Annotated in this window: 53 protein-coding genes and 2 pseudogenes (1 of these 55 running past the window's edge); 26 read left to right on the top strand and 29 right to left on the bottom strand. The window is 71.8% G+C overall.

The annotated features are described in order from the left end of the window. Both ACFV2X_RS45465 and ACFV2X_RS45460 read left to right on the top strand, forming a co-directional pair. Nucleotides 1-1,675, top strand: partial view of a hypothetical protein gene (locus ACFV2X_RS45465; protein ID WP_385627833.1) — the 3' portion only. The gene continues 698 nt to the left of window position 1, outside the view; the window shows 1,675 of its 2,373 coding nt (coding positions 699-2,373); its start codon lies beyond the left edge, outside the window; it ends in the stop codon at nt 1,673-1,675. 106 nt (nt 1,676-1,781) lie between these two features. Continuing rightward, nucleotides 1,782-2,765 carry an esterase/lipase family protein gene (locus ACFV2X_RS45460; RefSeq protein WP_385627832.1) on the top strand — a complete coding sequence of 328 codons (984 nt, stop codon included), beginning with the start codon at nt 1,782-1,784 and terminating at the stop codon, nt 2,763-2,765. A 105-nt stretch (nt 2,766-2,870) separates the two neighbouring features. On the opposite strand, the gene ACFV2X_RS45455 is transcribed toward ACFV2X_RS45460, so the two are convergent. After that, entirely contained in the window at nt 2,871-4,247 is a 1,377-nt protein-coding gene (locus tag ACFV2X_RS45455; RefSeq protein ID WP_385627829.1) for a M64 family metallopeptidase, read from the bottom strand. A gap of 426 nt (nt 4,248-4,673) precedes the next feature. On the opposite strand from ACFV2X_RS45455, the gene ACFV2X_RS45450 reads away from it, so the two are divergent. The 3 genes from ACFV2X_RS45450 to ACFV2X_RS45440 all read left to right on the top strand — a co-directional run bounded on the left by ACFV2X_RS45450 (nt 4,674) and on the right by ACFV2X_RS45440 (nt 8,315). Further along, complete coding sequence (locus tag ACFV2X_RS45450; protein WP_385627828.1) at nt 4,674-6,110, top strand: helix-turn-helix domain-containing protein; 1,437 nt, start codon at nt 4,674-4,676, stop codon at nt 6,108-6,110. A 259-nt stretch (nt 6,111-6,369) separates the two neighbouring features. Further along, nucleotides 6,370-7,128 carry a response regulator gene (locus ACFV2X_RS45445; protein WP_385627825.1) on the top strand — a complete coding sequence of 253 codons (759 nt, stop codon included), beginning with the start codon at nt 6,370-6,372 and terminating at the stop codon, nt 7,126-7,128. Beyond that, nucleotides 7,125-8,315: a sensor histidine kinase gene (locus ACFV2X_RS45440; protein ID WP_385627823.1), complete on the top strand. Its 1,191-nt coding sequence runs from the start codon at nt 7,125-7,127 to the stop codon at nt 8,313-8,315. Before ACFV2X_RS45445 ends, ACFV2X_RS45440 begins: the two co-directional genes overlap by 4 nt. 31 nt (nt 8,316-8,346) lie before the next feature. On the opposite strand, the gene ACFV2X_RS45435 is transcribed toward ACFV2X_RS45440, so the two are convergent. After that, nucleotides 8,347-8,706, bottom strand: coding sequence for an STAS domain-containing protein (locus ACFV2X_RS45435; protein ID WP_385627849.1), 360 nt, complete (start codon nt 8,704-8,706; stop codon nt 8,347-8,349). A 326-nt stretch (nt 8,707-9,032) separates the two neighbouring features. Between ACFV2X_RS45435 and ACFV2X_RS45430 the strand changes: the two genes are divergently transcribed. Together ACFV2X_RS45430 and ACFV2X_RS45425 are read left to right on the top strand one after the other, a co-directional pair. Next, the gene (locus tag ACFV2X_RS45430; RefSeq protein WP_385627821.1) at nt 9,033-9,701 is read left to right on the top strand and encodes a sigma-70 family RNA polymerase sigma factor; all 669 of its coding nucleotides are present in this window, start codon (nt 9,033-9,035) and stop codon (nt 9,699-9,701) included. After that, complete coding sequence (locus ACFV2X_RS45425; protein WP_385627818.1) at nt 9,698-11,065, top strand: zf-HC2 domain-containing protein; 1,368 nt, start codon at nt 9,698-9,700, stop codon at nt 11,063-11,065. The genes ACFV2X_RS45430 and ACFV2X_RS45425 overlap by 4 nt, the downstream gene beginning before the upstream one ends. A gap of 16 nt (nt 11,066-11,081) precedes the next feature. Here the strand turns inward: ACFV2X_RS45425 and purU are convergent, their stop codons facing one another. Then, nucleotides 11,082-11,954, bottom strand: a complete 873-nt coding sequence (gene purU, locus ACFV2X_RS45420; protein WP_385627816.1) for a formyltetrahydrofolate deformylase — start codon at nt 11,952-11,954, stop codon at nt 11,082-11,084. Between the two features lie 45 nt (nt 11,955-11,999). Beyond that, nucleotides 12,000-12,446 (bottom strand): hypothetical protein, encoded by a 447-nt coding sequence (locus ACFV2X_RS45415; protein ID WP_385627814.1) that lies wholly within the window; start codon nt 12,444-12,446, stop codon nt 12,000-12,002. A 171-nt stretch (nt 12,447-12,617) separates the two neighbouring features. Here ACFV2X_RS45415 and ACFV2X_RS45410 point away from each other — a divergent pair, with 171 nt between their 5' ends. Beyond that, nucleotides 12,618-13,919: an ABC transporter substrate-binding protein gene (locus ACFV2X_RS45410; protein ID WP_385627811.1), complete on the top strand. Its 1,302-nt coding sequence runs from the start codon at nt 12,618-12,620 to the stop codon at nt 13,917-13,919. 173 nt (nt 13,920-14,092) lie between these two features. Next, nucleotides 14,093-14,392, top strand: coding sequence for a hypothetical protein (locus tag ACFV2X_RS45405; RefSeq protein ID WP_358629811.1), 300 nt, complete (start codon nt 14,093-14,095; stop codon nt 14,390-14,392). Between the two features lie 79 nt (nt 14,393-14,471). Here the strand turns inward: ACFV2X_RS45405 and ACFV2X_RS45400 are convergent, their stop codons facing one another. Together ACFV2X_RS45400 and ACFV2X_RS45395 are read right to left on the bottom strand one after the other, a co-directional pair. Further along, nucleotides 14,472-16,439 (bottom strand): hypothetical protein, encoded by a 1,968-nt coding sequence (locus tag ACFV2X_RS45400; RefSeq protein WP_385627809.1) that lies wholly within the window; start codon nt 16,437-16,439, stop codon nt 14,472-14,474. Between the two features lie 109 nt (nt 16,440-16,548). Further along, on the bottom strand, nt 16,549-17,940 hold the full coding sequence (locus tag ACFV2X_RS45395; RefSeq protein ID WP_385627808.1) for a transcriptional regulator: 1,392 nt from the start codon (nt 17,938-17,940) through the stop codon (nt 16,549-16,551). Nucleotides 17,941-18,331: 391 nt separating this feature from the next. On the opposite strand from ACFV2X_RS45395, the gene ACFV2X_RS45390 reads away from it, so the two are divergent. The 3 genes from ACFV2X_RS45390 to ACFV2X_RS45380 all read left to right on the top strand — a co-directional run bounded on the left by ACFV2X_RS45390 (nt 18,332) and on the right by ACFV2X_RS45380 (nt 21,549). Further along, the gene (locus ACFV2X_RS45390) at nt 18,332-19,015 is read left to right on the top strand and encodes a bifunctional DNA primase/polymerase (protein WP_385627847.1); all 684 of its coding nucleotides are present in this window, start codon (nt 18,332-18,334) and stop codon (nt 19,013-19,015) included. A 129-nt stretch (nt 19,016-19,144) separates the two neighbouring features. After that, a complete protein-coding gene (locus ACFV2X_RS45385) occupies nt 19,145-19,948 on the top strand; it encodes an ABC transporter ATP-binding protein (protein WP_385627805.1) in 804 nt (267 codons plus the stop codon). Then, on the top strand, nt 19,945-21,549 hold the full coding sequence (locus tag ACFV2X_RS45380) for a transporter (RefSeq protein WP_385627802.1): 1,605 nt from the start codon (nt 19,945-19,947) through the stop codon (nt 21,547-21,549). Before ACFV2X_RS45385 ends, ACFV2X_RS45380 begins: the two co-directional genes overlap by 4 nt. Before the next feature lie 12 nt (nt 21,550-21,561). Here ACFV2X_RS45380 and ACFV2X_RS45375 read toward each other — a convergent pair whose 3' ends face one another. Beyond that, nucleotides 21,562-21,987: an ATP-binding protein gene (locus ACFV2X_RS45375; protein WP_385627799.1), complete on the bottom strand. Its 426-nt coding sequence runs from the start codon at nt 21,985-21,987 to the stop codon at nt 21,562-21,564. Between the two features lie 158 nt (nt 21,988-22,145). On the opposite strand from ACFV2X_RS45375, the gene ACFV2X_RS45370 reads away from it, so the two are divergent. Genes ACFV2X_RS45370 through ACFV2X_RS45360 form a run of 3 tightly spaced genes read left to right on the top strand, consistent with a single transcriptional unit; the run spans nt 22,146 to nt 23,431 of the window. Then, nucleotides 22,146-23,000 carry a helix-turn-helix domain-containing protein gene (locus ACFV2X_RS45370; RefSeq protein WP_385627797.1) on the top strand — a complete coding sequence of 285 codons (855 nt, stop codon included), beginning with the start codon at nt 22,146-22,148 and terminating at the stop codon, nt 22,998-23,000. A gap of 11 nt (nt 23,001-23,011) precedes the next feature. Further along, nucleotides 23,012-23,209: a DUF397 domain-containing protein gene (locus ACFV2X_RS45365; protein ID WP_385627795.1), complete on the top strand. Its 198-nt coding sequence runs from the start codon at nt 23,012-23,014 to the stop codon at nt 23,207-23,209. 24 nt (nt 23,210-23,233) lie between these two features. Next, entirely contained in the window at nt 23,234-23,431 is a 198-nt protein-coding gene (locus ACFV2X_RS45360) for a DUF397 domain-containing protein (RefSeq protein WP_385627792.1), read from the top strand. A 7-nt stretch (nt 23,432-23,438) separates the two neighbouring features. On the opposite strand, the gene ACFV2X_RS45355 is transcribed toward ACFV2X_RS45360, so the two are convergent. The 3 genes from ACFV2X_RS45355 to ACFV2X_RS45345 form a co-directional block, all read right to left on the bottom strand. Continuing rightward, a complete protein-coding gene (locus ACFV2X_RS45355; RefSeq protein WP_385627789.1) occupies nt 23,439-23,792 on the bottom strand; it encodes an SH3 domain-containing protein in 354 nt (117 codons plus the stop codon). 1,586 nt (nt 23,793-25,378) lie between these two features. Next, nucleotides 25,379-26,026 (bottom strand): response regulator transcription factor, encoded by a 648-nt coding sequence (locus ACFV2X_RS45350; protein WP_089508332.1) that lies wholly within the window; start codon nt 26,024-26,026, stop codon nt 25,379-25,381. Then, nucleotides 26,011-27,261 carry a sensor histidine kinase gene (locus tag ACFV2X_RS45345; RefSeq protein WP_385627786.1) on the bottom strand — a complete coding sequence of 417 codons (1,251 nt, stop codon included), beginning with the start codon at nt 27,259-27,261 and terminating at the stop codon, nt 26,011-26,013. The genes ACFV2X_RS45350 and ACFV2X_RS45345 overlap by 16 nt, the downstream gene beginning before the upstream one ends. 181 nt (nt 27,262-27,442) lie before the next feature. Between ACFV2X_RS45345 and ACFV2X_RS45340 the strand changes: the two genes are divergently transcribed. After that, on the top strand, nt 27,443-27,883 hold the full coding sequence (locus tag ACFV2X_RS45340; protein ID WP_385627783.1) for a hypothetical protein: 441 nt from the start codon (nt 27,443-27,445) through the stop codon (nt 27,881-27,883). Between the two features lie 3 nt (nt 27,884-27,886). Here ACFV2X_RS45340 and ACFV2X_RS45335 read toward each other — a convergent pair whose 3' ends face one another. Next, complete coding sequence (locus tag ACFV2X_RS45335) at nt 27,887-28,540, bottom strand: TetR/AcrR family transcriptional regulator (RefSeq protein ID WP_385627780.1); 654 nt, start codon at nt 28,538-28,540, stop codon at nt 27,887-27,889. A gap of 154 nt (nt 28,541-28,694) precedes the next feature. Here ACFV2X_RS45335 and ACFV2X_RS45330 point away from each other — a divergent pair, with 154 nt between their 5' ends. Together ACFV2X_RS45330 and ACFV2X_RS45325 are read left to right on the top strand one after the other, a co-directional pair. Beyond that, on the top strand, nt 28,695-29,729 hold the full coding sequence (locus ACFV2X_RS45330) for a medium chain dehydrogenase/reductase family protein (RefSeq protein WP_385627777.1): 1,035 nt from the start codon (nt 28,695-28,697) through the stop codon (nt 29,727-29,729). Between the two features lie 64 nt (nt 29,730-29,793). Then, the gene (locus ACFV2X_RS45325; RefSeq protein WP_385627775.1) at nt 29,794-30,483 is read left to right on the top strand and encodes an SRPBCC family protein; all 690 of its coding nucleotides are present in this window, start codon (nt 29,794-29,796) and stop codon (nt 30,481-30,483) included. 16 nt (nt 30,484-30,499) lie between these two features. On the opposite strand, the gene ACFV2X_RS45320 is transcribed toward ACFV2X_RS45325, so the two are convergent. Together ACFV2X_RS45320 and ACFV2X_RS45315 are read right to left on the bottom strand one after the other, a co-directional pair. Continuing rightward, the gene (locus ACFV2X_RS45320) at nt 30,500-31,369 is read right to left on the bottom strand and encodes an alpha/beta fold hydrolase (protein ID WP_385627844.1); all 870 of its coding nucleotides are present in this window, start codon (nt 31,367-31,369) and stop codon (nt 30,500-30,502) included. 675 nt (nt 31,370-32,044) lie between these two features. After that, nucleotides 32,045-32,737 (bottom strand): metal-dependent transcriptional regulator, encoded by a 693-nt coding sequence (locus ACFV2X_RS45315; protein WP_353588515.1) that lies wholly within the window; start codon nt 32,735-32,737, stop codon nt 32,045-32,047. Nucleotides 32,738-32,985: 248 nt separating this feature from the next. Between ACFV2X_RS45315 and ACFV2X_RS45310 the strand changes: the two genes are divergently transcribed. Further along, nucleotides 32,986-33,741 (top strand): SIS domain-containing protein, encoded by a 756-nt coding sequence (locus tag ACFV2X_RS45310; RefSeq protein WP_385627773.1) that lies wholly within the window; start codon nt 32,986-32,988, stop codon nt 33,739-33,741. Between the two features lie 63 nt (nt 33,742-33,804). On the opposite strand, the gene ACFV2X_RS45305 is transcribed toward ACFV2X_RS45310, so the two are convergent. Next, entirely contained in the window at nt 33,805-35,391 is a 1,587-nt protein-coding gene (locus tag ACFV2X_RS45305) for a PAS domain-containing protein (protein WP_385627772.1), read from the bottom strand. A gap of 414 nt (nt 35,392-35,805) precedes the next feature. Beyond that, entirely contained in the window at nt 35,806-36,504 is a 699-nt protein-coding gene (gene pdxH, locus ACFV2X_RS45300; RefSeq protein WP_385627770.1) for a pyridoxamine 5'-phosphate oxidase, read from the bottom strand. A gap of 275 nt (nt 36,505-36,779) precedes the next feature. On the opposite strand from pdxH, the gene ACFV2X_RS45295 reads away from it, so the two are divergent. Continuing rightward, nucleotides 36,780-37,880 carry a citrate synthase 2 gene (locus ACFV2X_RS45295; RefSeq protein WP_385627768.1) on the top strand — a complete coding sequence of 367 codons (1,101 nt, stop codon included), beginning with the start codon at nt 36,780-36,782 and terminating at the stop codon, nt 37,878-37,880. Nucleotides 37,881-37,902: 22 nt separating this feature from the next. Here the strand turns inward: ACFV2X_RS45295 and ACFV2X_RS45290 are convergent, their stop codons facing one another. From ACFV2X_RS45290 to ACFV2X_RS45230, 13 genes and pseudogenes are all read right to left on the bottom strand, one after another. Next, nucleotides 37,903-38,538 carry a TetR/AcrR family transcriptional regulator gene (locus ACFV2X_RS45290; protein WP_385627765.1) on the bottom strand — a complete coding sequence of 212 codons (636 nt, stop codon included), beginning with the start codon at nt 38,536-38,538 and terminating at the stop codon, nt 37,903-37,905. After that, nucleotides 38,535-39,413, bottom strand: a complete 879-nt coding sequence (locus tag ACFV2X_RS45285; protein WP_385627762.1) for an enoyl-CoA hydratase family protein — start codon at nt 39,411-39,413, stop codon at nt 38,535-38,537. Before ACFV2X_RS45285 ends, ACFV2X_RS45290 begins: the two co-directional genes overlap by 4 nt. Continuing rightward, entirely contained in the window at nt 39,410-40,996 is a 1,587-nt protein-coding gene (locus ACFV2X_RS45280) for a 4-coumarate--CoA ligase family protein (protein ID WP_385627760.1), read from the bottom strand. The genes ACFV2X_RS45285 and ACFV2X_RS45280 overlap by 4 nt, the downstream gene beginning before the upstream one ends. Before the next feature lie 42 nt (nt 40,997-41,038). Continuing rightward, a complete protein-coding gene (locus ACFV2X_RS45275) occupies nt 41,039-42,193 on the bottom strand; it encodes an acyl-CoA dehydrogenase family protein (protein WP_385627759.1) in 1,155 nt (384 codons plus the stop codon). Nucleotides 42,194-42,216: 23 nt separating this feature from the next. Further along, nucleotides 42,217-44,178 carry an acetyl/propionyl/methylcrotonyl-CoA carboxylase subunit alpha gene (locus tag ACFV2X_RS45270; RefSeq protein WP_385627757.1) on the bottom strand — a complete coding sequence of 654 codons (1,962 nt, stop codon included), beginning with the start codon at nt 44,176-44,178 and terminating at the stop codon, nt 42,217-42,219. Nucleotides 44,179-44,202: 24 nt separating this feature from the next. Further along, the gene (locus ACFV2X_RS45265; protein ID WP_385627754.1) at nt 44,203-45,801 is read right to left on the bottom strand and encodes an acyl-CoA carboxylase subunit beta; all 1,599 of its coding nucleotides are present in this window, start codon (nt 45,799-45,801) and stop codon (nt 44,203-44,205) included. Further along, a complete protein-coding gene (locus tag ACFV2X_RS45260; RefSeq protein WP_385627751.1) occupies nt 45,798-47,489 on the bottom strand; it encodes an acyclic terpene utilization AtuA family protein in 1,692 nt (563 codons plus the stop codon). The genes ACFV2X_RS45265 and ACFV2X_RS45260 overlap by 4 nt, the downstream gene beginning before the upstream one ends. A 386-nt stretch (nt 47,490-47,875) precedes the next feature. Next, nucleotides 47,876-48,661: pseudogene (locus tag ACFV2X_RS45255) on the bottom strand (TIGR03084 family metal-binding protein); the annotation flags it as partial. Nucleotides 48,662-48,823: 162 nt separating this feature from the next. After that, on the bottom strand, nt 48,824-49,114 hold the full coding sequence (locus ACFV2X_RS45250) for a hypothetical protein (protein WP_353588539.1): 291 nt from the start codon (nt 49,112-49,114) through the stop codon (nt 48,824-48,826). Between the two features lie 134 nt (nt 49,115-49,248). Next, nucleotides 49,249-49,500: a hypothetical protein gene (locus ACFV2X_RS45245; RefSeq protein WP_385627749.1), complete on the bottom strand. Its 252-nt coding sequence runs from the start codon at nt 49,498-49,500 to the stop codon at nt 49,249-49,251. Beyond that, on the bottom strand, nt 49,497-49,679 hold the full coding sequence (locus ACFV2X_RS45240) for a hypothetical protein (protein WP_385627748.1): 183 nt from the start codon (nt 49,677-49,679) through the stop codon (nt 49,497-49,499). The genes ACFV2X_RS45245 and ACFV2X_RS45240 overlap by 4 nt, the downstream gene beginning before the upstream one ends. A 71-nt stretch (nt 49,680-49,750) precedes the next feature. Next, on the bottom strand, nt 49,751-49,909 hold the full coding sequence (locus ACFV2X_RS45235; RefSeq protein WP_353588541.1) for a hypothetical protein: 159 nt from the start codon (nt 49,907-49,909) through the stop codon (nt 49,751-49,753). Between the two features lie 12 nt (nt 49,910-49,921). Further along, entirely contained in the window at nt 49,922-50,179 is a 258-nt protein-coding gene (locus tag ACFV2X_RS45230; protein ID WP_385627746.1) for a hypothetical protein, read from the bottom strand. Between the two features lie 385 nt (nt 50,180-50,564). Between ACFV2X_RS45230 and ACFV2X_RS45225 the strand changes: the two genes are divergently transcribed. Both ACFV2X_RS45225 and ACFV2X_RS45220 read left to right on the top strand, forming a co-directional pair. Then, on the top strand, nt 50,565-51,902 hold the full coding sequence (locus ACFV2X_RS45225; protein WP_385627744.1) for a hypothetical protein: 1,338 nt from the start codon (nt 50,565-50,567) through the stop codon (nt 51,900-51,902). A 3-nt stretch (nt 51,903-51,905) separates the two neighbouring features. Beyond that, complete coding sequence (locus ACFV2X_RS45220; protein ID WP_385627742.1) at nt 51,906-52,607, top strand: SDR family oxidoreductase; 702 nt, start codon at nt 51,906-51,908, stop codon at nt 52,605-52,607. A gap of 49 nt (nt 52,608-52,656) precedes the next feature. Here ACFV2X_RS45220 and ACFV2X_RS45215 read toward each other — a convergent pair whose 3' ends face one another. Continuing rightward, the gene (locus tag ACFV2X_RS45215; RefSeq protein ID WP_385627740.1) at nt 52,657-54,090 is read right to left on the bottom strand and encodes an MFS transporter; all 1,434 of its coding nucleotides are present in this window, start codon (nt 54,088-54,090) and stop codon (nt 52,657-52,659) included. Between the two features lie 101 nt (nt 54,091-54,191). Between ACFV2X_RS45215 and ACFV2X_RS45210 the strand changes: the two genes are divergently transcribed. The 4 genes and pseudogenes from ACFV2X_RS45210 to ACFV2X_RS45195 all read left to right on the top strand — a co-directional run. Beyond that, nucleotides 54,192-54,626: a MarR family winged helix-turn-helix transcriptional regulator gene (locus ACFV2X_RS45210; protein WP_385627737.1), complete on the top strand. Its 435-nt coding sequence runs from the start codon at nt 54,192-54,194 to the stop codon at nt 54,624-54,626. Continuing rightward, nucleotides 54,623-54,964, top strand: coding sequence for a nuclear transport factor 2 family protein (locus tag ACFV2X_RS45205; protein ID WP_385627734.1), 342 nt, complete (start codon nt 54,623-54,625; stop codon nt 54,962-54,964). The genes ACFV2X_RS45210 and ACFV2X_RS45205 overlap by 4 nt, the downstream gene beginning before the upstream one ends. 42 nt (nt 54,965-55,006) lie before the next feature. Continuing rightward, nucleotides 55,007-55,306 (top strand): glutaredoxin domain-containing protein, encoded by a 300-nt coding sequence (locus tag ACFV2X_RS45200; RefSeq protein WP_385627731.1) that lies wholly within the window; start codon nt 55,007-55,009, stop codon nt 55,304-55,306. Nucleotides 55,307-55,345: 39 nt separating this feature from the next. After that, a pseudogene (locus ACFV2X_RS45195) lies at nt 55,346-55,529 on the top strand (hypothetical protein); the annotation flags it as partial.

Genomic DNA, 55,529 nt, shown 5'->3' with positions numbered 1-55,529 from the left:
GGGCCAGGACATCCAGTGGGTGCCCGGCACCCACCAGATCACCAAGCGCGTCCGATGGGGCGGCGGCGACATGGACGACGACGCCGCGACCCGTGCCTACGACGTCGACAGCGGCGCCGAGGTGGACGTACCCCCGCAGCCCCGCGAGGCCCGCTCGCGCACCGGCCGCTATCGGGCGGACGTCGGCTTCGGCCGCCACCGCGCCGATGGCGGCTACGGCGGCTTCACCGGTTTCGGCGGCTGGGTCGACGTACTGTGCTCATCCGGCCCATCGCCCCGCCGGCTGCACCTTCCGCGCGGGAAGGAGTCGGTCGGAAGCGTCTCCTTCACCGGCGACGAGCCCGGCGACGAGACCCGGATGTTCGTCGGCCAGGGGAGCGATGTGCACATCCTGGACCCGGAGACCGGACACGTCCTGACCACGCTCACCGGAATCAAGTCCGACGCGATCGTCCGGCCGGACGGGGCCTATCTGGTGGCCGGCGGCGGAAAGGGCCCGGGCGGCGACGGGATCGAGGGGGGCGAGCGGATCGACCTGTGGCGGGTCCGTGACGGCGCGCTGCTCATGCGCTGCCGGACCGGCGGCGACATCCTCCCCGCCATGGCCTGGTCGCCCGACGGCAGCGTGCTCGCGGTCTCGGTGATCACCGGATACCAGGGGTACGGAGGCGAGTTCCGGATCTACCGCGCGGGGGCGCCCGTCGAGCCCCCGGAGGAGCCGCGCCCGACCCTCGAAGAGCTGCGCAAGCTCGCCGAGGACGCCCGGGACAAGGACGCCCTCTTCCTGTACGACCAGCTGATCGAGCGCGAGGAGGACCCGGCGGCCCTCGGCAGGGCGTACCGGAAGAAGGCCGATCTGCTGCGGGAGCGGGGACGCGATCTGCGCGGCGCCGCCGAGGCGTACCGGCGGGCGATCGAAGTCGGCGGGGCGACGAACGCCCTGCGCGCCGCCTACGACCTCGCCTCGGTGCTGTACACCCTGCGGGACTTCGACGGCGCCGTGGAGGCCGCCCGGACGGCTCACCGCATCGCCGCCGGGCGCGATCTCGGCCAGAAGAAGAACCGGACGTCGCTGGCCGAGATGGTGATGCGCCTCGCCGACATGCTGCGCACCCGCGGCGGCGACGGCGACGACGAGGAAGCCCGCGCCGCCTATCAGCAGGCCCTCGACCTCGGGGTCAAAAAGCCCGCCTGGGCGACCCTCGGCCTCGGCTGGACGGCCGTCAACCTGGGGGACGAGGGGAGCGCCGAGCCGTATCTGCTGCGCGCGGTGGAGCTGGCCGGAAGCGAGCTCACCACGCGGGGCTACGCCGCCATGCTGCTCGGCCATATCGCCAAGGACCGCCGCGATCTGCCCGGCGCGCTGAAGTGGTACCAGATGGCGTTCAAGGCCGACGACATCCACCGGCCGCTGGCCACCGGCCACCTCGGCGAGCTGCACTACTGGCTGGGCGACCGCGACGGCACCCGCACCTGGTACGAGCGGCTGCTGAGGGCCACGGACGAGCCCGAGCTGATCGCCGAGGGCGCCTCCAGGCTCGGTGAGATGGCCGCCGAGGACGGCGACCGCGGGCGCGCGGGCGAGCTGCTGGAACGGGCCGCCGGGACCGGAAGCGGGGAGTTCGCCGACCGGGCCCGGGAGCTGCTGCGCGGGCTGTCGGGGGACAAGTCCTGACTGGCGGGCTACGGATGTGGGGGTATAGGGAGGGATATTGACGCCCTTGTGGCGTCTGCGCACGATAGGAGGCTCCCTATCACTCATTCGGCTGAGGAGCTTCCTCATGCGATTACGTACTTGGGCCGCCGGCCTCACGGCGGCCCTGCTGACGCTGGTTCTGCTCCCCCTGTCCGCGCGGGCCGACAGCGACCCCGGCCCGCCGCTGGAGACCCCGGTGGCCGAGCTCGCCAAGGGACTGCACTGCGATACGGACCAGACGGACCAGGTGGATGACACCAAGCCGACCGTGCTGTTCATACCCGGCACCGTGGTCAAAGGAGAGGAGAGCTTCGCCTGGAACTACATGGCCGAGCTGAAGAAGAGCGGCTATCCGGCCTGTTGGGTGGACTATCCCGGCCGCGGTCTGCGGGATATGCAGGAGTCCGTCGAGTACGTGGTGTACGCGGCGCGCACGATCCACGAGCGCACCGGCCGCAAGGTCGATCTGATCGGCCACAGCCAAGGCGGCCTCCTGGCGGCCTGGGCGCTGCGCTTCTGGCCGGACCTGGCGACCAAGGTCGATGACATGGTGACCCTGGGCGCCCCGTTCCAGGGCACGACCATCGCCGGCTCCTGCCTCCCGCTCACCGAGATCACCGGCTGCCCGGCGGCGATCCTCCAGCTCGCCCGCGACTCCAACTGGTCGAAGGCGCTCGCCGCGCACGGCACCCCGATGCCCGCGGGCCCCTCGTACACCGTGGTCTACTCACTGGCCGACGAGGCCGTACTGGCCGACGGGCCTCCGGTCCTGCCGGGCACCCGGAACATCGGCGTCCAGGACATCTGCCCCGGACGGCTGTGGCCCAGCCACTTCGCCCTGGTCGTCGATCTGGTGTCGTACGAACTCGCCGCCGACGCCATCGAACACCCCGGCGCCGCCGACCCCGGCAGAATCAACCGCGCTGACTGCGCCACCCTGCTGATGCCCCTCAACCTCGAGGAAGCGGTCAAGGCCCTGCCGGGCCTGCTGAGCCTGCCGTTCGACGTCGCGATCCACAGCCGGCCGTGGGCCGCCGCGGAGCCCCCGCTGCGCCCCTACGCGCAATAGGCAGCGCGAAGCAGCGCGGAAGAGGAGCGGAAGAGGAGCGCAAAGGAAGCCGCCCCGCGGCGGGGGTCCACGGGGCGGCAGCTGGGGGGTGGCGGCGGTGAGCGGCTAGGAGGCTGCGACCTTCCAGGTGCGGGAGGCGGTCAGCTTCTTCTGCAGGGCGGGGTCCTTGACCGCCTTGGTGTTGTCCGTGGCCTTGGCGGTGATGGTGTGCGCACGGCCGTCGGCCGTGATGCCGAGGGAGGCCGGGGTGACCGAGCTCTTGCCGCGCGCGGCGGTGACCTCGGTGCCGTCCACGGACCAGGTGATCGACGCGGAGGCCGGGAAGGTGACCTTGATGGTCGCGTCCCGCTTGAGGGCGGTGCCCGTACCGGTGTTGCTGCCGAGCACACTGGCGTGCTGGTAGAAGCCCGCGATCATCGCCTCCCGGCCGGGGAGACTGAACTCCCGGCCGAGGGTGCGCATGATCGAGTTATCGGTGGGGCGGTTGATGCCCTTGGGGTAGTAGCGCCCGCCCTCGTACGCGCCGACCGTGCCCCCGTCGGGCGAGGTCTGGCCGATCCAGCGGTACCACTTCTTCTGCTGCGAGGTCATCTGCGCCGCGGTCAGCTTGGTGGCGTTGGACTCGCCGGGCTCGGCGCCGGTGTAGGTGCCGTAGTCGTCGTAGAAGTACTCGTCGGCCAGCTTGCCGAGGGAGTGGCCGGTCTCATGGACGGCCACCTGGTCGGAGTCGGCGTGGTCGGAGGAGGCGGTGGCTATGCCGTCGTAGCCGACCTGCGAGGTGAGGGTGTAGCCCGCGCCGCCGTACTTGGTGGAGTTGGAGAGCACGACGACCAGGTCGGCGTCCGGTGCCTTGGCGGCGTACGACTCGACCTTGGCGGTGTCGACGCACAGCAGCCGCTCGATGTCGTCGCACCAGAAGTACGACTTCAGCGCGGTGTCCTTGACGACGTCCTTGCCCGGGTCGCCGGAGACGCCCGACTGGTTGGAGACCGCGTCCACCGACCAGACGTTGAACAGCTCCTTGTAGGAGGCGTACGGCTCGACGGCGGACATCTGGTCCCACTTGGACCGCAGATCGGCGTGGAAGTCGCCCTGCTGGGCGGAGGTGTAGCCGTCGCCGATGAAGACGACGTCGAGCTTGTCGCCCACCGGTCCGGTCTGGATGACCGCGCTGACGTCGCCGTCGGCGGCCGCCTCGGAGGCGGACAGGGCGCGGTCCGCGCGGGCGATGCGGTCGGGGGTGGCGGCCGGGACCTCGGTGTGACGGGGGTGGCTGCCGGGGCGGGTGAAGTACTCGACCTCATGGGTGCGCTCGGCGGCCGGGGGGGCTGCGGCGCCGGCCGGGGCCGCCGCGGCGCTGCTGGGGGGCGGCGGCGGATCCGTGGTGGCCGAGGCCGTCGCGGCCAGTGCGGCCGTCAGAACAAATCCGCCGGCAACTGCTGCGGTGCGTATGGAGAAACGTCTGGGCAGACGTCTGCGCACGGTCGATACCCCCCGAACTCAACTTCGTAAGCAGCCAGTTAAGCACGATTAAGTCGCCGCTCAACCTAGGGGCTCGGGCCGCGATTCGGCAATGGGGATTAGGGAAGTCGCTAGTAATCGTCAGCAGTTGTCAGTAGTCACCGGCGTCCCTCCGGCCCCGGCCGACAGTGTCTCAGATGGCCTCTCACCACGCGTTTTCGGGGTGCGATCGCGATCCGTTCGACGCCGGGAGCCGTATCGTCGAGCAATACGTCGAAGGGGGGAGGAGGGGGGCGGTGATGGCCGGCGGACCCCAGGATCCTGGCCGGCGGACGGTCACCGCCTCCTGCTCGACCGGGCCTTGATCCACCACCTGGACATGTTTCAATCCTCGCGTAAATGGACTTAGCTCGGTGATTAAGTTGCCGCCGAGGAGAAGAGGGCAGGGTGGGCGAGAGAAGCGCCGGGGACGTACGAACGGCGGACGGAGCCGCGGAGATCGGACGCCGGGTGCTCCGGCTGCGTACGGAACGGGGGCTCACCCAGCGGCAGCTGGCCGAGCCCGCCTACACCGCCGCGTATGTCTCCACGCTGGAGTCCGGGAAAGTACGCCCCTCCGAAGCCGCGCTGCGCCATCTCGCCGCACGTCTCGGCATCAGCTACGAGGAGCTGACCACGGGCCGCGACCCGCGCGACGCGGTCCGGCTGCGCGCCGGGCTCACCGACGCCCGTAAGACGCTGGCCACCGGCGACGCCAAGGACGCGGCCGCGCTGTTCGAGGAGCTGATGGCCGAGGCGGAGCGGCTCGGCTTCCGCGACGAGCGGGCCACCGCCCTGGTGGGGCTCGGCGACTGCGCACAGGAGACCGGCGAACTCGCCGCGGCCCGCGCGCACTACGAGGCGGCTGAACAGCTGCTGGCCGACGAGCCGCTGCCCCGGCGGGTCCCGGCCATCCGCGGACGTGCCGTGGCCCACTTCCTCTCGGGCGAGCTGCGCTACTCCTGCTACCTCCTGGAGAGCGCCATCGACGAGCTCAACGCCTCGGGCCTGCACGACCCCAACGCCCTGCTGCTGCTCTACACCGCCTCGATCGCCCCGTACATGGACATGGGCGCGCACGCCCGTGCCGCGCGCTCGGCCGAGTTGGCGCTCGCGCTGGCCCCCAGCGTGGACGACCCGGGGCTGATCGCCCGGCTGCACCGCGGCGTCGCCCGCACCCTCATCGCCGAGGGCCGCACCGCCGAGGCGGACGCCTCGCTGGCCAAGGCGCAGGAGCTGTACGAGCAGCTGCGCATCCACACGGACCTGGCCCACTGCCACTGGATGCGCGGCTACGTCCACGCCCAGGACGGCAACCTGGAGCGGGCGGAGCGCGAACTGTGCATCGCGCGGGACATGCTGGCGTCCAAGCGGGCCACGCTGTACGTGGTGCAGGTGGAGGTCGAGCTGGCGGACGTACTGCGGCGACGCGGACGGACGGCGGAGGCGGAGGCGCTGCTGCTGCCGCTGCTGAAGCGGTCCACGGGGGATGGTGAACCTGAAGCCGAGGAGGACGGGGCGACCGGAGACGGCGGCGCGGCTTCCGGGCTCACCGCCGAGGCCGGCGCGGTGCACGCGGGCGGGGCACACCGGCTGCTCGGCCTGATCGCGGAGGAGCGCGGCGACGCGGCGACGGCGGAGGAGCACTACCGCGCGGCCCTGTCCCTGCTGGAACGGACGGGCGCGGCGGGCGATCTGGCCGACCTGTGCCGGCTGCTGGGCGATCTGCTGCGGCGCGCCGGCCGCGCGGAGGCGGCGATGGACGCGTACCGCATGGGCCTGGGCCACCGCGCGGCCCCAGGCACCACCACCCTGGGCCCGGCCCCGGCGGAACCGCCGGTGTGAGGTAGAGAAACCGGTGTGAGGTAGAGAAAAAGGCCGCCGCGTGTGGGGGCCGCGGCGGCCTGGGCCGCGGGGTGGCGCGGCGTGGGACCACTGTGCCCCGCAACGGACCAGCGGGGAATCCACCCCTGGTCTCCCGTCACCCCCGCCGACCGGCGGGGGTGCTCCCCCCGATGGACGGAGGTAGCCACTCCACTTCGTACCGCGCATGCGGCAGGCTGTCCGGGCAATGAGCATGACAGCCAAGGGGAGGGAGCGGCCGGTGATCCGTGTGGCTGTGGTGGACGACGAAGCGCTCGTACGGTCCGGACTGCGGCTGATCCTGGGCACGGCCCCGGACATCGAGGTGGTCGCGGAGTGCTCCGGCGCCGACGCGGTGGCTGCCGTGCGCAGCAGCGCGGCCGATGTGGTCCTCCTGGACATCCGGATGCCCGATGTGGACGGGCTGACCGTGCTGAGACGGCTGTTGGAGGAGGACCGCGCCCCGGCCGTCGCCATGCTGACCACCTTCGACGCGCAGGAGTACGTCACGGCCGCGCTGCGCGCGGGGGCCGCGGGGTTTCTGCTCAAGGACACCGATCCGGAACAGCTGGTCGGGGCCGTACGGACGCTCGCGCAGGGCGGCAGCGTGCTGGACCCGGGCGTCACCCGGGCCGTGATCGGCGGCTATCTGGCGGCCGAGGCGGAGGCCACGGCCTCGGCGGCGGTCGAGGCGCTGACGCCGCGCGAGCGGGAGGTGCTGGCGCTGCTCGGGGAGGGGCTGGCCAATCCGCAGATCGCGGAGCGGATGGGGCTGGCGCCCAGCACGGTCAAGGACCATGTGCGGGCGCTGCTGGCGAAGTTGGGCGGGGTCAACCGGGTGCAGGCGGCGATCGTGGCCGACCGGGCGGGGCTGCTGGCGGGCGCTCCGTGGGCCGGAGGGCCAGGCAGAACTGGGGGACCAGGCAGAACAGGGGCGGCAGGTGCACCCGGGGCGGCAGGTGCGCCAGGGGCCGCAGGGGCGACCGGGGGGCCGCGATGACCGCGATGACCGCCCCCGTGCCGCGCTGGGCGTCGCTGCTCGTCCCCATGGCCCTCGCAGTGGCCGACGCGCTGCTGGTCAACGGCGTGACGCTGGGCCTGGAGCTGAATGTGTCGCTGGTCGCGGCCGCCGCGCTGCTGCTGCGCCGACGGCTGCCGATGACGGTGTTCCTGGCCACGCTGCCGGGGATCCTCATCGGCTACGTCTGGTTCGCGCCCATGATCGCGATGTACACCGTGGCCGCGCGCCGCCCCGACCGCCGGCTGCTCGCGTTCTCGGCGCTGCTGCTGGCCATCGCGCACTTCGTACCGTGGCCGGTCTCGGACTTCGAGCCGACCGCGTACCGGGAGAACACCCTGACCCTGATCGACGCATGCGTGACCTCCGTCGGCCCCATCGCGCTGGGCCTGCTGGTGCGCACCCGCGGCGAACTGGCGGCCCGTATCGCGGACCTGACGCGCAGCCGCCGCCACGCCGACGAGCTGCTGGCCCAGCAGGTGCTGAGCACCGAACGGGCCCGCCTCGCCCGGGAGATGCACGACGTCGTCGCGCACCAGGTCAGCCTCATCAGCCTGCAGGCCGGGGCGGTGCAGATCAGCGCGGCGGACACCCAGGCGCGGGAGAGCGCCCGGACGATCCGCGAGCTGTCGGTGCGCACCCTGGACGAGCTGCGCCACATGGTGGGCGTGCTGCGCGCGGCGGGCGGCGACCTGGAAGAGCTCACCCCGCAGCCGTGCCTGGCCGATCTGCCGCGGCTGATCGAGCTGAGCGCGCTGGACGTGGACTACGAGGCGGACTACGGGGAGGGGGTGTTGGAGGACCTGGGTCAGTCGGAGGCGGTCGAGCGGGCGGTGTTCCGCATCGTGCAGGAGGCGTTGACCAATGTGCGCAAGCACGCGCCGGGCGCGCGGGTACGGGTCCGGGTCAGCGAGGTGGGTGAGGTCGGTGGCGCGGAAGGCGACGGTAAGGCCGTGCGGGAGCTGCGGGTCGAGGTCCGCAACGGGGCGCCCGACGCGACGGCTGCCGCGCCCGGCCTGCCGGGCGGCGGCCACGGCCTGATCGGCCTGCGCGAACGCGCCCAACTGCTCGGCGGCACACTGGAGGCGCACCCCCTGCCCGACGGCGGCTTCGTCGTACGCGCCCGGCTGCCCGGAGCCCGGCCCGCGCCCCGGCCGCCCCGGAGCTGAGCACCGGAGCTGAGCGCCCGGACGGCGGACGCTAAGCGCTCAGCGGGTCGACGGCCGCCTCGGTCGCGGCGGTCAGGTCGGGGTAGACGTCGAACAGCCGCCGTACGCCCAGGGCCGCGAGGACCCGGTGGACATGGGAGCCGTGGGCCTCGCCCTGCGGGGGCAGGATCAGCCGCAGCCGGCCGGAACAGGACCGCATCAGCCGCCGCGTCGCGATGAGGACGCCGACCCCGCTGGAGTCGCAGAAGCGCACCTCCTGGAGGTCGAGAACCAACCAGTGGCGGCCCTCGGCCACCGCGTCGTGGACGTGCTGCCGGACCGCGGGGGAGGTCACCAGGTCCATCTCTCCTGAGACCTGGAGGACGACCCACTCCCCCCGCCGGTCCTCCATCACCTTCAACGTCACGCGCCCGAAGCCCTTCGCTCGCCCGCTAACCGGAATTGCCTGTTCCCCAGCGGCTGCCCGCCCGATGCCCCACCAAACACCCCCCGGCAGAAGCCAGAGATGACGACCTTATGCCGTGCGGAAGCGTTTCGTCGCGGGATTCGTGCGCAAAGTGACGGCCCCAATACCATCCGCAGCCCCACCGTGCCGCACTTTGCCGCATGGGGGCGTGTTGTGTCACCCCCCGCACTACATTCGATATGACGGTGGCATCGGCCCCGAAGACCTGGAGCCGACGCCCGGACGACTCGGACACGAGGAATGGGGGCCGTATGGCGAACGACGCACCGCCCCGCTGGGATCGCAGGATGCAGCAGCGGCTGGCACGCGGCGAGGCCGCCGCGCTGGGCGAGTTGTACGACCGTTTCGCCTCCCTCGTCCACAATCTGGCCCACCGCGTGCTCGAGGACGAGGAGGCCGCCGACCGCGTCACCCGCGAAGTGTTCGGCTACGCCTGGGAGAACCCGGACGCGTACGACCCCAAGCAGGGCACGCTGCGCTCCTGGATCGCCACACTCGCCCACCGCCAGGCGGTGCACCGGCTCCGCGAGGCCGAGGCGCGCGCCGCCGCCCAACCGACCGGCGCCCAACCGACCGGCAACGACCGGGCCCGAGCCGACCGGGCCGGCGACGACAGGGCCGGAGCGGACCCCGCGAGAGGCGGGGCGGGGCGCACCCAGGAGGACATCGAGGACAGGATCCGCGAAGCCTCCGTGGCCGCCCGCGCCGACTACATCGTCACGTCCATGCCCGCCCCGCTGCGCGCCGCCCTCGAACTGGCCTACTTCGACCGCCGCGACTACCGCCAGGCCGCGGCCGAGCTCGGTGTGACGGAGGACGAGGCGAGACGCCGCCTCCGGTTGGGCCTGCAACTGCTGTCGACGGCCAACGTCCCACCCCCGGACGCCGTTCCGCCTCCCGGTTACGGACGGGCCCTGTGAACAGGCCCGGTGACGGCGCCGGCGGCACCGACGGCCCGGGGCGCGGCGACGAGCCGCCCCTCGCGCCCGAGCCCGCCGACGCACCGCGCATACCCCCGCCACGCCCGGCCGCCGAGGACAGCGGCCACTGGCCCGCCCACTGGCGCCCGGCGCCCGAACCCGCACCCGGCCCCATCCCCGGCACCGCGCCCGAACCCGTGTCCGACGCCCACGAGCCGGGCACCGGGCCGGATCCGGAGCCCTTCGATCCGCCGCTCCTCTCCCACGCCGTGCTGAAGTCGCTGCTGGGCGCCTGGGCCCTGACCGCATGCCCACCCGAGGAGACCGCAGCCGTGGAGGCGCACCTCAACCACTGCACCCCGTGCGCCGAAGAGGCCCTGCGGCTGCGCGAGGCGGTCGGGCTGCTGCACACCGAGCAGAGCCTGGACCTCGACCCGCTGCTGCGCTCCCGCGTGCTGGCGGGCTGTCTGGGCCGCCGCCCGGCCCGTATACCGGTGCCCGACTGGGCCGGGGTGTACGACGCGGAGGCCGCCCGGCTGGACGCGCTGCTGCGCGACATGGGCGAGGCGGAGTGGAGAGCGCCGGTGCGGCTCAGATGGTTCGACGGGGAGCGGCTGGTGGGGCGGGACACCACCGTCGCCGGGGTGATAGGCCACCTGATGGTGGTCGACGGCATCCTCGCCGCGTCCCTCGGGCTGCCCGATCCGCTCGGCGCCCACGCGCCGGGCTCCCCGGCGGACCGTACGGAGGCGTACTGGCGCGGCGTGCCCGCGCGGGGGCCGAGAGCCGCCGGGGAGCCGGGGGCGGTGCGCGAACCGTGGCGGGAGCAGGGCCATGCGCTGGTACGGACCGTGTCCTTCGCCGGGCGCGGCGTACGCGATCTCTCCGTGCCGTACGGGGACTTCTCGCTGCCCATACGCGACTCGTTCCTCGACCGCGCCTTCGAGTGCTGGGTGCACGCCGGGGACATCGCCGAGGCGATCGACTACCCGTACGAGCCGCCCGCCTCGGCCCATCTCAAGCCCATGGTCGACCTGTGCGCCCGGCTGCTGCCCGACGCCCTCGCGGAGCGCCGCCGGGCCGGGCTCGCGGGGCCGCCCCGGCGGCTGGTCGAGGCCGGCGCGCCGGGCCGTACGCTCCATCTGGAGGTCGAGGGCAGCGGCGACTGGTACATCCCGCTGGACTCCCCCGCCGCACAGCCCTCCCCGGAGGATGCGGTGGCCCATATCGCGCTCGACCGAGAGGCCTTCTACCAGCTGGCGGCCGGGCACGTACCGCCCCAGGAGGCGGCCGCCGGGCAGCTCGGCGACCCGGAGGCGATCCGCGACGTCCTCTTCGCGACGGCGTCCCTGTCGCGTCTGTGAGGCCCCAGGTACAGGCTCAGGCGAACACCACGGTCCGGTGGCCGTTGAGCAGCACCCGCCGCTCGCTGTGCCACTTCACCGCCCGCGCCAGCGCCTGGCACTCCACGTCGCGCCCCACCGCCACCAGCTGGTCCGGGGTGAGCTCATGGCCCACCCGCTCGACCTCCTGCTCGATGATCGGGCCCTCGTCCAGGTCGGCCGTCACATAGTGGGCCGTCGCGCCGATCAGCTTCACGCCGCGGGCGTGCGCCTGGTGGTACGGCTTGGCGCCCTTGAAGCTCGGCAGGAAGGAGTGGTGGATGTTGATGATGCGCCCCGCCAGCCGCTTGCACAGGTCGTCCGAGAGCACCTGCATATAGCGGGCCAGGACCACCAGCTCCACCTGCTCGGCCTCCACCAGCTCCAGCAGCTCCGCCTCCGCCCGGGCCTTGTTCTCCTTCGTCACCGGGATGTGCCGGAAGGGGATCCCGTACGAGCCCACCAGCTCCGCGAAGTCGGTGTGGTTGGAGACCACCGCCGCGATCTCCACGGGCAGTGCCCCGATCCGCGAGCGGAAGAGCAGGTCGTTCAGGCAGTGGCCGAACTTGCTGACCAGCAGCACGACGCGCATCTTCTCGGCGGCCGGGTGGATCTGCCAGTCCATCCGGAAGGACTCGCCGACCGCCGCGAAGCTCGCCCGCAGGTCCTCCACCCGCACCGGCGAGACCGCCCGGAAGTGCACCCGCATGAAGAAGAGCCCGGTGTCGCGGTCGCCGAACTGCTGACTGTCCTCGATGTTGCAGCCGGTCATGAAGAGGTAACTCGACACGGCGTGCACGATGCCCTGCTTGTCCGGGCAGGACAGGGTGAGGATGTACTGGTCGGCGGCGGCGGAATGCGACTGGCTCATGACTCCATAGCGTCGCACACCCCGCCCGGATCCCTGGACCGCTCCCTAGACCGCGTTGGTCATGATCGCCAGCACTTCGAGGGTGTGCGGGGGCAGGTCGGGGTCCTCACCGTCGTTGGCCGCGAGCCGCACATGCGCCTCGCGCGCCGCACGGACCGCCTCCGGCCACCCGTGGTGCTCCAGGTAGGCCGCGACCTGGGCGTCCGCGCCCACCTGGTGCATGATCCGCAGCACTCTGAGGACGGCGACATCGACGAGCGCCGCCTCCTGCGAGTCGCGGAAGATCGTGCCGACGTACTTCTCGGCCGACCAGTTGTCCAGCCAGGTGTCCTCCACCAGCCGGTACACGGCGTCGGTGACGTCCCCGTATCCGTCCCGGCCCGCCAGCCAGCACTCCTGCTGGAAGACGGGATCAGAGAGCATATGCAGCGCTGAGCGCACATTGCTGCGCCAGCGCCACCACGGCATGTCATTGACAGGCATGCCGCCCATGGTGGTCGAGCGACGGCCGCGACGGGAAGACTTCTCCGAACCTTGCACGGGAATCGATCGTACGTTCTTCACGGGCACACATGCACCGACCCCCGTAATTCACCCTCTCGTCACTTTCTCGTCATTTGCGATAGCCGCCCCGTTACGAGCGGAACGCCACGCTCACATGCCATGACCGGATGGCGACTTTTCTCCCCACGCCCGTGGCTGGCGGCCGCGCTCTGTGCCGCGGTCGGGGCGGGGACGCTGACCGGCTGCGGCGCGCTGCCCGGGGCAGGATCCGAGGACCCCGTCACCGTCATGACCTGGGCGCCCGAGAACACCAAAGCGACCAATATGCCCGAGATGCCCGCTATGGCGAAGGCGTACGCCCGTTGGGTCAACGACAACGGCGGCATCCACGGCCGCAAGCTGAAGGTGCTCACCTGCAACGAGCGCAACGACCCCTCGGAGGCGGCCCGCTGCGCCCGGCGCGCCGCGGATGAGAACGTCGTCGCGGTCGTCGGCTCGTACAGCCAGTTCGGCCGCTACTTCATCTCCGCCCTGGAGGGCTCGGGCATCCCCTATATCGGCGGATACGGGCTGACGCAGGAGGAGTTCGACAGCCCGTACTCCTACCCGGTCAACGGCGGCCAGGCCGCCCTGCTGGCCGGGAACGGACGGCAGCTGGCCTCCGTATGCCGCCGCGTCTCCCTCGTCCGCCCCGACACCATCGCGGGCGACGAGCTGCCCGAACTCCTCGACGCGGGCCTGACGGCCGGCAAGCGCCGCGCCGCCACCGACGTACGGGCCCCCGAGGACGCCGGCGACTATATGCGGCAGGCCCGCACCGCCCTGAACGGCGTGGGCGCCGAGACCGCCCTGGGCGGCGCCGCGCAGGGCGCCGAGCTGCCCGACTCCTGTGTGACCGCGGCGCTGGGAGAGCGCACCGGCACCTTCTTCGACTCCTTCCGGCGGCTCCAGGAGGACCACCCGAAGGTACGGATAGCCTCCGTGCTCGGCAGCGTCCGCCAGTCCCTCGTGGACAGCACCGGCGGCCGCGAGAGCCCGCTGGAGGGCGCGTACGCCACCGGCTGGTACCCGGCCGCGGACGATCCGCGCTGGGCGCCCATGAAGAAGGTCATCAAGGACTACGCCTTCGAAGACGCCCGTATCGACGCGGAGGACCCCGGCACCCAGACCACCTGGATCGCCTACACCGTGCTGCGGTCCGTCCTGAACTCCCTGAAGGCCGACGACATCAGCGCCCGCTCCATCCGGCGCGAGCTGGACAACGGCCACGCGGTCGACACCGGGGGCCTCACCCCGGAACTCCGCTGGGGCTACAAGGACGCGCTGTCCATCCACGGCTATCCGCGCATGGTGAACGCGGACGTGACCTACCAGGTGGTGCGGGACGGGCAGCTGGTCGCGGTCCGCAAGGGGTTCATGGACGTCTCGACGACGCTCCGGCGGTACGCCAAGGCGGACTGAGACCGTCTCCTGAAACTGAGCTGTTGCGACACCTTCAGCCGTCCGAATGCGCCCTTGCAAACGAAAATCGCCGTTGACACAGTGTCACCTGATCGCCACCTTTCGAGGAGACACTCATGCGCTTTCGGAAAGTTCGATCAACGGGGTCGGCGTCCGCGTTATTGGGGTCCTTGATGGCTCTCGCGCTCCCGGGTACGGCAGAGGCCGGAACCCAGGACTACGCGGCCGTCTTCACCTACAACGGCCACGCCGTCAACGTGCGGGACGAAGCCACCACCAGCTCAGCCAAGATCGGGAGCATTCCCGCCGCCGACTCGTGGCCGTGTTTCACGAGCAGCGGCTGCTACACCAAAGCCGGCGGCTCTTACACCTGCTGGAGCGGCGGCCCCTCGGGCAACCGGTGGGTGAAAGTGGCTTGGGGGGACTTCTACGGCTGGGTCCCGCAATCCTGCGTGAGGATCGGCCGCGCCTAGCGCCCGGCACACTCAACAGAGCGCGGGCAATCGGTCGCCGCCAAGAATTGGCAGCCGATTGCCCGCAGCCCGGCGTTCGTCAGAGTTGAGCGGCCTGCCGCTTCTGCAATCCGTACTGTGTGGCTATCTCGTTCCACAGAACCACGGCCTCCCCCTTCGCCTTCGAGGCGTTGGTGCTGGCGAGATCACCCGCCCGTTTCTTGGGGGTGGCACGGGCCTGGCCCTTGTGACAGCCCTTCTTGCCGCCGACCTGGTCGGCCCAGGCCGCGTACTGGTTGTCGGCCGTGGCGGAGGACTGCCATGCCTTGGTCAGCGACGAGGTCAGCTGGGCGTTCTTCGGCAGCTTGTCGACGGAGATCTTGCCGAGCCGGGTCACCAGGTCGGTGCGCTGCCCGGCGGCGGTACGCAGGTTCGTGGCCGCGGTGGACAGGTTCTTGCAGGTCTTGATGTCCTCCACGGCCTTGATCACCGCCGCCCGGCTGTTGTTGCTGTCCGCGAGCAGCGCGTCGAGCGCCTTGGCCTGCGCCTCGGCGGGGTCGGCCGCCTTGGTCTTGTCGTCGACCTTGGGATCCGGCGTCTGGCTCCCTTCGGCCTTCGTGTCCTTCTTGTCGTCGTCGCCCCCGCCGCTGAGCGCCGCTCCGGCGGCGAGGCCGGCGATGGCGCAGACCCCGACGACGATGCCGATGAGGGCGGCGGGCGACATACGGCGACGGCCGCCGCCGCCTCGACTGCCCGGCCCATCGCCCTCGGCCGCGGGGGCGGGCGGGCCGGGCATCGGGCCCTGGTCGCTGAACTGGGGCAGCTGCTGGGTCGAGTCCGCCCCCTCGGCGGGCCCGCCGTCGGCCCGGAACAGGCCGTCGAACTCCGACGGCGGCTGCCGGTCGCCCGGCATGCCGGGCCGGATCGCGTACGGCGCGGGGCCGCCCGGCTGGGGGGCGCCGTGGCCCTGCTGCCGGGGCGGCGGCCCGGCCGCCGGGATCGGCCCGGGGAGCACCTGCGTCTCCTCGGCGGCGCCGGAGGCCGGCTGGCCGGGGCCCGGCTGGCCCGGGGCGGCCTGCGGGGCGCCGTGGCGGGCGCGTCCGGGGCGGACCGCCCGCAGAACGGTGGTGGACTCTTTGTCCGATTCGGGCTGCGTTCGGGGGTGACCGGACCGGTTCTCCGGCGGCAGCGGCGTGCTCGCGGGGGCCTGGCCGGCGGGGCCCTGGGCGGGGTCCGGGCCCGGGGCGGCATGCGCGGGGGCGGCATGCGCGGGAGGAGCGGTGGGGGCCGCGCCCTCGGGCGGCAGCGGCATCGCGCCGGGCGCCTGTCCGGCGACGGGCGGTATGTACTGAGTCGCCTCGGAGTCGACCGCGGGCGGCCCGGGGACGCCGGGCTGCGGCGGCAGCATCTGGGTCTCGGCGGCGGGTCCGGCGCCTCCGGCGAAGGGCTGCGCCTGTCTGTCCGGCGCCGGCGGCCCCCCTTGCGGCTGAGGCGGCATCGGCGGCTGGCCCTGCGGCATCGGCGGCTGCCCCTGCGGCTGCTGCCCGTGCGCGGGCGGCCAGCCCTGCTGGGCGTACGGCTGTCCCTGGGCGGGCATCGGCGCACCCTGCGGCCCGCCGTACGGAGCGCCGTGCGGCGCGGCGGGACCGGCGGGCAGGCCGTTCTGCGGCACGCCGGGGGGCGGGCTCAGCGGAGCGCCGCCCTGGAAGCCGTGCTGTGGCGCGTTCTGCGGGGCGTGCTGGGAAACGTTCTGTGCTCCGTGCCGCGCGTCGTTCTGCGGCCAGCCCTGCTGGGCCTGGGCCGCGGCGTCTCCCTGAGGCTGCGGCAGCGGCTGAGGCTGCGCCGGCGCGCCCGGCTGCCCGGGGGCCTGCGGTGCGGTCTGAGGCGCGCCCTGCGGACCCCATGGCTGTCCCCAAGCCTGGCCACCGGCCGGGGCCGCCTGGTGCTGGTCGTGGGCCCGCTGATCGCCCTGAGCGGGCAGCACGACACCCTCGCGCACGGGCTGCGTGGGCTGCGCGGGCGGGACCGCAGGCAGCTGCGGCTCGTTCCCCTGTCCGCTCTGCGTCACCGGGACTCCTTGGCTATACGACTTACGGAATCAACGGCTCACGCTACCGGGTCCCCGGACAGTGCGGTGCCCGGCGGCCTTGGGGAGAACGAGACACTTGTCACCCGTCTCAGGCGGCCTGGACCTCCAACCTCGCCCCGAATTCCCGCACCACCGGCTCGTCCCGATACGGCTCGAGCCGCTGCTGGAAGTCGTCCAGATACTCCACCCCCCGGTTGGAGCGCAGGGATCCGAGCAGTTCGACCGCCTGGGTCCCGGTGTGGCAGGCCTGTTCCACATCGCGCTGCTGCACATGCGCCGTGGCCAGCAGCAACAGCCCGATCGCCCGCCGCCGCACCCGGCTGTCCGGATGGCCTTCCAGGGCCTCCTCCGCGCGGCGCCTGGCGGGCTCGGCCTGGCCGAGGTCGCGGTGGCAGTGGGCCAACTCGTCCGCCAGATAGGCGTGGTCGAAATGGCGGATCCAGGCGGGGTCGTCGCCGGTCTCGCCCCCGCTGCCCGCCGCCCGCTCCATGGCGTCGAGCGCACGGCCCGCCGCGACCTGGCAGGCGCGCCCGTCGCCGAGCAGCGCGTGGCCGCGGGCCTCGGCGGCCAGGAACAGCGATTCGGCGCGCGGCGGCACCTGTCCGCGCGCGCCTTCCTGCGCGGCCTTCGCCAACTGGGCGATCTCCCGCGGGTTCCCGAGCTGGGCCGCGAGATGGCTCATGCTCGCGGCGAGCACATAGCCGCCGTAACCCCGGTCCCCGGCGGCCTGGGCCAGCCGCAGCGCCTGGATGTAGTAGCGCTGGGCGAGCCCCGACTGGCCGGTGTCGACCGCCATATAACCGGCCAGCTCGGTCAGCCTGGCGACGGCGGCGAACAGTTCGCGCCCGACCGATTCGCGGTAGGAGCCGGCCAGCAGTCCGGAGACCACGCTGTTGAGGTAGTGGACGACGACGGGGCGCACATGGCCGCTCCCGTACCGGTGGTCGAGCTCGATGAGCGCGTCGGTGGTCGCCCGCACCGCCGCCACGTCGGACCTGCCGACCTTCGCCCCGGCCGTCCGCGCGACCTGGGAGTCCGCCCCGGTGATCAGCCAGTCCCGGCTGGGCTCCACCAGCGCCGAGGCCGCGACCGTCGAACCGCTCAGAAAGTCACGGCGCCCGACGTCGCTCCGCCACAACTCGCAGACCTGCTCTATCGCGCCGAGGACGGTGGGCGAGAACTGCAGCCCCACGCCCGAGGCGAGGTTCTTGCCGTTGGCCATGCCGATCTCGTCGATCGTGACCGTACGGCCGAGCTTGCGGCCGAGCGCCTCGGCGATGATGCCCGGGGCCCGGCCCCTCGGCTGCTGGCCGCGCAGCCAGCGGGCGACCGAGGTCTTGTCGTAGCGCAGATCGAGGCCGTGCTCGGCGCCGCACATGTTGACCCTGCGCGCCAAGCCGGCGTTGGAACACGCGGCTTCCTGGATGAGCGCCTGCAGCCTCTCGTTCGGCTGCCGCGCCACAAGCGGCCTAGCGGCCATGGTCATACCCCCAGTGACTGCTGTGCGTTTACGGCGGATACCGTCCCTGTTGATCACTGCCCCGCAGATATCGCGGATACGCCAGGCATGTGCGGAGAACACAGGACTTGCCCGAATTGACCGCGATCGTGCGCGTACGGCGCCGACAGGAGTCCGGGACCGCACCACTGGAACACGGCACGGCCTACCGGACACTCGTACGCCCGTCACGCATGGTGGCTACCCGCTCACGCAGCCGCGTCCCCATGCGCGCCCCCGACCGTGCACCCATGCGCCCCACATGCCCGGAGCATGCTTCCTTTCTTCTCTTCAGTACTCGGCTCCGCCGGCACGGCGGGGTGGGGCGTAACCCCCGCAGACCCATGGAGTTGTGCTGGTCGTGGACGAGACCATGGACGTGACAAACGACGTGACTGACGATGTGACAGGAGCACCACAGATCCCCGAACAGCGCGGGGAGCGGCTGCGGGACGCCGCGGTGCGCTATGCGGAGGAGCGGCACTGGGACGTGCTCCCCGGCGCCTGGCTTGAGCCCGTGGCCGGCGCGGGCCAGTGGTGGGACCGATGCTGCTGCGGCGCGGCCGACTGTCCCTCCCCCGGCGCCCATCCGACCCGCGCCGACTGGGCGGACCAGGCGACCGGCAGCGCCGTCGTGGCGCGCCGGATGTGGGCCAGGGCGCCGCGCGCCTCGATCCTGCTGCCGACCGGGCGCACCTTCGACGCGCTGGACGTGCCGGAGACGGCGGGCTGTCTGGCGCTGGCGCGGATGGAGCGCATGGACGTCGAACTCGGCCCGGTCACCTCCACCCCGGGGCGCCGGATGCTGTTCTTCGTCCTGCCGGGCGCCGCCGCCAAGATCCCGCACCTGGTACGGAACCAGGGCTGGCCGCCCTCGTCGATCGACCTGGTGGCGCGCGGCGAAGGCGACTACGTGGTCGCGCCGCCCACCCGCGTGGGCCGGCACGGCTCCTCGGTCCAGTGGGCACGCCGCCCGACCGCCGCGAACCGCTGGCTCCCCGACGCCGAGGAGTTGGTCAGCGCCCTCGCCTACGCCTGCGGCCGCGAAGGGCGCTGAGGCCCGCCGGACGCGGCGCCGGGGCGCGCCGACGCCCGCCGGGCACCGGCGTCCGCGCCCCGTGTGCCCCTATCGTGGGCGGCGGACGGGGGCGTTGACCGGGCCTCCGCACGTTCGAAAGGGGACCCGGTGGCAGAGGAGCCGGAGGAGAAGGGGAAGTCGGCCATACCGGCGGTGCTCGTACGGGGGCTGTGGAAGCGGTACGGGGAGCAGGTCGCCGTCGCCGGGATCGATCTGGAGCTGCCCGCCGGGCGGTTCATCGGACTGGTCGGGCCCAACGGCGCGGGCAAGACGACCACCTTGTCGATGGTGACCGGGCTGCTGCGGCCCGACTCCGGCACGGTCGAGGTCGGCGGGCACGACGTATGGCGGGACCCGGTCGCGGTGAAGGCCCGGATCGGGGTGCTGCCCGAGGGGCTGCGGCTGTTCGAGCGGCTGTCGGGCCGCGAACTCCTCGACTACACCGGACGGCTGCGCGGACTGCCCGCCGACGAGGTCCACAAGCGCGCCACCCAGCTACTGGACGTGCTCGACCTCGCGGGGGCTCAGCACAAGCTGGTCGTCGACTACTCGACCGGTATGCGGAAGAAGATCGGCCTGGCCGCAGCCCTCCTCCACAATCCGGAAGTCCTCTTTCTGGACGAGCCCTTCGAGGGCGTGGACCCGGTGTCCGCGCAGACGATCCGCGGGGTGCTGGAGCGCTACACCCGCTCCGGCGCCACCGTCGTCTTCTCCAGCCATGTCATGGAGCTGGTGGAGTCGCTGTGCGACTGGGTCGCGGTGCTGGCTTCCGGCCGGATCCGGGCCCACGGGCCGCTGGCGGAGGTACGGGGCGCGGCGCCGTCGCTGCAGGACGCCTTCCTCGAACTGGTCGGCGCGAACGACCGGGCGGCCGGCCATGACCTCGACTGGCTGGGCGGCGGCGCCCGATGACCGCCACCGGCCCGCTCACCGCGCTCTTCGTCCGGCTCAAGCTGTCCCTGCTGCGCAACGGGCTGCGACAGTCAGCCGGGCGCCGCGCCGCGTACGTGACCTCCGTCGTCGTCACGCTCCTCATCGCCGCGCTCCAGTTGCTCGGCCTGATCGCGCTGCGCGGCAACGACCACGCCGCCGCGCTGGTCACCCTCCTCGCCGCGGTCTTCGCCCTCGGCTGGGCCGTAATGCCGCTGTTCTTCCCCGGCGGCGACGAAACCCTCGACCCCACGCGGCTGGTGATGCTGCCGCTGCGGCCCCGCCCGCTGGTCGCCGCCCTGCTGGTGTCCTCACTGATCGGCATCGGCCCGCTGTTCACCCTCACCCTCATCACCGGCTCGGTGATCGCCGTGGCGCATGGCGCGGCGGCAGCGGCGGCGGGTGTGGTGGCCGTGGTGGTGGCGATGCTGCTGTGCGTGGCGCTGTCGCGGGCCGTCGCGACCGCCAACACCCGGCTGCTGACCAGCCGCCGGGGCCGCGATCTGGCCCTGCTCAGCGGCCTGTTCGTGGCGGTGGGCGCACAGCTGGTCAACGTAGGGGTGGGGCAGCTGTCCGGCGAGGACGGGCTGTCCTCCCTGGAGCCGGTGGCGGACGTACTGCGCTGGGTGCCGCCCGCCGCGGCGATCGACGCGGTCCAGGGCGTAGGCGACGGCTCGTACGGGACCGCGGCCGCCCAGCTCGCCCTGTCGGCGGGGCTGCTGGCGCTGCTGCTGTGGTGGTGGCAGCGCGGTCTGACCCACCTGATGACCTCGCCGGACTCCTCGACCATCCAGGCCGCCGAGCCCAGCCGCAAGCGTTCTATGGATGCCCGGCCCGCTCTGCACCGGCTGCTGCCCGAGAACCGCACCGGCACGGTCGTGCTGCGCACGCTGCGCTATGCCTGGCGGGACCCGAAGACCAAGTCCGCGTGGGTGACCTCGCTGGCCGTCGGCCTGCTGGTGCCGGTCGTCACCACGGTCCAGGGCGCCGGCAGCGTCTACGCCTCCTGCTGGGCCGCGGGGCTGCTCGGCATGCAGATGTACAACCAGTTCGGACAGGACTCCTCCGCCTTCTGGATGGTGGCGCAGACGATCTCCGCACCACGCGACGCCTATCTGGAGCTGCGCGGGCGCGCGCTGGCCCTCGCACTGGTCGGCGTGCCCTACGTCACGCTGGCGGTGCTGGGCGCGGCCGCGCTCATGGACGAGTGGGCGGCGGTCCCCGACGCGCTCGGCCTCGCCCTGGCGCTGTTCGGCGCGCTGGTGGCGACCGGCGCCATGACCTCGGCCCTGTACCCGTACTCCATTCCGCAGGACAGCGGCTACAAGAACGTGGTGCCGGGGCAGGCGGGCCTGGCGTGGATCGGCATCCTCGGCGGGATGGTCACCGGCGCGGTGCTGTGCGCCCCGGTGCTGGCGGCGACGATCTGGATGCATACCTCCGGGGCGGGCGACTGGCTGTGGCTGATGCTGCCACTGGGCGCGGTGTACGGCGCCGGGGTCGCCCTGAGCGGCCTGAGGCTGGCCGCGCCCCGGACGGCGGCGCGGCTGCCGGAGATCCTGGCGGCGGTCACCAAGGGCTGAGCCCCGCCGCCCTTACGAGCCTCCTGTGGTCAGGGAGAACCACACGCCTTTGCCCGGCGCCCCGCCGACCCCCAGCGGGGCGCCGGGACTTGTACCCCACTTATCCGCCAGCGCGTCCACGATGTGCAGGCCCCGGCCGCCCTCGGCGTCGAGGTTTGGTGGGCGGAGGCGGGGTTCGGTGAGATCGCCGTCGAAGACGGTGACGCAGACCTCGGCGGGCTCGACGGCGAGCCAGAGGACGGAGCCGTTGCCCGCGGCGTGGGCGTAGGCGTTGGCGGCGAGTTCGGCGGTGCACAGTGCCGCGGTGTCGACTGCGTCGTTGAGCTCTAAGCGACGTAGGACGGACGTGACGAAGTCGCGGGCGATGCCGGGGGATGTTTCGAGGGGCGGGCAGTAGAGGGTGTAGGAGTGGGGCCGGTTCGGCCTGAAATCGCCCATGCGGTGGCCTTCTCTCGTAAGCGGTGCGTGAGAGGTACGCCACAGACGGTAGGGTTCAAGATGACTCCGGGGCAACCTTGAAGCCGAAATCGCCCCCGAACGAAGTAGACCGTGATACGGCGGCGCGCCACACTCATCAGGAGCCAGGGAAGGAAGCCATGCCACCGAGGAGCACCCCAACTGCTCGCCAGGAGCGCCTTGGTATCGAGTTGCGCAAGATGCGCGAGGCTGCGGCCATGACCGCCCGTGATGCCGCGAGGCTGCTGGGGGTCGATCCGGCAAAGGTCAGCCACATCGAGTGCGGTCGAGTTGGCGTGAGCGAGGAGCGCGTGCGCCGCCTCGCCGCGTTCTACTCGTGCGGCGACACCGCGCTTATCGACGCGCTGTCCGCGATGACGTACGAGCAGCGCGGCGAGGGGTGGTGGGAGGCGTATCGAGGGACGCTGCCCGCGCAATTCCTGGACATCGCCGAGATGGAGTACCACGCCACCTACCTGCACTCGATCGACATCACTCACATCCCCGGGATCCTTCAGACCGAGGATTACGCGCGCACAGTATTCGGGTACACGATTCCGCAGCTCCCTCGGACAGAGCTGGACGCGCGCGTCGCTCACCGGATGGAGCGTCGGACGATCTTCGAACGGGATGCACCCCCAACTCAGAACGCCATCATCCACGAGGCTGCATTGAGAATGCGCTTCGGCGGGCGGAAAGTCGCGCGAGCCCAGCTCGAACACCTTCGGGACCAGTGCGATCGCCCCAACATCTCCGTGCGAGTGGTCCTCTTCGAGTCCGAAGGGTATACGGGTGCCAGTCGTGCGATGCTCTACGCGGGCGGCCCGGTACCCAAGCTCGATACCGTGCAGATCGAAGCCGCGCTCGGGGCCACATTCCTGCACGCGGAATCACATCTCGCGAGCTACCGCACCGTCTTCACCGCAGTCGATTCCGCAGCGCTCAGCAACACCGAGTCGCAGAATTTTATCCACACGGCAGCAAAGCAACTGTGAAGGGTAGACCCATGACCACGCCGATCAGTTGGCAGAAGTCCTCTTTCTCCGAGACATCGGGAGCCTGCGTGGAGCTGGCTGCCGTCGACGGCGCAATACGCCTCCGGGAAAGCGACGACCCCGACATCGTCATCACAACAGCCCCCCGCCCCCTCGGCACCCTGATACGCGGCATCAAGGCAGGCGAGTTCGACCGCTTCAGCGCGTAGCCAATCCCCAGGAAGGGCAGATCCGTGACCACACCCATCGCATGGCAGAAGTCGTCCTTCTCCCACTCTGACGGCGAATACGTGGAGCTGGCCGCCGCCGACGGCGCAATACGCCTCCGAGAGAGCGACGACCCCCACATCGTCATCACGACAACCCCCCACCCCCTGGGCGGGCTCATACGCGGCATCAAAGCAGGCAAGTTCGACCACCTCAGCGCGTAACCGGATGTCAGTCGAGGTACTTGCTGGAGACCCAGCCCCTCGTGCCGGCCGCGATTCCCGAGTGGGTCCGCTTCGTGATCTTTCCGTACGACCAGCTCTTCTCGAAGTCCTGAAGGCGGCCCGTCCGGCAGAAGTAGCGGAAGGAATCCCCCCGGTAAAGCGTCCCGATCACGTGATAACGCTTTCCGGGCCCTGTCCGGAATGTTGCACCGTTGGTGCGAACCTTGAAATTCACATCAGGCGAATTGAACTGGCACGCCGACGACCCCACCGCAGACGCCGTCGGCGCCAGGGCCAGCGAGCCCCCCAGCAGCAACGCAGCCGTCAACGCGATTGCCGACGCTCTGTACTTGGCCTGCACGCGAGCCCACCCCCCGTGATCAGGAACCATTTCGTCATCGCGCAGAAGAGAATAGCACCGGGCATTCGTGATGTGACGCCCCCGGGAACGCGCCACAGCAACTTCCCTAGTTCTGAGCAGAGTTGGCAAACCGGATGGAACCGATCCGGCAAGTGGACGCGTCATTAGCCCCTTTACCCCCTTGTCGAGCCCTCCTGGCACACGAACGCTGCGGGACGAGTTGCGGGAAGCAGTGAGCACGCTCCGCTGCGCTACGCGACGGCTCCGCTGCACTGCGCCTGCGCCTACGCGCCATCTCGCGGCATTCGGCTCACGCGGGTGCGGGTTTCGTCTCGGACCCTCCGGGTCCAAAGCGCCGGCGAGAAGGGGGAAAGGGGGCGGCTGACCCGTCGTCCTGGTTCCTCGGCCCGGCGGGCGGCTGAGCTCAAAGAAGGCTCCGCTGCGCTCCGCCGCAGCTGCTGCCGCGCGGTGGCCGGTGCGCTGGACCGGGGGCGCGCGAGCGCGACGAACGGGTCGGCGATCGCTGGACGGCATGGTCCTATCGCCGCGTGCGGGCACCGGGGGACGAGATCGCCTCCCCACCCACCTGCTCTCAGAAAAACGGTTGATGCAGTACTTGATGCAGATCAAGTACTTTTTTGAGAGGGGGTGGGGGGAGGGCCCGAACCGGACCGGCGCCCACCGGCTCGGGCGACCATCCGCCGTCCCCCGCCCGCGAGCCGGTGACGACCCCTTGGGCAGGACGGCGACGACGCCTCCGGCACCCCTCCCCCTTCCCGCTGCTGGCCGCTGTGCGCCAAAGGCGCGAGACGATACCCGCACGCGGCGTCCGGACCATGCCGTCCAGCGGTCGCCGGACCGTTCGTCGCGCTCGCGTACCCCGGACCAGAGCACCGCTGAATGTAGTGGTCGGCCACCGCGCGGCAGCAGCTGCGGCGGAGCGCAGCGGAGCTTCTTTGAGCTCAGCCGCCCGCCGGGCCGAGGAACCAGGACGACGGGTCAGCCGCCCCCTTTCCCCCTTCTCGCTGGCGCTTTGGACCCGGAGGGTCCGAGACGAAACCCGCACCCGCCCGAACCGAATGCCGCGAGACGACGGCGTAGGCGCAGGCGAAGCGCAGGCGAAGCGCAGCCAACCCGCAGCGAAGCGAAGCGCAGCGGCATCCCGACCCGCACCCGCGAAGGCTCCTGTACGCGCTCCCGGAGGACCGCTACCCCGTCCACCCCCGTGCCCCCGTGCCCCGTGCCCCACGCCCCGTGCCCCACGCCCCGTGCCCCGTGCCCCGTGCCCCGTGCCCCACGCCCCGTGTCCCGTGTCCCGTGTCCCGTGTCCCGTGTCCCCGGTGTCCTTCACATGCAGTGTGAGGTTCGGCGCCTCCAGGGCGCACTCCGCCCAGGCCCGCTTGCCCCAGCGGAGCGGATCCGTGGCCCCAGCGGTCGGAGACCGCCTCGACGAGCGCCAAGCCCCGGTGGATGGCCACGAGATACCTGATCCCGGCACGAGATACCTGATGTAGTCGGAGCGATCGCCGCCACCGATCCCCGCGAGGATCCGCCGCGAAGCGCTCGCAAAGAGCTGAACCGATTCCTCATGGCTTGTTGAGGTAGGTCAGGACGGCCCGGACGCGGCGATTGTTGTTGTCGTCGTCGGTGATGCCGAGTTTGCCGAAGATCGAGGTGGTGTATTTGCTGATGGCGCTCTCGCTGAGGAACAGCCGCTGGGCGATGGCCTGGTTGGACAACCCCTCAGCCATGAGGCTGAGCACGGAGTGTTCGCGTTCCGTGAGCCGTTCCAGCCGTCGGTTCGAGGATCCGCTGGAGAGCAGCTTGGTGATGACGGCCGGGTCCATGGCGGTACCGCCGGCGGCGACGCGCTCCAGGGCGTCGATGAACTGATCGGCGTCGAAGACGCTCTCCTTGAGGAAATAGCCGATGCCGCCGGCGCCGTCGGCCAGGAGCTCGCGGGCGTACAGCTGCTCGACGTACTGGGAGAGGATCAGGACCGGCAGCCCGGGCAGCTCGCGGCGGGCGGCGAGCGCCGCCCGCAGGCCCTCGTCCGACTGGGTCGGCGGCATGCGGACGTCGACGATGGCGACATCCGGCCGCCAGGTCAGCAGCGCGGCGAGCGTTTCGGGTCCGGTGGCCGCCGTCGCCACCACCTCGTGTCCGCATGCCTCGATGAGGCGGACCATGCCGTCGCGGAGGAGATAGAGGTCTTCGGCTACAACGATGCGCACGGCACCATCATCCTCACATGGGTCGGACCGCCCGCCGGGCTGGTGATCTCCAGGGTGCCGTCGAAGACCACGATCCGGCGGCGCAGCCCCGCGAGCCCGCCGCCGGCCCGCTCATCGGCCCCGCCCCGGCCGTTGTCCTCGACTTCGACGACGATGCCGGTGTCGTCCTGGGCGATGGCGATCCGGCCCCGGGTCGCATGGGCGTGCTTGACCGCGTTGGTCAGCAGTTCGGCGATTCCGAAGTACAGGGCGGACTCGATCGGGGGTTCCAGGCGCGGCTGAACGTCGGCGCTGACGCTGGTTTCCAGCGGGCTGTCCATGGCCAGGGCGCGTACGGCGTCGACGAGCCCCCGGTCGTTCAGTACCGGCGGGTTGATGCCGTGGACCAGCTCGCGGAGCTCGGTCAGCGAGGTGGCGGCGCCGACCCGCGCCTCTCGCATCAGCGCCTTGGCCTGGTCGGGGTCGGTTTCCATCAGCTTCTCGGCGGTCGCGAGGGACAGCCCGAGCATGACCAGGCGTGCCTGCGCGCCGTCGTGCAGGTCCCGTTCGATCCGGCGGATCTCGGCGGCTTGCGCGATCGTGGTGTCGGCGCGCTGGGCCGTCAGCTCGTCCACCCGGTCGGCCAGCGCCATCGCCGACGACGGGCGCAGAAAGCGTACGGCCACCGGCGCGGCGGACCGCCAGGCGTACGGGGCGGTGGCGAAGGCCACGACCAGGCCGACCGCCCCGGCCTGAGCGGACTCCGGTCGGCTGAAGCCGAGGACGGCCGCCGCGGCTCCGGCCGGCGGGATGGCCGCGATCACACCGATGGTGATCGGCACGATCGCCGTGAACCGCAGATCACGCCAGGTGGCGGGGTCGCTCCACCAGAGCCGCAACCGCTGCTCCCGGCGGGCGTCCTTGCTGGTGCGCGAGTAGGAGAAACCGTTCCACCAGTACCCGGTCGACATCTGGGTCACCGGGGTGGCCTCCCGGTATCCGGCGGGGATGACGGTGCCCGTCCACTTCGCGACGAGGGAACGGACCATCCGGCAGACCGGGCGGGACAGTGCGACGGTGCCGATACTCGCCCATACGAACGGGCCTATCCACGACCACGGGTTTCCGCCCCACCAGATCCACAGCGCCACGGCAGCCGCCCATACGGCCGGGACCAGCATGGCGACCGCCACCACGACGCACGCCCGCGCAAACCCCACGCATGCGCTCGTCACCCACGACACCAGCGGTTTCATGATTCTCCTTCGTACTTCATGCCCCAGTGAGTCCACTGTGCGCCCCGTGAAGCCCGAATCCGGCCAGGTCAGCGCAGAAGTGGGGCTAGGCCCACCCCACTGTGCGTCCAGGCGCATACCGCCCCGGCCATGCGCTCCCTAGCTTCGAATCGACACCGGACAGCCCGAGGAAGCAGGAGCCATGGCAACTCCCAACCGCACCACGGCCGCAACCGACCGCATCACCCGCCCGGACACCCGGCGAGCCTTCAACACGGTGAAGAAACTCGTCATGATCTACGGCGCGTTCAGTGTCGCGGTCCTCGTCGTGGTCGTCGTCCTCTCGGTCATGGGCCGCGAGGTGACGTCGTTCATGTGGGGCCGCACCGGCGGAATGTTCGCGAGCGCCGTCGTGACGTACTGGCTGACCGTCGTCGCCTCGCGGGGCGCGCGCTGGGCCTACATACGAGTGCGCATCATCGCCGTCGTCGTGCCGATCGCGATCATCGCGATCGACTCCATCCCCGGTGCGCTCCCGCTGTGGTTCGTCGTGCTGCAGATCGCGGGCGCGCTCGCCCTCGCCCCCACCGCGTTCATCGTCAACCGGCCCGAACTGCGCGCCGCCTTCCCCAAGGCGCGCTGACCTTCAGCGGCCTGCGAGCAGGACGTCCAGTTCGGCCGCGAAGAGCAGGGCAGGGTCGAAGCCCATCCCGCCGAACTGGCCCGCGAGTTCCAGGGACAGGACACCGTGCAGCCGGGTCCAGAAGATCAGTGCTTGATGGAGGACCGCCGGTGGGGCGGGGTGGCCGCCCGCCCACTGCCGGTGGTCCTCGAGGTGCGCGTCGAATGGCGTCGCCGGGCCGTCCGGGGGCAGCGCGGTCCAGGCGTCGAGCATCGACGCCATGATCTCGACCGCGATGGCGGTGGTGTCGTCGGGCGCGTGGTAGCCCGGGACGGGCGTGCCGTAGATGAGGAAGTACCGCTGGGGGTCCTCCAGGGCCCAGCCGCGTATGGCGTGCGCCAGCGCGACCACGTCGGCGCCTGACTCCTCGGACGCCGCGCGGATGGCGTCGGCCAGGCTTCGGTACGCGTCCCTGATGAGCTCGGTGATCAGCTCGTCGCGGCTGGCGAAGTACCGGTAGAGCGCGGGTCCGCTCATGCCCATCTGCTTGGCGATCGCGTTGAGGGAGAGCGCGGACGCCCCCGCCGTGGCGATCTGCTCCCACGCGCGCTTCTTGACCTCCGTACGCACCTGGGCGCGGTAGCGCTCGCGCGGGGTTGTGGTGCCCGTTTCCGCCATGGCCTGCCGCCCTTCCACACCGTCGCGACTACAGCTTCAAGATTTAGTTAGAAGCTATCACGGATCCCGTTGACGCCCCCTTCGCCGCTCAGTTATAACTTCTAACGAACGCAAGGTCTTGTAGCGAGGCGCTGAGCGCGCAGTGGAGGTCGCCATGAACACCGAGGGACTCGTCGAGGTCGTCCTGCCGGGCACGGTCGAGCCGGAAGGACTGCAGATCCGGCGCGGTGGAGCCGTTCCGACCCCCGGTCCGGGGCAGGTCGTGATCAAGATGGAGGCGACCGGGGTGTCGTTCGCCGAGCAGCAGATGCGCCGGGGCCGGTACTACGACCAGCCGCCGTTCCCCTTCGTGCCGGGCTATGACCTGGTCGGCACGGTGGAGGCGACGGGAGAGGGCGTCGAGCCGGGGCTGGCCGGGACCCGGGTGGCCGCGCTGATCAAGGTCGGCGGCTGGGCCAACTACGTGGTCGTGGACGCGGCAGATGTGGTGGAGGTCCCCGAGGGGATCGCCGCGGCGGAGGCGGAGACCCTGGTCATCAACGGGATCACCGCCTGGCAGATGCTCCACCGCAAGGCCCGGGTCCGCGCGGGGCAGACCGTCGTGGTGCACGGCGCCAACGGCGGCGTCGGCTCCGTCCTGGTCCAACTCGCCCACGCCGCGGGCGCGAAGGTGATCGGCACGGCGTCCACCCGCCACCACGCCGCCCTACGGGCGCAGGGAGTCACCCCCGTCGACTACCGCGCCGGGAATATCGCCGCGCGGATCCGTGAACTCGCCCCCGGCGGAGTCGCCGCCGTCTTCGACCACGTCGGCGGCCGGGGCATCAGCGACTCCTGGAGCCTTCTGGCACCCGGCGGCACCCTCGTCTCCTACGGCAGCGCCTCCACCCGGGACGACCAGGGCTCCAAGCAGTGGCCCGTACTCAAGCTCCTCGGCCGCGTCTGGCTGTGGAACACCCTGCCCAACCGCCGCCACGCCTACTTCTACAACGCCTGGGCCGGACGGGCCCTGGCCAAGAACCGGTTCCGGGCCCGGCTGCGCGCCGACCTCACCCAGGTCTTCGCCGCCCTCCAGCGCGGTGACATCACCCCCAAGATCGCCGCCGAACTGCCGCTCACCCGCGTCGCCGACGCCCTGCGGCTGGCCGAATCCGGCACCGTCGCCGGGAAGGTCGTCCTGACCCCGTAGCGCACGGCGCCGGCCCCGAGCACGTGCAACTTCGGTCCCACACACCCATCACGAGGAGAACGCCATGTTCAGCAACAGCCCGTCGAACTCATCCGCTCAGCGGTCCCGGCCCCGGACCGGCGTACGTGCCGCCGCCCTCACCGTCCCGCTCACCATCGTCGGCGTCCTGGCGGCCGCCGTCCCGCCCGCCCAGGCCGCCCCCGCTCAGACCCAGGCTTCCGCCACCCGCCACAACGGCCCCTCCCAGTGCCGCGGGGAAGGCGTCGACACCAGCGCCCGTATCCGCTACCAGTCCGACGCCGTGATCAAGGCCCCGCTGAGCACCGTCTTCAAGCTCCAGACCGATGTGGAGCGCTGGCCGGACTGGCAGCCCCCCGTACTCACCATGAAGCGCCTCGACCCCGGCCCGCTGCACAGGGGTTCGCAGTTCAGGTGGACCACCCCGGCGCCCGCCACCCCGACGACCCCCGCCACCACCCTGGAGATCACCTCCGCCGTCCAGCAACTCCAGCGCAACCACTGCATCCTGTGGCGCGGGCCCGCGATCGGTGAAGGGCTGCGCATCGACGAGGGGGTCCATCTGTGGACCTTCACCAAGGTCAAGGGCGGCGTCCGCGTCCACACCGAGGAGACCTGGACCGGCGCCCAGGTCGAAGCCGACATACCCACCGCGACCGCGGCCCTCGGCACGGGTCTCGAAGCCTGGCTGCACGACCTCAAGACCACCGCCGAATCCCGCACCCGCGCACAGTGAAACGGCTATGACACGGCTAGGCGGGCAGCACCGAGGCGAGGAAGGGCTCCACGGCCCGGCGCCAGCCCTCCGGCTGGTCGTAGTGGACGAGATGGCCCGCGTCCGTCACCTCCGCGTACTCACCGCGCGGCAGGACGCGCACCATCTCCTGCGCCTCCGCCCGGCCCAACTCACCGTCCAGGCCGCGCACCACGAGGGTGGGGCACTGCACGAGCGCCAGCTCTTCCCAATGGGCGTCATGGACCCAGGTCGCGCGGGCCTTGAGCATCTGGCGGCGGGAGAAGACCGGGCGCCAGCCGTCCGAGCGCTCGGCCATGATCTCGGCGAAGAAGTCGCCCCGCGCCGGATTGGGCCGCTCCAGCCTCGGATCGTCCTCGCCGAACCACTTGCGCACATCGGCGAGGGTCGCGAACGGCAGCGGCCAGGACGAGAACCACTGGGCCCACTCCGCCTGCGAGGCGGAGCCCAGCGCGGAGGCCCGCATATCGCAGATCACCAGGCCCGCGACCAGATCGGGGCGGCGGGCGGCGAGCTGCCAGGCGGTCAGCGCGCCCATGGAGTGGCCGATGAGGGTGACGGGGGCCAGGCCCAGCTGCTCGACCGCGGCCGCCGCGTCGGCCACGTAGGTGCCGCGGTCGAACGGGCCGTCAGCGGGCTTCTCACTGCGGCCATGACCCCGCTGGTCGAGGGCGACGGCCCGATGGCGGGTGGACAGCCAGCGCGCGGTCCGCGCCCAGTGGGCCCCTCGGCCCATCAGGCCATGGAGCAGAAGAACACCCGGCCCGTGCGAGACCCGCGCGCCGCCGCCCGCCTTGGGCGAATCGGCGAACTCCCAGGCGGCGAGCCGCACGCCGCCGGCTCCCGTCACGTTGATGCGCCGCACCATGTGTTCTGGCACCCCCATTCCCTCCTCGACCAGCCCCAGGATATCGAACTCTTATTCGAACACGCCGTTACGACCGCACAACACCCCTCGTTCGAGTGACCGCACCAAGGGGTTGATCGTCCGCACCGAGGGGAGACAGCTAGCGGGAGGCGGACTGCTCGGGGAAGGGAGTCCGCGGGGGCCGACCCTGAGAGCTCGGGGCTCCGGGTCGCCAGGGCCTCCGGCCGTACGGGCCGCGTCACAGCGGACCGTGGGGCCGGGGGCCCACAGGGGGGACATGGGGAGGCAGGGCCCCGGCGGTTCAAGGCGCCGGGGCCCTCGCCCTTCTCGCTGTCGATCGCCCGCTGGGCAGCACCGCCCGCCAGGCCCATATGAGCCCCCCTCGCGCATATGCCTCAGCGACAGCGTCGCACGCGGCGGGCCCGACCGCTCGAATTCCACGAACTCCGGTATCCGGAAAACGTCAGGAAAAGCAGTCGCCGCAGGCCACGACGGTCGAATCGGCCGAACCGGTCGATTCGGTCAGCGTGTCGCGCGGGTTACGGGGGTACGGGGGCGGAAGCGGTGGTACGGGCGCGAAGCCCAGCGCTCGGCGAAGGCCCGGCGCTCGGCACGGCTCAGTCCATGCGGTGGCTCAGCGCTCGGCGAGACTCAGCGCTCAGCGCTCGGCGTCGCTCAGCGCTTGGCGACGAAGACGTGCGAGGCGATGTCCGCGTCCAGCTCGGCGGCCTCGCCGCTGCTGCCCACCAGCACCCCGCCCGGCGACTCGGTCACGCTCACCACCGAGCCCGGCTGCACACCCGCCCGGCGCAGCGTGTACATCAGCTGGGCGTCCATCTGGATCGGCTCGCCGATCCGGCGCACGACCACCGTCTTGCCCTCGCTGCCCGGCTCCAGCTCGCGCAGGCTCACCATGCTGTCGTCCAGGAACGGATCGACCTCCGCCTTCTCGCCCAGCTCCTCCAGGCCCGGGATCGGGTTCCCGTACGGCGACTCGGTGGGGTGGCGCAGCAGCTCCAGCACCCGCCGCTCCACCGCCTCGCTCATCACATGCTCCCAGCGGCAGGCCTCGGCGTGCACCTGCTCCCACTCCAGCCCGATCACGTCGACCAGCAGACACTCAGCGAGCCGGTGCTTGCGCATCACGCGGGTCGCCAGGCGGCGGCCCTCCTCCGTGAGCTCCAGGTGACGGTCGCCGGCGACCCTCACCAGACCGTCCCGCTCCATGCGGGCCACGGTCTGGCTGACCGTCGGGCCGCTTTGGTCGAGCCGCTCCGCGATACGGGCGCGCATCGGGACGACACCCTCCTCCTCGAGCTCGAGGATGGTGCGGAGATACATCTCCGTAGTGTCGATGAGTCCGGACATGCGTGCCCCTCGAATGTGTCGTGCGGTGGCCCTGACCCCAATTCTGACGCATCCCGCCGACAACGGGGCCGAGTCCGGCATCGCCGTACCCGGCCGTGCCCGTCAATGCGGCCAGGAGTCGAACGGAGTCGCCCCAGTATTGACAGCGGCCTGACCGACGGCCCAACGTGATCCGCGCCACGCGGCACCGACCACAGACCGCGAACCACGGACCACGGACCACCACCAACAGAAGGGGCCACTCGGGGATGAGCGAGAGCAAGCTCGCCGGGCAGTACTTCGACGCCGCCATCGGCCTGCTGCAGCGAGTACGCGACGAGGAGGCCGGGGCCATCGGCGCGGCGGGCGCCCTGGTCGCCGAGACCGCCGCCGCGGGCGGCCGGCTCTTCGCCTTCGGCGCCGGCCACTCCTCGCTGCCCGCCCAGGACGTCGTCTACCGCGCGGGCGGCCTGGCTTTGATGAACCTGCTCCCGATCCCGGGGATGGTCGGCGTGGACGTGATGCCCGCCACGCTCGGCAGCGCCCTGGAGCGCGTCGACGGGCTGGCCGGTGTCGTCCTGGACAACAGCCCGGCGCGCGCGGGCGACCTGCTCTTCATCATCTCGCTGTCCGGGCGCAACCCGCTGCCCGTGGAGATGGCGATGCACGCGCGGTCGCTCGGCCTCAAGGTGATCGGCGTGACCTCCGTCGCGTACGCCACCGCCACCGCCTCGCGGCACCGCTCCGGGGACTTCCTGAAGGACCACTGCGATCTGGTCCTCGACAGCAAGATCGCGGTCGGCGACGCCGAGCTGACCGCCGACGGCGTCGGGGCCCCCTTCGCCCCCGCCTCCACGGTCGTCACCTCCGCCCTGATGCAGGCCGTGATCGCCACGGCGGCGGGCGAGCTGGCCGCGCGCGGCATCGCCCCGCCGATGCTGCGCTCGGGGAACGTGGACGGGGGCCACGACTGGAACAGGCAGGTCATGGCCGAGTACGGCGACCGGATCTTCTACCACCGCTAAGACGCCGCTGAGCCACCGCAAAGCCGCCGATAAGTTGCCGCAGGGACCCCGAGCACGACCGAGCTACCCCAGCTGTTGTGCGAGGTCCAGGGCGGCCGCGACGCGGGCGGCGACGTCCTCCGCGTACACGGCGTCCCCACGGTCGAAGGGGCGGCGGCCCGAGGCGCGCAGAAAGGTGACCACGCCGAGGGTGCGGCCGCGGCTGCGGAGCGCCGTGCACAGGCCGTGGACCGTGCCGTCGGGCCACTTGCGGGCCGCCGCCCACCCGGTGGCGGCCGCCTCCTCCGCACGGCTCGCGCTGACCCGCACCGACCCGCAGCGCTCGGCCGCCTGGATCGCCGGATGGCTCTCCGTATAGGCCAGCGGAATGCCTCCCGCGACGATCGCCGGGCAGGGCCCCGGGGCGCCGCTCGGCGTCGCCGCCGCCCGCACCAGCCGGACCCGGTCAGGGCCGCCCCGGTCAGAGCCGGGGCCGCCGGGCCGGCCACCCGGCGGGGCCTCCAGGACCAGGTCGATCAGGGCGTGGTCGGCGAAGCCCGCGAGCGCGAAGTCCAGGTGGACGGTGGCCGCCTCGGCCGGGTCCTCGCATTCGGCCGCCGCGCGCGCCGCCCGGTGCAGCTGATTGCCGCGGAAGCGCAGCCGCGAGCCGTCCATCTCGTGGCGCTTGAGCTCCGTCACGTCCTGGAAGATCCACGCCACGCCGAGCGGCACCGGCTCCTCCGCCAGCGGCGAGGCCAGCCGCAGAAAACCGCTGCGCCAGCAGCGCCGCGCGGCGGCGCCGTCACCGGCCCCGCCGCCCGCTCCGTCTTTGGCCGCGCCGCTCCGTAAACCTCTGAAGCCCTCACCGGCTTCCCGCAGGCTCACCCACAGCTCCGTGGGCGCCGGGGGCGCGCCCTCCGCCAGGACGTGCTGGAGCGCGCTCTCCAACTCCTCAAGGCCCTGGTCGAGCAGTTCTCCCAGCGGGCGCCCCAGCGCCGCCGTACGGCCCGTGCGCAGCGCGCGCGCCGCGTTCTTGTTGACGATCGCGGGGCGCAGATCGGCGTCGACCAGGACCACGTTCCACGAGGCGTCGTCGAGCAGGGCCTCGCTGAGCGCTATCGAACGCTCCAGGTCGATCTGCGTATGCACCTCGCTGAACGCGCAGTACACCCCGCCCGGCCGGCCGTCCGCCCGCGGCACCGCCGAGGACTGGGTGCGCACCAGGACCCGGCCGCCGTCCTTGGTCAGCAGCGCGAATTCGTGCACCTGGCGCCCCTGGGCGTCCATCGCGGCCATCAGCCGCGCCTCCACCTCGCGCGCGTCCGCCGCGCGCACCGCCCACCCCGCGAGCCCCTTGCGGCCGACGGCCTCCCGCGCAGACCAGCCGAGGATGCGCTCGGCCTCGCGGTTCCAGTGGGTGACGGTGCCCTCGGCGTCGAAGGCGCACAGGGCCGCGTCCATGCCGTCGAGCAGCGCGGCGAGCAGCCCCGAATCGTCCTCCGAGTCGGCCGCGGGCCCCGGCGTCCCGGCCTCGCCGGCTCGCGGCTGCGTCGGAGCGGATGGCACGGCACGAGCCGGCTGTGCGGGCTCGGAACGTCGCGAAGCGCTCACCGGACACCCCCTGGTTGACCTGGCAGCCACGGCCGCGTGCAGTGGTGCACGCCGTGACATTCAACTCGAACGTGACACGCGCCACACCGGATTCCGCTAAATCGTTGCGTCCCGGAAATCCACTTGTGGTGTGGCGGACCGGTTCTTAGGGTGTGGAGCACACGAGAAGGGAGGTGGTTCGGCAGATGTATCAAATCCGGACGCGTGAGGTGACTGCGGGCTAGCGTCCGTCGTCGCGCTCAGCGCATTCGCCGGACAGGCGCACGAGAGAAGTGCGCAGCCGGCCAATCCCAAGCAGTCACCCGACCCGTGGGTCGCCGGTACGTCCGACCGGCCCCCTCGCGCCTCGCGGCGCAGGGGAAAGACCCACGGGTCGTCTGCGTTTTTTTCCCCGTTTTCCCCGTTTTCCCCCCGTTTCTCGGCCTGCTTCTGCCACGTTCTGTCGCGCCACGGGCCCCCGCCCCCATCCGCCCGCTACGGGCTCAGGCGCTCCACCCGCCAGCCCTCGCCGCCCGGGCCCGGGACGTACCGCAGCCGGTCGTGCAGCCGGTTCTCCCGGCCCTGCCAGAACTCCACCGCCTCGGGCACCACCCGGAAGCCGCCCCACTCCGGCGGCACCGGCACCTGCTCCCCCGGCGGATAGCGGTCCGCCAGCTCGCCGTACCCCCGGTCCAGCTCCTCCCGCGAGCCCACCACCGAGGACTGCGCGCTCGCCCACGCCCCCAGCTGCGATCCGTGCGGCCGGGTCCTGAAGTACGCCGCCGTCTCGTCCCGGCCGGTCCGCCGGGCCGTGCCGGTGATGATGACCTGGCGGGCGATCGGGTGCCAGGGGAAGAGCAGCGAGACATACGGGTTCTCGGTGAGCTCACGGCCCTTGCGCGAGTTGTAGTTCGTGTAGAAGACGAATCCGCGCGTGTCGAAGCTCTTCATCAGCACCGTGCGGGAGCTGGGCCGCCCGGCGGCGTCCGCCGTCGAGACCACCATGGCGTTGGGCTCGAACAGACCACTCGCCACGGCCTGCTCGAACCACCGCGTGAACTGCTCGTACGGATCGGCCGCGAGCTCGCGCTCGGCGATCCCCTCCGCGCGGTAGTGCTCGCGCATGGCGGCCGGGTCGTAGGTGCGCGCGGCCGGACGCGCCGAGAATTGCGGGTCAACGTGAGGCACGCGCATATCTTGCAACATCAACGCCGCGCCTCAAGTACTGCCCCGTACGGGCGAATCCCCTCCCCCTTCCGGTCGCCCGGTAACCCTTTCCGCGGGTGACGGGACGTGTGCCGCTTCTCACGCTTCCCCGGGGGTACCTCAGAGACCAGACTGTGGCAGACCATCGCCCATCGCGCAGGCCGTACGGTCGCGTGCCCGGCGCGGCCGGATGACACTCGTCCGCACGGGGCATCACCAGGGTGACCGGTACGGACCGCGAGCCGCGCACGAGGAGCCGCCTGATGTCCGACTTCGTACCCGGACTAGAAGGAGTCATCGCGTTCGAGACGGAGATCGCCGAACCCGACAGGGCGGGCGGCGCGCTCCGCTATCGAGGCGTGGACATCGAGGACCTGGTGGGCCATGTCTCCTTCGGGAACGTGTGGGGGCTGCTGGTCGACGGCGCGTTCAACCCCGGTCTGCCCGCGGCCGAGCCGTTCCCCATCCCGGTCCACTCCGGCGACATCCGCGTCGATGTGCAGTCCGCGCTGGCCATGCTCGCGCCCGTCTGGGGCCTCAAACCGCTGCTGGACATCGACGAGGCGCAGGCCCGCGAGGACCTGGCGCGCGCGGCCGTGATGGCGCTGTCGTACGTCGCCCAGTCGGCTCGCGGCCAGGGCCTGCCGATGGTCCCGCAGCGGGAGATCGACAAGGCGGAGACCGTCGTGGAGCGCTTCATGCGGCGCTGGCGCGGCGAACCCGACCCCAAGCACATCGCCGCCGTCGACGCGTACTGGACCTCGGCCGCCGAGCACGGCATGAACGCCTCGACCTTCACCGCCCGCGTCATCGCCTCCACCGGCGCCGATGTCGCCGCCGCGCTCTCCGGGGCGGTCGGCGCCATGTCGGGCCCGCTGCACGGCGGCGCGCCCTCCCGCGTGCTGCACATGATCGAGGAGATCGAGCGCACCGGCGACGCCACCGCGTACGTCAAGCAGGCCCTGGACCGCGGCGAGCGGCTGATGGGCTTCGGGCACCGCGTCTACCGCGCCGAGGACCCGCGCGCCCGTGTGCTGCGGCGCACCGCCCGGGACCTGGGCGCACCGCGCTTCGAGGTCGCCGAGGCGCTGGAGCGGGCGGCCCTGGACGAGCTGCACAACCGGCGGCCGGACCGGGTGCTGGCCACCAACGTCGAGTTCTGGGCAGCCATCGTCCTGGACTTCGCGGAGGTCCCGGCGCACATGTTCACCTCCATGTTCACCTGCGCCCGCACCGCCGGGTGGAGCGCGCACATCCTGGAGCAGAAGCGCACCGGCCGCCTCGTACGCCCCTCCGCCCGCTACACCGGCCCCGGCCCGCGCAGCCCGCACGACATCGAGGGCTTCGGGAACACCACCCGCTAGCGCCTCCCGCTAGCACCTCCCGCTAGTTCGGAGCGCGCAGCGCGCCGTCGAGGATCCGCGCCCACTGCGCCACCACCCGGTCGCGGCGGGCGCGGTCGTCGGTGAGGAGGTTGGCGAGCCCGAGGCCGCGGGCCATGTCCAGGAAGCCCTGAACGGACTCCCGTACGCCCGGCACGCTCTCGTCGGCGCCCAGGAGCTCCACCGCCATCCGGTGGGTCTCCCGGCCGATCCGCGTCTCCAGGGCGGCCACGCGCGCGCCGAGCTGTTCCTCGTACGAGGCCACCACCCACAGCTGGAGCGCGGCCCGGAACAGCGGGCCGGTGTACAGATCGACCAGGACCTCGACCACATCCGCGGCCCGGGCCGGGCGCTCCTGGGAGAGCAGCGCGCGCACGGCGGCCGAGCGCTCGGTGGCGACGTGCTCAACGGCGGCCGTGAACAGGTCCTCGCGGGTCGGGAAGTGGTGCTGGGCCGCGCCCCGCGACACCCCGGCCCGCTCGGCCACCACCGCCACCGTGGACCGGGTCCAGCCGTGCTCGGCCAGGCAGGCCACGGCGGCCTCCAGCAGCCGCCGGCGGGTGGCGCGGCTGCGGTCCTGCTTGGGGTCGCGCAGCGCGGTACGCGGCGGGGTACTCGGTGGGGTACGCGCCGGGGTCACCGCGCCTCCCCGCCGCCGGGCGCGCCTTGCCCCGCCGGGTCTTGCCTCGCCGGGTCGCCCGCCGCCGGTTCTTTCCCCGCCGGGTCACCCTCCGCCAGGTCCGACACCCACGCCGGATCCCGTCGCTCCAGGAAGGCCGTCATGCCCTCGCGGGCCTCGGCCGAGGCGAACAGCGCCGCGGACCGCTCCGCCAGCCGGTCCGTCTCCCGGGCGAAGGCCGCCAGCACCTCCGCCGTGACCAGCCGCTTGGACTCGGCGAGCCCCTGCGGGGAGCCGCGCCGCAGCCCGTCGAGGACCGGCGCCAGCAACTCGTCGACATCTCCCGCCGGGTCTGCCGCCCCGTCCCCCAGCGTGAGCAGGCCGATCCGCGCCGCCTCGGCCGCGTCGAACCGCTCCCCCGTCAGGTAGTAGCGGGCCGCCGCGCGCGGGTCCAGCCGGGGCAGCAGCGGTATGGAGATCATCGCGGGCGCGAGCCCCAGCCGGGCCTCGGTGAAGGCGAAGCTCGCGCCCCCGCCCGCCGCCGCGATGTCGCACGCGCCCAGCAGCCCCAGACCGCCCGCCCTGACATGCCCGGTCACCCGGGCCACCACCGGCTTCGGCAGCTCCACGATCGACCGCAACAGCGCGACCAGGTTCAGCGCCGCCGACCGCGTGGGCGGCTCGCTCAGATCCGCGCCCGCGCAGAACGTGGTGCCGGTGTGGGTCAGCAGCACCGCCCGCGTGCCCGCGTCCCGCCCGGCCGCCGCCAGCGCCTCGCTCAGCTCGGCGACCAGCCGCGTGGAGAGCGCGTTGCGGTTGTGCGGCGAATCGAGGGTCAGCGTGGTGATGCCGCGTGCGTACGCGTGCCGTACGAGAGGTGGTGGCGCATCCGTCATGAGGCCGTCGTGCTCCCTTCCCTGGCGCGCAGCTCACGCCTGAGGATCTTGCCGGTGGCCGAGCGCGGCACGACGTCCGTGAACTCCACACGGCGCACCTTCTTGTACGGGGCCACCCGCCCGGCAACGTAATCGATCACTTCGTCCCCCGACAGCTCGGCCCCGGGCCCGAGCACCACATACGCCTTGGGGATCTCGTTGCCGTCCGCGTCGTGGACCCCGACCACCGCCGCGTCCACGATCGCCTCATGGGCGAGCAGCACGGCCTCCAGCTCGGCGGGGGCGACCTGGTACCCCTTGTACTTGATCAGTTCCTTGACCCGGTCCACCACATACAGCCAGCCGTCGGCGTCCACATGCCCGACGTCGCCCGTGCGCAGCCAGCCCTCCGCGTCGACCATCGCCTCCGACTCCGCCGCCCGGCCCAGATACCCCTTCATCACCTGCGGCCCCCGGATCAGGATCTCGCCGTCCTCCCCGACCCCCAGGTCCCGCCGCTCCCCCGCCGTCTCCACGATGCGCATCTCGGTGCTCGGCAGCAGCTTGCCGACCGTGCCCGGCGGTACGTCCCGCGCATGGCGCGGCACCATATGGCAGCCCGGCGACAGCTCCGTCATCCCGAACGCCTGCAGCAGCAGCGGGATCCCCAGCCGACGCGCGCACGCCTGGGCCAGCTCGGCGTCCAGCGGCGCCGCCGCGCTCATCACATACCGCAACGACGACAGGTCGTATCCGGCGACCGCCGGGTGTTTGGCGAGGGCCAGCACGATCGGCGGCGCCACGTACAGCGCGGTCGCCCGGTGCTCCTGGATCGCCGCGAGAAACTTCTCCACTTCGAAGCGCGGCAGCACGATCACCGTCGCGCTCTCCCGCAGCGGCGCGTTCACCAGCGCCGTCAAACCGTAGATGTGGAAGAACGGCAGCACCGCCAGGATCCGATCCCCGGGCCCCGTCGGCACCACCGGATGCAGCTGCGCCAGATTCGTGGCCAGGTTGCGATGCGTCAGCATCACGCCCTTGGGGGTGCCCGTCGTCCCCGACGAGTACGGCAGCACCGCGACGTCCTCGCCCGGGTCGATCTCCACCACCGGCTCGGGCGCCGTGCACTCCAGCATGTCCCCGATCGACCTGTGCCCCGGCGCCGCGTCGCAGACGAACACCTCGCGCACCCCGCCCGCCCGCTCCCCGGCGCGCCGGGCCACGCCCAGCAGCGCCGAGGTGGTGACGATCCACTCCGCCTTGGCATCGCGCAGCTGCGCCGCGAACTCGTCGGCCGTCGCCAGCGGATGCACCGTGGTCACCGCCGCGCCCGCGCGCGTCACGGCGTAGAGCACCACCGGGTACAGCACCGAGTTGGGGCTGTGCAGCGCCACCACATCCCCCTGGCGCACCCCTGCCTCCGCGAACGCCGCCGCGAGCCGCCGCGTGGCGCGGTCCAGCTCCGCGTAGCTCAGCGCCGTGCCGCCCACCCCGTCGACCAGCGCGGGCAACTCGCCGAACTCGGTGCTCGCCCGTGCCAGTACGGCGTCGTGGATGGGCAGGTCCAAGAGCGGGACATCCGGGTACTCACTGCGCCACGCCATCGCGGGTCCCTCCGTAAATGCTGGTCCGTCAGCGTCAATACGTCAGTACGACTTGGGCAGCCCGAGCGTCTGGTGCGAGACGAAGTTGAGGATCATCTCCCGGCTGACCGGCGCGATCCGCGCCACCCGTGCGGCCGTGACCAGCTTCGCCAGCCCGTACTCCACCGTCAGGCCGTTCCCGCCCAGCGTGTGCACCGCCTGGTCCACCGCCTTCACCGCCGCCTCCCCCGCCGCGTACTTCGCCATGTTCGCCGCCTCCCCCGCGCCCGCGTCGTCGCCCGCGTCGTAGAGGTGGGCCGCCTTGGCCATCATCAACCGCGCGAGCTCCACTTCGATATGGGCCTGCGCGAGCGGATGCGCCACGGCCTGGTGCGCGCCGATCGGCTCCTTCCACACCTGGCGTACGCGCGCGTACTCCACGGCCTTCGCCAGCGCGTACCGGCCCATGCCCAGCGCGAACGCCGCCGTCATGATCCGCTCCGGGTTGAGCCCCGCGAACAGCTGCAGCAGCCCCGCGTCCTCGTCCCCCACCAGCGCCTCGGCGGGCAGCGGCACATCGTCGAGCACCACCTCGAACTGCTTCTCCGCCGCCGCGAGCTCCATCGGGATGTGCCGGTACGAGAAGCCGGGTGCCCCGCGCTCCACGATGAACAGACACGGTTTGAGCCTGCCCGTGCGCGCGTCCTCGGTACGGCCCACGATCAGCGTCGCGTCCGAGATGTCCACGCCCGAGATGAACACCTTCCGGCCGGTCAGCAGCCAACCGCCGTCGGGGGCGCGGCGGGCCGTGGTCGTGATGCGGTGCGAGTTGGATCCGGCGTCGGGCTCCGTGATGCCGAACGCCATCGTCTTGCTGCCGTTCGCCAGACCCGGCAGCCAGGCGCGCTTCTGCTCCTCCGTACCGAAGCGGGCGATCACCGTGCCGCAGATCGCGGGCGAGACGATGAGCATCAGCAGCGGGCAGCCGGCCGCGCCCAACTCCTCCAGGACTACGGACAGCTCGGCGATGCCGCCGCCTCCGCCGCCGTACTCCTCGGGCAGGTTCACGCCGAGATAGCCGAGCTTGCCGGCCTCGGCCCACAGCTCGGCTGTGTTTTCGTCGCTGCCGTAGCGCTTGGCGAAGGCTGCTACGGCGGAGCGGAGGGCGGTGCGTTCGGGGCCGTCTATCAGGGGGCTGGTGCTCGGGTCGTGGGTCATGTGCGGCTCCTCCCGGGGGCGGGCTACTGGTTGCGGTGCGGTGTACGGGGCGGCGGCTCATCCCCCTCCGCCACCACCAGCGCCAATACCGCCCCGACCTCGACCTGCCGGCCCGGGGTGGCATGCAGCGCGGAGAGCACACCGGCGGCGGGCGCCGTGACCCGGTGTTCCATCTTCATGGCCTCCAGCCACAGAATCGGCTGCCCCGCCTCGACCCGGTCGCCGACCGCCACCTCGGCGAGGCGCACGACCGTGCCCGGCATGGGGGCCAGCAGCGAGCCCGGTTCGGTACGGGCCGTGGGGTCGGGGAAGCGGGGCAGGGCGGTGAAGGCGTGGGCGCCGAGGGGTGAGTCGACACATACCTGTGTGCCGTACGCGGCGACGTCGAACGGGCGCCTTACGCCGTTCACTTCCAGCACCACGTGCTGGGGACCGGTCTCGATGAGCCGGGTGTTCGGATGGTCGTCGGCTATGAGGCCGTCGCGGGTCAAGCGGTAGCGGACCTCGTGTTCGGTGCCGTCGGGCTCCGAGCGGTAGGTCTTGAGCTGCGGCTGCGACGGTACGTTGCGCCACCCGCCGAGCCGCCCGGCCACGGTCGCGGGCCGTTGTGCCGCGTCGGCCAGGGCGGCGGCCAGGGCGGCGAGGGGAGCCGTCGTCCCGTCGGTGGCAGTGGTCAGCTCCTTGAGGTGCCGTTCGAGGAAGCCCGTGTCCATACGGGCGTCCTGGAACTCGGTGTGGCGCAGGGCGCGTACGAGCAGATCCCGGTTGGTGACCGGCCCGTGCAGCCGGGCGCGCTCCAGGGCGTGCACGAGGCGGCGTACGGCCTCGGCCCGGGTGGGGGCCCAGGCGATGACCTTGGCGAGCATCGGGTCGTAGTGGACGGTGATGTCGTCGCCGTCGGCGAGCCCCGAGTCGATGCGCAGGCCCGGGCCCTCCGCCACGGCCAGCCGGTGCATCGTGCCCGTCCCCGGGCGCCAACCCGCCGCCGGGTCCTCCGCGTACAGGCGGGCCTCCACCGCGTGGCCGCTGGGCCGGGGCGGCTGGGCGGGCAGGGGTTCGCCTTCGGCGACGCGTAGTTGCAGCGCGACCAGGTCGACCCCGTACACGCACTCCGTCACCGGGTGCTCCACCTGGAGCCGGGTGTTCATCTCCAGGAAGTACGGCCGCCCGTCCCGCCCCACCAGGAACTCCACCGTCCCCGCCCCCCGGTACCCGATCGCGCGCGCCGCGCCGACCGCCGCCTCGTCGAGGGCGTGGCGCAGCTCGTCGGTCAGCCCGGGGGCCGGGGCCTCCTCGATGACCTTCTGGTGGCGGCGCTGGAGGGAGCAGTCGCGGGTGCCCAGCGACCGGACCGCGCCGTGTGCGTCGGCGAGGATCTGCACCTCGACATGGCGGGCGCCCTCGACATACGGCTCCAGGAACACCTCCGCGTCGCCGAAGGCGGACAGCGCCTCCGCGCGGGCGGAGGTCAGCTCGGCCGGGAGGGCCGCCAGGTCGTGGACCACGCGCATCCCGCGCCCGCCGCCGCCCGCCGCCGCCTTGACGAGGAGGGGCAGGTCGTCGGGCGTGGCCTGGCCGGGGTCGACGGGGGCGAGGAGCGGGACGCCGGCGGCGCGCATGAGGTCCTTGGCGCGGGTCTTGGAGGCCATGGCCTCGATCGCCTCGGGCGGCGGCCCGATCCACCGCAGGCCCGCGTCGATGACGGCGCGCGCGAAGTCGGCGTTCTCGGAGAGGAAACCGTAGCCGGGGTGGACGGCGTCGGCCCCGGCCGCGAGGGCGGCCTTCACGATGAGGTCGGCGCGCAGATACGTGTCGGCGGGCGTGGCGCCCGGGAGCCGTACGGCCGCGTCGGCCTCGCGTACATGGGGCGCGGCGGCGTCGGGGTCGGAGTGTACGGCGACGGTGGCGATGCCGAGTTCGCGGCAGGTGCGGAAGATACGGCGGGCGATCTCCGCGCGGTTGGCGACGAGGAGGGATCGGATCACGGGTATCACGGGGTTCCTCACATCTCACATCCGGAAGACGCCGAAGCCGCCGCGCGCACCCTCGACGGGGGCGGTGTGGATCGCGGAGAGGCACAGGCCGAGGACGGTGCGGGTGTCGCGGGGGTCGATGACGCCGTCGTCGTACAGCCGCCCGGAGAGGAACAGGGGCAGCGATTCGGACTCGATCTGCTGCTCCACCATGGCGCGGAGGGCGGCGTCGGCGTCCTCGTCGTACGGCCGGCCCTTGGCGGCCGCGGACTGGCGGGCGACGATCGACAGCACGCCGGCCAGCTGCTGCGGTCCCATGACGGCCGACTTGGCGCTGGGCCAGGCGAAGAGGAAGCGGGGGTCGTAGGCCCGGCCGCACATGCCGTAGTGGCCGGCGCCGTACGAGGCGCCGATGAGGACGGAGAGGTGGGGGACGCGGGAGTTGGAGACCGCGTTGATCATCATGGCGCCGTGTTTGATGATCCCGCCCTGCTCGTACTCGCGGCCCACCATGTAGCCGGTGGTGTTGTGGAGGAAGAGCAGCGGGATGTCCCGCTGGTTGGCGAGCTGGATGAACTGGGCGGCCTTCTGGGACTCGGCGGAGAACAGCACGCCCTGGGCGTTGGCGAGGATCCCGATCGGATAGCCGTGGAGGGTGGCCCAGCCGGTGGCGAGGCTGGGGCCGTAGCGCGGCTTGAACTCGTCGAAGTCTGAGGCGTCGACGATACGGGCGATGACCTCGCGGGGGTCGAAGGGGGTCTTGAGGTCGCCGGGGACGATGCCCAGGAGTTCGTCGGCGTCGTGTTTCGGCGGCTCGGCGGGGCCCGGGTCGGGGTGCGCCTTGCGCCAGTTGAGGCGGGCGACGACGCGGCGGGCCTGGCGGATGGCGTCGGGCTCGTCGAGGGCGAAGTAGTCGGCGAGGCCGGAGGTGCGGGCGTGCATCTCGGCGCCGCCGAGGGATTCGTCGTCGCTCTCCTCGCCGGTGGCCATCTTGACCAGGGGCGGCCCGCCGAGGAAGACCTTGGACCGCTCCCTGACCATGATCACGTGGTCGGACATCCCGGGGATGTACGCGCCTCCGGCCGTGGAGTTGCCGAAGACGACGGCGATGGTGGGAATGCCGTCGGCGGACAGCCGGGTCAGATCGCGGAACATCGCGCCGCCCGGGATGAAGATCTCCTTCTGGCTGGGGAGATCGGCGCCCCCGGACTCGACGAGGCTGATGACCGGGAGGCGGTTGGCGCGGGCGATCTCGTGGGCGCGCAGGGACTTCTTGAGGGTCCAGGGGTTGCTGGCCCCGCCCCGTACGGTCGGGTCGTTGGCGCTGATCAGGCACTCGACGCCCTCGATGACGCCGATGCCGGTGACGACCGAGGCGCCGACGGGGTAGTCGCTGCCCCAGGCCGCGAGCGGGGAGAGTTCGAGGAAGGGTGTGTCGGGGTCGAGCAGCGACTCGATGCGCTCGCGGGCGAGGAGCTTGCCGCGCTTGCGGTGGCGGGCGACGTACTTCTCGCCGCCTCCGGCGAGGGCTTTCGCGTGCTCGGTCTCGAGCTCGGCGAGCTTGGTGAGCATCGCCTCGCGGTGGGCGGCGTAGTCGGCGCCGTGGGGGTCGAGGGCGGAGGCGAGGACGGTCACAGCAATTCCTCCGGTATGTCGAGGTGACGCGAGCGCAGCCACTCGCCGACGGCCTTGGCCTGCGGATCGAACCGGGCCTGGGCGGCGACGCCCTCGCCGAGGAGGCCGTCCACGACGAAGTTGAGTGCGCGCAGGGCGGGGAGGGTGTGGCGGGTGACGGGGAGACCTTCGGTCTCGGGGAGCAGCGCGCGGAAGTGGTCCGTGGTGAGGGTGTGGACCAGCCAGCGCCAGGCGTCGCCGGTGCGGGCCCAGACCCCGACGTTCGCGGCCCCGCCCTTGTCCCCGCTACGGGCCCCGGCGACCAGGCCGAGCGGGGCACGGCGGGTGGCGCGGCCGGGCGGGAGCGGGGGCGGCAGGGGCGGTTCGGGGACGGGGGCGAGGGGGGTGGCGGTGACGGGTGCGGGGATGGGCGTACTGGTGCCGTCGGGGAGCACGGCGGTGTGCGGGACGTCGGCGGCGGGCACGTACGCGGCCTCGAACACGCCGTACGGGGAGCCCTTGCCGGGCGGCGCGGTGACATGGAAGCCGGGGTATCCGGCCAGCGCCAGCTCGACCGCTGCGCCGCTGACCGCCCGGCCGATGGTGTCGGGATCCGGGTCGCGGACGGTGAGGCGGAGCAGGGCGCTCGCGGCCTCTTCGGTATCGGCGTCCGGGTGGTCCGTACGGGCGAGGGTCCAGCGCACCTCGGCGGGGCGGCGCTTGGCCAGGGCTGTCTCCATCTGGTCGCGTACGAGGGCGGCCTTGGGGTGGATATCGAGGCCGGTGAGCACGAAGACGACCTCGTTGCGCCAGCCGCCGATGCGAGTGAGGCCCACCTTGAGCGACGGCGGAGGCGGCTCGCCCTTCACCCCGTGGACGCGGACTCGGTCCGGGCCGTCCTGGGTCAGCCGTACGGTGTCGAGCCGGGCGGTGACGTCCGGCCCGGCGTAGCGGGCGCCCGCCGTCTCGTAGAGGAGCTGGGCGGTGACGGTGCCGACGGTCACCGCGCCGCCCGTGCCCGGGTGTTTGGTGATCACGCAGGAGCCGTCGGGGTGGATCTCGGCCAGCGGGAAGCCGGGGCGGCGTATGTCGTGCTCTTGGAAGAAGGCGTAATTGCCCCCGGTGGCCTGGGCCCCGCACTCCAGAATGTGCCCGGCCACCACCGCCCCGGCGAGCGCGTCCCAGTCGTCCGCCCGCCACCCGAAGTGCGCGGCGGCGGGCCCGGTGACCAGCGCGGCGTCGGTCACCCGCCCGGTTACGACGACATCGGCGCCGGCTTGCATACAGGCTGCGATTCCGGCGCCGCCGAGGTAGGCGTTGGCAGTGAGGGTGTACTGCGGCCAGTCGTGGGTGGTGCGGAGGTCGTCGCCGGTGACGTGGGCGATGCGAGTGGCCAGGCCCTGCTTGTCGGCGGCGGTACGTATCGCGTCCGCGAGCCCGGCCGGGTTGAGCCCGCCCGCGTTGCTGACGATCCGCACGCCGCGCTCCAGGGCGAGCGGCAGGGTGTCGTCGAGCTGGCGGAGGAAGGTGGTGGCGTAGCCGCGCGCCGGGTCCTTCTGGCGCTCCCGGCCGAGGATGAGCATGGTCAGCTCGGCGAGATAGTCGCCGGTCAGCACGTCGAGGGGGCCGTCGGTCAGCATCTCGCGCATGGCGTCGAAGCGGTCGCCGTAGAAGCCGGAGCAGTTGCCGATGCGGAGGGGTGCGGGCATCGGCGTCACGCGCCGCCCCCGGCGCCCTCGGGTGCCGCCTCGGGGCCACCACCGGCGGACAGCCTTCCGCCAAGGTCCCGGGCCATGCCACCGGTCCCGGCTTCGGCGGCACCGTGGGGGCGGGTGGGGCCCGCGGCGGGTGCCGCGTGGCCAGGGCTGCGGCCCTCGGCGGGGCCCACCCTGCCCGGGTCACGGCCCCCGGCGGGAGCCGAGTTGCGCCCCTCGGCCCGGCCCGGGTCGCGGCCCCCGGCGCCCTCAGCGGCGCCTCGCCCGGAGGGCGGGGCCGCCGCGGGCGGGGCGTCGGCTGCGCGCTCCGCAGAGCCGCCGGGCCGGTCGGAGCCCTGGATGGGCCGCCCGTCGCCCGGAGCCCTGACCTCACCAGGGCCGCCCCGCCCCGGGGCCCGGCCCTTGCCGGGCGGGCCGGCGAAGGCCTGGGCGATGTCCAGCCACCGGTCCGCGTCCGCCCCCTCCGCCCGTACCGCCACATCCGCACGATGCGCGCGCTGGGTGACCAACAGGCAGAAGTCCAGCGCGGGCCCGGTGACCCGCTGGGGCGCGTCCTCGGGCCCGTACGTCCACAGCTCCCCGTCCGGGGCGCGCAGTTCGACCCGGAACTCCTCGGCGGGCGGCTCAAGACCCCGTACCGCGTACGCGAAGCCCCGCGCCCGTACGCCGATCCGAGCCACATGCCGCAGCCGGGCGGTGGGCGCGCGGCGTACGCCCAGCGCGTCGGCGACGTCCTGCCCGTGCGCCCAGGTCTCCATCAGCCGGGCAGTGGCCATGGAGGCGACGCTCATCGACGGCCCGTACCACGGCAGCCGCGCCCCGGCAGGCTGCCCGGCCAGTACGCGCCGCAGCCGCTCCCGCCCCTCCCGCCACCGCCGCAGCAACTCAGCGGGCGGCTGCGCCGCGCCGGCCTCGGCGGCCTCGTCCACGAACGTGTCCGGCGAGGCGGCGGCCTTCCGCACCTCGGCCGCGAACCCCGCCGGGTCCGTGGCCGCCTGCGCCGCCCGCTCGTCGGTCCAGGCGAGATGGGCGATCTGATGCGCGATCGTCCAGCCCGCGGCGGGCGTCGGCGCGGCCCACGCCTCCTCCGCGAGCCCGGCCACCAGGCCGTCCAACTCCTCGCCCTCGGCCAGCAGATCGCCGAGCACGACCTCCGTATCGGACACGCTGCGCTCCCGTCGTGTGGGGTCCCTGTCGTGCGTCCCGGGAAGGGAGCGTGGCAGTACGCCAAGAAACAATCAAGCGCGCTTGCATGATTCAGCGGACTAGCCGCGCTGATGCGCGAAAACCTCCTTCACTCCCCCCGCCTTACGCTGCGACAGCGATGGCTACGGCGTGAAACGGACGGTGACGTTCGCCCAGCCGTCCGGGCTCTCGTAGTGCCATGCGCTGGTTTCGTCGGCGGACAGCATCGCTTCGGAGTACAGGGCTCCGACGAGAAGTTTCCAGGGCTCGTCTCGCCCGGCGGCTCCTCCGTGGGACAGATCTCGCAGCGAGTCGTCGGCGGCCCTCAATACGGCTGTGCGGATGTCGAAATAGCGCGCACGGTCGACTGCTCCCGTGCTGACGCCGGACCTACTGATGAACGCCCATTCGGCGTGCCAGGGTCCATCTGCCATGGTTGATCACCGATCTGGCGAAGCGCTCCCGGCGACTTTGCGGTGAGTATGAGACAGAGACACGCCGTGACGTCGGCGTGTCGCCGTCCGATACTCACCGCAAACTCGGGCGCCGGTGGCGCGAGGGGCGGCGTTTATGCGGGGGCGATGCCTCGTTGGCGCTGGGCGTGAAGGCGGGCGATGGCCCGTAGCTGTCGCCATTCGTACGGGGTAGCCGGGCGCACCGAGGCACAGTGCGACCGCCATTCGAGGCCCGTAGGACGGGTGAGACACACCATGGGCCCGTCGAAGTCGGTGATCGTCCCGGGCATTTCGTAACGCCGGTCGTAGACCACCATGCCGACCGCAAGACTGGGCAGGACCTTGGTCCAGTCCCCGCCGCTCACCGCTTCCCCTTGGCATGGCATCGGGCGCACGGGAACGGGCACGGCGGCAGGTCGGCCCCCGGTGGGATGAACACGATGCCGGAGCGCAGGTCCAGCGCCCCGCCGTACCGCGTCCACCACCCTTCGGGGGAACCTTCGTACGGGGTGCCCGCGTACGGGTCAGCGGCGTCCGTATCCATGCCCATCTTGACGGCGAACGTGTCCGTTCCCCAAGGGCTTGGCGCATCGCACCTGCTGTCCGATGCGTGGTTCACGTCGACCCCCGCCCCAGATGCTGGGCGATCTGTTCGCCGAGGGCGGCGGACTGCTGCCACAGTTCCTCAAGGGTCGGGCGGTCGTCGCTGCCCTTCTGCTGCCCGCCCTGTCCCTGCGGTCCGTCGTCCTGTCCCTGCTCCGGCGGGTGCGTCATCGGGGAATCCATCTACGCCGCCACCTTCACGCCGTGGATCAGGCGCGGCCCGACATCGACGCCGTGCACGGCCAGCCGCAGCGCCCGCCGCCGCTGCCGCGCAAGCCGATACTCGGCGCGCTCCAGCCGCTGCTGCCACTCGCATGTGGGCGCGTGCTGGTGCCACCCGGTCGGACGGCCGTTGGCAGTGTCAGTGGCGCGGTGGCGGCCGGACGGCGGTAACACCAGCCGTAGCAGCGCTTCGAAGATCCAGGCGATAGCCTTTGTCATGTCGTCAACCTTCCAAGGGGTTGATGGCCACCGCCCCCGGACGCTCCCTCCAAGTCGCGTCGCGGGGGTCTTGCATGTGGCAAGTGGTCTGGTGTCTGACTCGCCCGGGTGAGTACCGGACGTACTTCTACGGAGCCCAGGAACGCGGTCCTGACCCGACCATCGCGTTCTCCGGGAGGTCTCTAGTCGAGCACAGCGTGATGCGCCGAAGCATCTCTGTGCTGTGGGCTCCTTGTGGGCTCCTGGATAGACACATACGTGAACACCCAGCTCACGCGGGCACCAGGCGATTTGAGCCACCAGCCTCGAATCCAGTGTCGTTCTAGAGTCAATACCAGCGAGCGAGGGGATCCGTATGACCCAACCAGCAGTCCCGGAATGCAACTTGACCAAGCATCCGCTGACGTACCTACGGATTCAGCGCGGATGGAGTCAGCAAGACCTCGTCGACGTCATCGCCACATCCGCGCGCAAGCTGGGAGTACCCCTGGCTGACGGCTGCCGGAAAAAGGCATGGCGGTGGGAAAACCGGGGAGTCACCCCCGAGGCGGACGCCCAGCGAGCCCTTGCCCATGTGCTCGATATTCCCTACGAGCGGGTCCAGCTGTTGCCATGGCCTCGATGGCTCCCCGCAGGAGAAGCCATCTCCAGTGATTACCCGTGGACCATAGAAGGATGCCTGCAGGCCCTGTACGCCGTGGAGGACGCTTTGCTCGACCGCCGAGGATTCCTGACCGTCGGTGGCACCGCCCTGACCGCCGCAGCGGCGGGTTGGGCCAATCACGAACCCGAACGAGTCGTCGGCGCCCTGAAAGGCGGACGGCTGGACGAGGAAACCGTGGCGTGGGCCGAGGAACGCATCCCCGGACTACGCAGGATGGACGACCGGCTCAGCGGCCGAAATCTATTGCGCTTGGTCAGCGCGGACCTGAGCATGGTTACCGAGCTGATCGACTGCTCGACCTACTCCGAAAGCCTGGAACGGCGCCTGTACCGTGTGGCGGCCGAGCTCGGACAGCTCGCCGGCTGGGTCGCTTTCGACATCGGCCACCATTCAGCCGCTCAGCGGTATTACCTGGGGGCGCTGCACGCCGCCCACCAGGCCGACGACCGGGCCCAGGGGGCCAACGTTTTGGCTGGGCTGTCCTTCCAGCAGGCGCTGTACGGGGAACCGCGAGATGGGGTCGCCCTCGCCGACACCGCCCAGGAGCATGCCCAGTCCGCACCGCCACGGGTCCGAGCTCTGATCGCCAGCCGTCAGGCACGTGCACACGCACGAGCTGACGACGCTGGGGCATGCAACCGAGCACTGCTCCAGGCCGAACAAATGCTGCAACTCGCGGACGCCAGCAGCGGTGACGACCCGGCATGGGTCTACTACTTCGACCGGGCCGAACTGGAGGCGCAGGCCGGCGCCTGCTTCGTCGACCTGCGACAGCCCCGCACCGCTGAAGAATTGTTGTCCACCGCTCTGGCCGACCAAGATCCATCCTACGTACGAGACCGCACTATCTACCTCGTGCGATCCGCCACCACGCAGCTCCAATTCGGGCAGCTGGACTACGCGTGTGCCCTTGTCGGCCAGGCTGCACAGCTCGCACAGAAGTCCTACTCGGGGCGCAGCATCGCGTCAGTGAAAGCCTTCCGGGCATCACTGAAGCCATACTCCTCAAGCCCTCACGTGGCAGCGTTGGACACCGAGCTGGCCGGATTGGCGGCCTGAACGATGACCGACGCCCGTGTTGCCCTGGTGACCGGCGCCGCACGCGGCCTCGGCACGGAAATCGCCCGTCAACTCGTCCAGCGAGGCTTGCGCGTTCTCGTCGCCGCGCGGGACCTCGAGGCGGCTCGGGAAGTCAGCCGAGCGCTCGGGTCGGCAACTTCGCCCCTGGAACTCGACGTCACCTCGCCCACGAGCATCAACCATGCCGTCCAGCAAGGCATTGAGCGGTCAGGTCGGATCGATGTACTGGTGAACAACGCCGGAGTCGCCCTCGATGGATCCCAGCGCGCCATCGGCGCGGACTACCGGATTGTGCAGGACACCTGGGAGACGAACCTGCTGGGCACATGGCGTGTGGCCGACGCCGTCATCCCCCAAATGGTTACGGCAGGCTATGGCCGAGTGGTCAACTTGAGCAGCAACCTCGCATCGCTCACTGAGATGACCGAAGGCCAGGAGCCCGCCTACCGTGTCTCCAAAGCCGCAGTCAGCGCCCTGACACGTGTCCTGGCGGCTGACCTCCGCGAGACCGGGGTCCTGGTCAACGCCGCATCCCCAGGCTGGACCCGCACCGACATGGGCGGGCCCAGAGCACCGCGCAGCGTGGAGCAGGGAGCTGACACGCCGGTCTGGCTCGCCACACTTCCCTCAGGAGACACAACGACCGGCGGCCTGTTTTACGACCGTAAACCGCTGCCCTGGTAAGGGCACCACATGCCCGTAACCGGCCAGCAGGGCGAGCGCTCGGGATCGCTCAGTCGGAACCGCTGCCTGTGAGCGACAGCTCGTCGGCATGCGCGGCTGGGGCGGTCACCACCCGGCCTCCCGTGCTACGGGCACGCCCCGCCAGCAGGGCGATCACCAGGGGCGGCAGGAACAGCAGCCCGAAGGCGGCCCCGTAACCGGCCGTCGCGGAGGCGCCCATCGCCACGCAGGTGTTGAGCGCGGCAAAGGCCAGGGCCATCACGGTGACCTGGCCGAGGTTCTGGCTGGTCTGCATCGCGCTGCTGGTGTGGCCCAGCCGGCCGGACGGGCTGTGCGAGAGCGACAACACGGTCAGGGACGGGGCCAGCAGCCCCATGCCGACGGCCGCCACGGGCATGGCGGAAACGGCGATGAGCACCGGCCCCCTGGCGAACGTCCCTACGACGGCGAGCCCGACCGCCACCGCCATCACCAACGCCCCGGCGGCGACCAGCAGATGCCGGGGCCGGTTCTCCAGCAGCCGCCCCTGCACCCATGAGGCGGCCGCCCACATCACGGCGGCACCCGTGAAGGCCAGCCCGATCAACACCGCGGGCGCGTGCCGTTCATTGATCAGCATCAGGGGGACCAGCGCCTCGACCGTGAAGTACGTGCCCGACGACAACCCGCGCAGCAACACCGTCGTCGGCAGCCCGCGCGCGGCGCTCCACGTACCCGAGGGCAACAGCCGCGGTGCGAACACCACCAGCAACCCCAACCCCGCGCCCACGAACAGCAGATGGCGCACGTCCCAGCCCGACACCCCGTACTGCCCCAGCGCCGCGCCCAGGCTCACCGCCGCCGCGATCAGCAGCGGCGGGCGCGACGGGTGGCCGTCCGACGGCGCCGCCCCCGGCAGGGCAGCGCCGCGCAACACGACCACCAGCGCCAGCGCCGGCAGCAGGGTCGCCGCCGCCAGCCCGAAGAACACCACCCGCCAGGACCACCACTCCGACACCAGCCCGGCCAGCGGCGGGCCCGCCAGCGAGGGGATGATCCAGCACGAGCTCATCAGGGCCAGCGCGCGCGGCCGCAGCCGCTCCGGGTACGCCTGCCCGATGGCGGCGTCGACCGATACCGCGACCATCCCCGCGGCCAGCCCGTCCAGGAAGCGCCCGGCCGCGAGCTGCCAGACGGAGACGCTGGCCCCCGAGACCAACAAGGTGACCACCGTGAGCCCCACCCCCGCCGCCAACGGCCTGCGCGCCCCCGAACGGTCCGCCCAGTGACCGCCCAGCACCCCGCCCAGCAGACTCGCCGTCACAAAGCACCCCGCGACCACGGGAAACAGCGACACCCCATCCAGGTCCCGGGCCGCGGTCGGCAGGGTCGGCATCACGGCGAGCGCGGCGAACCCGGTCAGGAACATCACCGCCGCGAAACTGGCGGTGGCGGCCGCGTACGTCCGGGAGAACAGCCCTTGGGCCTTCGAAGCTTCGGTCACGAGCGCGCAAGCTAATTGGTACGCACCAAGCTGGCCACTGGTTTTCGCGGAGGACCCGGGCTTCTCTTGGTCTCATCAAGAGTTGAGCATATAAAGAGAGCGTGCGTGAAGAGACGTCCGAGGACAGGTTCTTCCGGGAGCTCGGCGGTGCCTGCGCGGAGCTGCGGCAGGCATTCGCCCGGCATGTGGGGATGAGCGCCCAGCGAGTGCAGATACTGATCCGGCTGCGGCGCGAGGGCGAGACCAGCCACAGCGACCTGCGGCAGGCGCTGGGCGTCGACGGTGCGAGCGTGACCCGGCTCGTCAAGGAGTTGGAGGCCGAGGGGCTGGCCGGCCGCCGCCTCGATCCGGCGGACAACCGCTACACCCTGGCCGCGCTGACGCCCGCCGGCGAGCGGATGGCCGCGGACTTGGAGCGATCACACCAGGCGTACCAGGAGCGGCTGCTCGGCGGAGTCACCGCACAGGAGCAGGAGATCGTGCTGGGCGCCCTACGGCGCATCCGCGCGAACGTGACCGAACCGGAGAACCCATGACGGATGATGTACGGGCCGCGGCCCGGCGTATGTATGCGGCGTTCAACGCCCACGACCACGCCGCCGCGCGGGAGATCTTCACGGCCGACTTCTACAGCCACCCGCTGGACACCACCGGGCAGGAGAGCGTCACACGGGCGTGGCAGCGATTCCACGAGGCGTTCCCCGAAGCCGAGGTCGTCGTCGAGGACATGGTCGTCGAGGGAGACAAGGCCGCCGTCCGCACCAGCGTGCGCGGCGTGCCCGGACAACAGCCGTCGACCATGCTGGAGATCTTCCGCGTGCGCGACGGGCGCATCGCGGAATTGTGGGGCCTCTCGTCCCTGCAACGCTCCTGAGATCGGCGGCCTGGCACACTCGTCTCAACGGCCTTCCGGCCGATGCGGCGGAGAGGAAGATCAGTGGCCGAGGACCAGGACGGCGTGGTCGTCTACTGGCGGCCCATGTGCCCGTACTGCATGAAGCTGCGCCTGCGGCTGCGCTTTACGCGGCTGCGGTATACGAAGGTGAACATCTGGAGGGATCCCGAAGCGGCAGCGTTCGTCCGCTCGGTCGCGGACGGGAACGAGACGGTGCCGACCGTGACCGTGGCGGGGCGGGCGATGGTGAACCCGTCGAAGAAGCAGCTGATGGAAGCGGTCGCGACGCACGCACCGCATCTGCTGTCCAAAACCGGCTGACGCCCCGGACACCGCCCCGCTCCGTGGTGGGATGGCGGCATGGATCTCGAAGCGCGATTGACTGCCCAGCGCGCGCTGTGCGTTGAGCACCTGGGAGAGCGCATCGGGGGCCACGTCGCGGCGTTGGCCAGGCCCGGATTCGAGCTCAGGCCGGCCGATGCCGGTCGGCCGGCGACGGGGCGGTGCCAGTACGGCGACCGTCTCGCGACATTCGGCTCACGCG

The organism is Streptomyces sp. NPDC059679 (assembly GCF_042734105.1).
Taxonomy (GTDB): Bacteria; Actinomycetota; Actinomycetes; order Streptomycetales; family Streptomycetaceae; genus Streptomyces.
Note: the sequence above shows the minus strand (reverse complement) of the source record. Positions and strands in the feature narration are given on the sequence as shown.

Bases quoted from the DNA above. Each gene is read 5' to 3' on its own strand.
- ACFV2X_RS45460 (WP_385627832.1), top strand. From the start codon at position 1,782: ATGCGATTACGTACTTGGGCCGCCGGCCTCACGGCGGCCCTGCTGACG.
- ACFV2X_RS45440 (WP_385627823.1), top strand. From the start codon at position 7,125: ATGACCGCGATGACCGCCCCCGTGCCGCGCTGGGCGTCGCTGCTCGTC.
- ACFV2X_RS45435 (WP_385627849.1), bottom strand. From the start codon at position 8,706: ATGGAGGACCGGCGGGGGGAGTGGGTCGTCCTCCAGGTCTCAGGAGAG.
- ACFV2X_RS45430 (WP_385627821.1), top strand. From the start codon at position 9,033: ATGGCGAACGACGCACCGCCCCGCTGGGATCGCAGGATGCAGCAGCGG.
- purU (WP_385627816.1), bottom strand. From the start codon at position 11,954: ATGAGCCAGTCGCATTCCGCCGCCGCCGACCAGTACATCCTCACCCTG.
- ACFV2X_RS45415 (WP_385627814.1), bottom strand. From the start codon at position 12,446: ATGGGCGGCATGCCTGTCAATGACATGCCGTGGTGGCGCTGGCGCAGC.
- ACFV2X_RS45410 (WP_385627811.1), top strand. From the start codon at position 12,618: ATGACCGGATGGCGACTTTTCTCCCCACGCCCGTGGCTGGCGGCCGCG.
- ACFV2X_RS45405 (WP_358629811.1), top strand. From the start codon at position 14,093: ATGGCTCTCGCGCTCCCGGGTACGGCAGAGGCCGGAACCCAGGACTAC.
- ACFV2X_RS45395 (WP_385627808.1), bottom strand. From the start codon at position 17,940: ATGGCCGCTAGGCCGCTTGTGGCGCGGCAGCCGAACGAGAGGCTGCAG.
- ACFV2X_RS45390 (WP_385627847.1), top strand. From the start codon at position 18,332: ATGGACGTGACAAACGACGTGACTGACGATGTGACAGGAGCACCACAG.
- ACFV2X_RS45380 (WP_385627802.1), top strand. From the start codon at position 19,945: ATGACCGCCACCGGCCCGCTCACCGCGCTCTTCGTCCGGCTCAAGCTG.
- ACFV2X_RS45375 (WP_385627799.1), bottom strand. From the start codon at position 21,987: ATGGGCGATTTCAGGCCGAACCGGCCCCACTCCTACACCCTCTACTGC.
- ACFV2X_RS45370 (WP_385627797.1), top strand. From the start codon at position 22,146: ATGCCACCGAGGAGCACCCCAACTGCTCGCCAGGAGCGCCTTGGTATC.
- ACFV2X_RS45365 (WP_385627795.1), top strand. From the start codon at position 23,012: ATGACCACGCCGATCAGTTGGCAGAAGTCCTCTTTCTCCGAGACATCG.
- ACFV2X_RS45345 (WP_385627786.1), bottom strand. From the start codon at position 27,261: ATGAAACCGCTGGTGTCGTGGGTGACGAGCGCATGCGTGGGGTTTGCG.
- ACFV2X_RS45340 (WP_385627783.1), top strand. From the start codon at position 27,443: ATGGCAACTCCCAACCGCACCACGGCCGCAACCGACCGCATCACCCGC.
- ACFV2X_RS45335 (WP_385627780.1), bottom strand. From the start codon at position 28,540: ATGGCGGAAACGGGCACCACAACCCCGCGCGAGCGCTACCGCGCCCAG.
- ACFV2X_RS45330 (WP_385627777.1), top strand. From the start codon at position 28,695: ATGAACACCGAGGGACTCGTCGAGGTCGTCCTGCCGGGCACGGTCGAG.
- ACFV2X_RS45325 (WP_385627775.1), top strand. From the start codon at position 29,794: ATGTTCAGCAACAGCCCGTCGAACTCATCCGCTCAGCGGTCCCGGCCC.
- ACFV2X_RS45320 (WP_385627844.1), bottom strand. From the start codon at position 31,369: ATGGTGCGGCGCATCAACGTGACGGGAGCCGGCGGCGTGCGGCTCGCC.
- ACFV2X_RS45315 (WP_353588515.1), bottom strand. From the start codon at position 32,737: ATGTCCGGACTCATCGACACTACGGAGATGTATCTCCGCACCATCCTC.
- ACFV2X_RS45310 (WP_385627773.1), top strand. From the start codon at position 32,986: ATGAGCGAGAGCAAGCTCGCCGGGCAGTACTTCGACGCCGCCATCGGC.
- ACFV2X_RS45305 (WP_385627772.1), bottom strand. From the start codon at position 35,391: ATGTCACGGCGTGCACCACTGCACGCGGCCGTGGCTGCCAGGTCAACC.
- pdxH (WP_385627770.1), bottom strand. From the start codon at position 36,504: ATGCGCGTGCCTCACGTTGACCCGCAATTCTCGGCGCGTCCGGCCGCG.
- ACFV2X_RS45295 (WP_385627768.1), top strand. From the start codon at position 36,780: ATGTCCGACTTCGTACCCGGACTAGAAGGAGTCATCGCGTTCGAGACG.
- ACFV2X_RS45285 (WP_385627762.1), bottom strand. From the start codon at position 39,413: ATGACGGATGCGCCACCACCTCTCGTACGGCACGCGTACGCACGCGGC.
- ACFV2X_RS45280 (WP_385627760.1), bottom strand. From the start codon at position 40,996: ATGGCGTGGCGCAGTGAGTACCCGGATGTCCCGCTCTTGGACCTGCCC.
- ACFV2X_RS45275 (WP_385627759.1), bottom strand. From the start codon at position 42,193: ATGACCCACGACCCGAGCACCAGCCCCCTGATAGACGGCCCCGAACGC.
- ACFV2X_RS45260 (WP_385627751.1), bottom strand. From the start codon at position 47,489: ATGCCCGCACCCCTCCGCATCGGCAACTGCTCCGGCTTCTACGGCGAC.
- ACFV2X_RS45250 (WP_353588539.1), bottom strand. From the start codon at position 49,114: ATGGCAGATGGACCCTGGCACGCCGAATGGGCGTTCATCAGTAGGTCC.
- ACFV2X_RS45240 (WP_385627748.1), bottom strand. From the start codon at position 49,679: ATGGATACGGACGCCGCTGACCCGTACGCGGGCACCCCGTACGAAGGT.
- ACFV2X_RS45235 (WP_353588541.1), bottom strand. From the start codon at position 49,909: ATGACGCACCCGCCGGAGCAGGGACAGGACGACGGACCGCAGGGACAG.
- ACFV2X_RS45230 (WP_385627746.1), bottom strand. From the start codon at position 50,179: ATGACAAAGGCTATCGCCTGGATCTTCGAAGCGCTGCTACGGCTGGTG.
- ACFV2X_RS45220 (WP_385627742.1), top strand. From the start codon at position 51,906: ATGACCGACGCCCGTGTTGCCCTGGTGACCGGCGCCGCACGCGGCCTC.
- ACFV2X_RS45205 (WP_385627734.1), top strand. From the start codon at position 54,623: ATGACGGATGATGTACGGGCCGCGGCCCGGCGTATGTATGCGGCGTTC.
- ACFV2X_RS45200 (WP_385627731.1), top strand. From the start codon at position 55,007: ATGCGGCGGAGAGGAAGATCAGTGGCCGAGGACCAGGACGGCGTGGTC.